This is a genomic window from Sphingobium sp. LSP13-1-1.1 (assembly GCF_040676415.1).
Classification (GTDB): Bacteria; Pseudomonadota; Alphaproteobacteria; order Sphingomonadales; family Sphingomonadaceae; genus Sphingobium.
Genome location: NZ_JBEGHU010000008.1, coordinates 1 through 54,891 on the forward strand (window position 1 = coordinate 1; position 54,891 = coordinate 54,891).

The window sequence follows — 54,891 nt, forward strand, 5'->3', positions numbered from 1 at the left end:
CATCACTGGTGGTGGTCGCGGCGACGCTGGGCCAGTTCGACCTGCCGGTGGAGGGTGTCGCCTTCATCCTGGCGGTGGACCATTTCATGGACATGGGCCGTACCGCGACCAATGTGCTGGGCAATGCGATCGCCACCAGCGTCATCACCAAATGGGAGGGCATGCTGGAGGTCGAGGAACCGGAATATGTGCCCCATCCCAAGGCACCGGCGCATGGCGCAGCGCACGGCCGCGCCGGGCTGGAGCTGGCCCCCGACATGATGAACGAGGAAAAGGGGCGTTAGGGCGCGTCCAGATCGCTGGAGCGTCGTGCGCAAAAATGGGAACTGGTTTTGCGCAAGAACAATGCGACATCAAAAGCATAGAGCGCGCTGCATGCCTCGGATTTAACGCAACGCGCTCCAGTCGCTGCTAATCCTTCTTCGCCGCCGCAGCCCAATAGGCCAGGCTGCGCGCAAAGCCTGCGAAGCCGCGCTCCAGCGCGGCGCCGCTTTCACCATGCGGACGGCCCTCGGCATCCAGCGTATCCCCGATCTGGCCGACGCTGAGGCGTTCCGGAAGCACCGCCATGCCCATGGCGTTCAGCGTTACTGTCCAGGCGGCGTGGCTGTTGACCCCGGCATAGCGCCCCATTGAATAGCTGGCGATGCCGGCAGGGCGGCGGTCGAATTCCTTGAGGAAATGGTCCGTGAGGTTCTTGAGACCCGGCTGCACGCCGCGATTATATTCGCCTGCGACGAAGACGAAGGCATCGGCGGCGGCAAGGCGTTGCGCCAGGGCCTCCATGGCGGGGGGTGCCTCGCCCGGCGGATAGTCGCTGTAGCGCATATCGAGCATGGGCAGGCCGACCGCCATCGCATCGACCAGTTCCGCCTTGTGACCGAGCGCCTGGAAGCCGTGGATCAGATAATCGGCAAGGCGTATGCCCAGCCGGCCCCGACGGTAGGAGCCGTAAAGGACGAGGATGTCGAGCGCCATGAAAGACTCCCTTGGTGGTTCAGGGGAAGTGTCGCACCGGCGACAGATGTCGTCCAGACGTCATGCGGCCGGCCCGGTCCTGTACATCCGTTGCGCCGAAATCAGCGCAATTTGGCAATGTTGAGCCCGTCCTGCTTGGCACGAGCCTTTACCGATTCCTCGCTGCGCGTAAGGGCCTTGGCGATCGCCTTGAGCGCCATGCCCTTCCTGGCCAGCGTGTGGAGCTTTTGCAGCTCATCCGCCGTCCAGGGCTGCTTGTGGCGCTCGAAGCGTTCGCCTGCCATCTCTATCAATCCGCGAAGGGATCGCGCACGAGGATGGTGTCCTCGCGCTCGGGGCTGGTGGAGACGAGGGTGACCGGGCAACCGATCAGTTCCTCGATCCGGCGGATATATTTGACCGCCTGCGCCGGAAGATCCGCCCAGCTGCGGGCACCCGCCGTCGTATCCTGCCAGCCTTCGATATCCTCGTAGATCGGCTCGGCCTTGGCCTGATCCTGAGCATGGGCGGGGAGATAATCATAAGTCTGGTCGCCAATCCGGTAGCCGACGCAGATCTTGAGCGTGTCGAAACCATCCAGCACGTCAAGCTTGGTAAGCGCGATTCCGGTGACGCCCGACACGGCGACCGACTGGCGCACCAGCACGGCGTCGAACCAGCCGCAGCGGCGCTTGCGCCCGGTGACGGTGCCGAATTCATGGCCACGTTCGCCCAGGCGCTGGCCGACCTCATTCTCCTGCTCGGTCGGGAAAGGGCCGGAGCCGACGCGGGTGGTGTAGGCCTTGACGATGCCCAGCACGAAGCCGGCGCCATTGGGGCCAAGGCCCGTGCCGCTCGCTGCCGTGCCCGCCACCGTGTTGGAGGAGGTGACGAAGGGATAGGTGCCATGATCGATGTCGAGCAACGTACCCTGCGCGCCTTCGAACAGGATGCGCCTGCCCTCCGCCTTGGCCTTGTTGAGCGTCAGCCAGACAGGCTTGACGAAAGGCAGGATGAAGCCGGCGATGTCGCGCAGTTCGGCCATCAGCGCGTCGCGGTCGATCGGCGCCTCGTTGAACCCGACGCGCAGCGCGTCATGATGCGCGGTCAGCCGGTCGAGTTGCGGACCGAGATCGTCGAGATGGGCAAGGTCGCAGACGCGGATGGCGCGGCGACCGACCTTGTCCTCATAGGCCGGCCCAATGCCGCGGCGGGTGGTGCCGATCTTGCCCGCGCCGCTCGCATCTTCCCGCAAACCGTCGAGATCGCGGTGGAAGGGCAGGATCAGCGGGCAGGTTTCGGCGATCTGGAGATTGTCCGGGGTGATCTCCACTCCCTGCCCCTTCAGCTTCGCGACTTCATCGCGGAAGTGCCAGGGATCCAGCACCACGCCATTGCCGATCACCGACAGCGTACCGCGCACGATGCCCGACGGGAGCAGGGAGAGCTTGTAGACCTTCTCGCCCACGACCAGCGTGTGACCGGCATTATGGCCGCCCTGGAAGCGGGCGACGACGTCGGCGCGTTCCGACAGCCAGTCGACGATCTTGCCCTTGCCTTCGTCGCCCCACTGGGCGCCGATCACGGTCACATTTGCCACAGATACAGTCCTCCGCCCGCCGCGCGGACCGGCCATGCCCTTCGACGGGACTCGGCATGCCGGTGGGATAGGGTGGATGCCGGGGCATCCTGCGGGGCGCGCGTTAGCCGGGCATGGCGGACGCGTCAAGGCGAAGGCGTTACACTTTGATACAGCGGGAGGGCTTTACGCGACCGGCCGGTTCGGCAAGCTCCCGGTCCGGATAGGAAAGGACGGGCCCATGCGGCGATTCATGACGGAAGCATTGCTGGGGCTGGGGCTGATGCTGGTCGCATCGGGCAGCGAGGCGCAGGGCCTGCGCGAACGCTGGCGAACGCGGATGACGGAGGGGCAGCAAAGCGCGCCCGGCGGTCAGACCATGGCCTATGGCAAGGATGGCCTGCAGGTGCTGGACTATTGGCCGGCCGAATCGAAAAAGGCGCCGCTGGTCGTCTTCGTCCATGGCGGTGGATGGAAACGGGGAAGCAAGGACAACGCCACCGGGGTCGCCAAGGTCAGGCATTATCACGAACTCGGCTATGCCTTCGCCTCCGTCAATTATCGGCTGGTGCCTGATGCGACGGTGGAGCAGCAGGCGCAGGATGTCGCGGACGCTCTGGCCTTTCTGCGGAGCAAGGCGCAAGACTTGGGCTTCGAGTCCGGCCGGATCACGCTGATGGGACATAGCGCAGGCGCGCATCTGGTGGCGCTGGTGGGCACCGACATGCGCTATTTCACCAAGGCGGGATTGACGCCCGATGCCGTGCGTGGGGTGATCCTGCTGGATGGCGCAGCCTATGATGTCGGCCGCCAGATGGCGGAGGGCGGGCGCTTCATGGCCGGCACCTATGCGCAGGCATTCGGTACCGATCCGGCGCGACAGAGGGCGCTGTCACCAACATTTCATGCCGAAAAACCCGATGCGCCAAGCTTTCTGATCCTGCATGTCGACCGCGCGGACGGCGCGGCGCAGTCCGAGGCGCTGGCGGCGGCGCTGCGCCAGGCGGGAACGCCGGTGGAGATCGCGGCGCTGGAGGGCCAGGGCCTTCGCGGGCATATGCAGGTCAACCGTTCCATGGGAGATCCCGATTATCCGGGGACCGCCATCGTCGATCATTATCTACGCCGCATCTTCGGTCAGTAGGCGCGCGGTTCGTCGCCGTCGAGCCAGTGGGAGCAGCGCAGCGCCTTGCCATCCTCCTCCCCCGTCAACGCGGCGATGGTCTGCCAGCCCTCACCCCGCAATTGCGCGGCGCGTGCCGTGTCATGGCGCAGCGGCAGGAACAGCCGCCTGGGCGCTTCGCCGCCAAAGCCCGCATCGATCAACGGATCGGGATAGAGGGAAAAGCCCATCGCCGGTTCATCCGAGCCGTCGGCGCGCATGATCGCATAGCTGCCGCCCCGGCCGATCTCTCCGGTGAACCCTTCCGCGAAGATCGAGAAGCCGAACCAGTTCTGATATTCGAAGCCGTGCCGTTCGGTGGGATCGAGCGTCAGCGTGATGTCCCAGCCGATCGGCCTGGCGATGGCGCGCAGGCCCGCGATCCGGCTGTCGATGGCGCCGCCCAGTTCGGCATTCAGCGCTTCCAGCCGCTCCATCGCCGCGTGGAACGGGCCGGTGCCCTCGATCAACGGCAGATAGGCGGCAGCGGCCGGGCTGATCGCCGCGAGCGCGCCCGCATCCTTGGCGTCGAGTTCGGCGCGCACGGCTTCGATCTCTTCCGACGCAAGCGGCAGAGGGCCGGCGGCGAGCATGTCGATCAGGTCCGGCAGGGTGAAGTCGATCGTTATGCCTGTGACCCCGGCCGCCTGCAGCGCCTCTATGGCGACGTTCACGATCTCCACGGCTGCCGCGACGCTGTCGCTGCCGATCAGCTCGGCGCCGACCTGGAAGCGCTCCCGCTCGGGGCGGAGCTGATTCGCACGCAGACGGATGACCGGGCCCGCATAGGACAGGCGGAGCGGACGCGGGGCGGAAGCCAGGCGCGTGGCGGCGATGCGGCCGACCTGCGCGGTCATGTCCGGCCGCAGGGCCAGGCTGCGCTGCGAAACCGGGTCGATGGCGCGGACGAGATCCTGCGCGCGCATGGATTTAAGGCGACCGACCAGCGAATCCTCGAACTCCGCGATCGGCGGCATCACCCGCTCATAGCCATGGGCGGAGGCGGTATCGAGCACGCGGCGCGCAAGGCGCGCCGACGCCTCGGCCTGCGGCGGCAGGCGATCGGAAAGTCCCTCGGGAAGGAGGCCGGGCGGGATCGTGGCGCTCGTCATGGTCATGGGGCTGGCCTTTAGCGAATTATGCGCGCAAGGCCAGCCCGAACCATATCAGACGAAGCGGAGAAGCTTCACCGTCTTGACGCCTGCCAGCTTGCAGATGTCGTTGAGGACGGTTTCGTTGACCACGCCATCGACCGACAGCAGCAGCACGGCTTCGCCGCCCTGGTTGCGCCGGCCAAGGTGGAAGGTGCCGATATTGACGTTCGCTTCGCCCAGCGTCGAACCCAGGCGGCCGATGAAGCCCGGCGCGTCCTGGTTGACGATGTAGAGCATGTGTCCTGCAAGGTCGGCCTCGACCTTGATGCCGAACAGTTCGACCAGGCGCGCCTGCGCATTGCCGAACAGCGTGCCCGCGACGGACTTGTCGCCGTTTTCCGTCTTCACGGTCACACGGACCAGCGTCTGATAGTCACCCTCGCGGTCATGCCGGACTTCCCGGACGTCGAGGCCGCGTTCCTTCGCCAGGAAGGGCGCGTTGACCATGTTCACCGTGTCCGAATAGACGCGCATCAGGCCGGCCAGCACCGCCGCCGTGATCGGCTTCTGGTTGAGTTCGGCGGCATGGCCCTCGACCTCCACCGCGACGCTCTGGATGCGGTCGCCCTCAAGCTGGCCGACCAGGCTGCCCAGCTCCTCCGCCAGCGCCATATAGGGCTTGAGCTTCGGGGCTTCCTCCGCCGACAGCGACGGCACGTTGAGGGCATTGGTGATGCCCCCGTCGAGCAGATAATCGCTGAGCTGTTCCGCGACCTGGAGCGCGACATTGACCTGCGCCTCGTCGGTCGATGCGCCCAGATGCGGCGTGCAGATGAAGTTGGGCGTGCCGAACAGCGGCGATTCCTTGGCCGGTTCGGTCACGAACACGTCGAGTGCGGCACCCGCGACATGGCCCGAATCCATCGCTTCCTTGAGCGCGGCCTCGTCGATCAGCCCGCCGCGCGCGCAGTTGATGATGCGCACGCCCTTCTTCGTCTTGGCCAGATTTTCCTTGCTCAGGATATTGCGCGTCTGGTCGGTCAGCGGCGTGTGCAGCGTGATGAAGTCGGCCTTCGCCAGCAGCGTGTCGAGATCCGCCTTTTCCACGCCCATTTCGACGGCGCGTTCGGGCGTCAGGAAGGGGTCGAAGGCGACGACCTTCATCTTGAGGCCCAGCGCGCGGCTGGCGACGATCGAACCGATATTGCCGGCGCCGATCAGGCCCAGCGTCTTGCCGGTGACTTCCACGCCCATGAAGCCGTTCTTCGGCCACAGGCCCTGCTGCGTCTGGGTGTTGGCTTCCGGCAACTGGCGGGCCAGCGCGAACATGAGCGCGATGGCATGTTCCGCGGTGGTGATCGAATTGCCGAACGGCGTGTTCATGACGATCACGCCCTTGGCCGACGCCGCCGGAATGTCGACATTGTCCACGCCGATGCCGGCGCGGCCGATGACCTTCAGGTTGGTCGCGTGGTCGAGAATATCCTTGGTGACCTTGGTCGAGCTGCGGATGGCGAGGCCATCATACTGGCCGATGATCGCCTTCAGTTCATCCGGGGTCTTGCCGGTGATCTCGTCGACGTCGACGCCGCGCTCACGGAAGATCGCGGCGGCGCGGGGGTCCATCTTGTCGGAAATAAGTACCTTGGGCATGACGAATTGCCTTTCAATTCATCATCCTGACGAAAGTCAGGATCTCAGGCGGTGCAGTCGTACCTGGAGGCCTGAGATCCGGTCTTCGCCGGATGACGGGGATTTGGGAGAGGTTTGTTAAGCAGCCTTGGCCGTCGCATAGGCCCAGTCGAGCCACGGCCCCAGCGCCTCGATATCGGCGGTCTCGACCGTAGCGCCGCACCAGATGCGCAGGCCCGCCGGGGCGTCGCGATAGCCCGCGACGTCATAGGCGGCGCCTTCCTTCTCGAGCAGGCCGGCCATGCTCTTGATGAAGGCTTCGTCCGCACCCTCGACGGTCAGGCAGACGCTGGTGGTCGAACGGGTCGCCGGATCGGCGGCGAGATGACCAAGCCAGTCGCGTTCCTCGACGATCCTGTTCAGCGCCGCCGCATTGGCGTTGCTGCGCGCGATCAGACCGGAAAGGCCGCCCAGGGACTTGCCCCATTCCAGCGCGAAGATCGCATCCTCGACCGCCAGCATGGACGGGGTGTTGATCGTCTCGCCCTTGAAGATGCCTTCGGCGAGCTTCCCCTTCGCCATCAGGCGGAAGACCTTGGGCAGCGGCCAGGACGGCGTGTGGGTTTCCAGACGCTCCACGGCGCGGGGGCCGAGGATCAGCACGCCATGGCCGCCCTCGCCGCCCAGCACCTTCTGCCAGGAGAAGGTGGCGACGTCGATCTTGGTCCAGTCGATCTCATAGGCGAACACGGCGCTGGTCGCGTCGGCGAAGGTCAGGCCTTCGCGGTCGGCCGGAATCCAGTCGGCGTTCGGCACGCGCACGCCCGAGGTGGTGCCGTTCCAGGTGAACAGCACGTCATGGGCGAAGTTCACACCGTTCAGGTCGGGCAACTGGCCATAGTCGGCGCGGATGATCGTGGGGTCGAGCTTCAACTGCTTGGCGGCGTCCGTCACCCAGCCTTCGCCGAAGCTTTCCCAGGCGAGCGTCGTCACCGGGCGGGCGCCCAGCATGGTCCACATCGCCATTTCGAAGGCGCCCGTGTCGGAGCCCGGCACGATGCCGATGCGATGGGTTTCGGGCAGGTTGAGCAGTTCGCGCATCAGGTCGATGCAATAAGCGAGGCGGGTCTTGCCAATCTTGGCGCGATGCGAGCGGCCGAGAGAGTCAGCGCTCAGCTTGTCGGCGCTCCAGCCTGGAGGCTTGGCGCAGGGACCGGAAGAGAAATAGGGGCGGGCCGGACGGTTGGCGGGCTTTTCAGCAGGCGCAAGGGTGGCGTCAACGGCAGTCAGATCAGTCATGTAATGCTTCTCCTTACAGAGAGCACGCGCGGCGTTGGGACCGCGTGGCCCGCTGGCCGCCCTAAAGTGTCCGGCCAAAGAGTCAAGTTGAATGTCTGGACGCGATGAGCCGAGCCAGCCGTTAACCCCTCAGCCAGCGGGACGTGGTAAAGGATTGCGTCATGATTGAGCGGGTTAGGGGGAAAGCGATTTTTCGCGGCCTGGGGCTGGCGGCTGTCGCGGCCGCCATGCTGACGCTGGCAGGCTGCGGCGGCGACCTGGTCCCGCGCGGCCGGGTGGAACGCCCGGCAAAGCCGCCAAGGGCCACCCGGCCAGCCGCTCCGCCAACCATGGAGGTCCGGCAATGCATGGCGAAGCTGCAATCGCAATCCGTCCTGTTCACACCCCTTCCCGACCAGAATTTCGGGGGCGGGTGCAGCGCCTATGGCAGCGTCAAGCTGCTCGATATCGGCGTGCCCGCGACCAATCTGGGCGCGATGACCTGCAACCTCGCGGCCAATTTCGCGGCCTGGGCCCGTTTCGGCGTGCAGCCTGCCGCGCGGTTGATCCTGGGGGCGGAGGTCGAGAAGATAGAAACCTTCGGCACCTATAATTGCCGGCCGATCGCGGGAAGCGGGAAGCTGAGCGAACATGCGCACAGCAATGCGGTCGACGTGTCGGGCTTCGTGCTGAGCGACGGGCGACACATCACCATCGAGAAGGACTGGAACGGCGACAAGCGCGTCAGGCAGTTTCTGGAGATCATCCACGCCAGCGCCTGCAAGCGGTTCAGCACCGTGCTGAGCCCCGATTACAACGCCGCCCATCACGATCATTTTCATTTCGACATGGGCGGCCGCGGCGGCTTTTGCCGCTAAGCGGAAACGGGAAACATGGCGGCTTTTGCCGCTAAGCGGGAACGGGAAACATGGCGGCTTTTGCCGCTGAGCGGAAACAGGAACATGGCGGCTCCTGCCGCTTGGCGAGTCCATGAAGCGGGCCGAACTTAACGGCATTTAATCTTAACCGCCTTGGCTTTGTCACCTTGGCCGCCTACCTTGGTGAAAATGACCAGAAAAGAAATCGAAGAACGCAAATTCCGCCCCGCCCGTCAGGAAGCCGCCGACGCCCGCAAGGGGGTGGAAACACCGCAGACCAGCAGCGCCGCCTATCGCCTGGCCTTCCAGGACACCGAATTCCTGCTGCGGGAGGACCTGCGGCCGGTGCGGTTCCAGCTCGAATTGCTGAAGCCTCAACTGCTGATGGACGAGGCGAAGATCGAATCGACCTTCGTCTTCTACGGATCGGCGCGCATCCCCGAACCGGAGCAGGTGCAGGCGCGCATCGACGCCGCGACCACGCCCGAACAGAAGCGCATCGCTGAAAATCTGGGTCGAAAGGCGCGCTATTATGACGAGGCGCGCAAGCTGGCGCGGATCGCGGCGCAATATCCGGTGAACGAAGCGGGATGCCGCCATTTCGTCGTCTGTTCGGGCGGCGGCCCCTCGATCATGGAGGCGGCCAATCGCGGCGCCGACGATGTGGGCGCCACCACCATCGGCATGAACATCGTGCTGCCCCATGAGCAGGCGCCCAACCGCTTCGTCACGCCGGAATTGAGCTTCCAGTTCCATTATTTTGCCCTGCGCAAGATGCATTTCCTGCTTCGGGCACGGGCGCTGGCGGTATTTCCCGGCGGCTTCGGCACGTTCGACGAGATGTTCGAACTGCTGACGCTGATCCAGACCGGCAAGATGAAGCCGATCCCGGTGCTGCTGTTCGGGCGCGAGTTCTGGACGCGGGTGGTGGATTTCGAGGCGCTGGCCGACGAAGGCGTGATCTCGCCTTCGGACCTCAACCTGCTGACCTGGGTCGAGACGGCGGAGGAAGCGTGGCACGCCGTGCAGAGCTTCTATCAGGACAGTGAAGCGCCGGACTGCGGGTAACGCGCCTGATGCTCATGCGAAGGCAGGAGCACGGACTCCTTCTTCTTCCGCCTTGCCCTCTTCCCCGCGCGGGACTAGGGCCCGGCCATGCGTCCCGACCTCGCCCATGTCGACACCTGGATCTTCGATCTGGACAATACGCTCTACCCGGCGAAGGCGGACCTGTTTGCCCTGATCGACGTCAAGATGGGCGAATTCATCCAGGGCCTGCTCGGCTGCGATCCGGTCGTGGCGAGGGAAACGCAGAAGCGCTATTTCCTGGAACATGGCACGACGCTCTCCGGCCTGATGCACCATCATGGCATAGAGCCGCAGGCGTTCCTGGACTATGTCCACGACATTTCCATGGACCGGCTGGAGGTGGACGAGGCGCTGAACGCCCATATCGCGGCGCTGCCGGGGCGGCGGCTGATCTTCACCAACGGCGATGGGGCCTATGCGACGCGGGTGCTGGACCGGCTGGGCCTTTCCGGCGCGTTCGAGCTGATCCACGACATCCACGCCTGCCAATATGTGCCCAAGCCCGATCCGTCGGGCTATGCGGAATTGTGCCGTGTTCACAATGTCGATCCGACCCGCGCCGCCTTTTTCGAGGATATGGCGCGCAATCTGCGCCCGGCCAAGGCGATCGGCATGACCACCATCTGGGTCAATAACGGCTCCGAAGCCGGCGATCATGGCCATCATCCCGACTTCATCGATTTCGAAACCGACCATCTGACGCCGTTCCTGGCGGATATTTTTGGGGAAAAGCCATGAGCAACGAACTGATCGCCATCATCGACGCCGCCTGGGAGGACCGGGCCAACGTCAACCTCCAGACGCAGGGCGAGGTCCGCCAGGCGGTCGACAAGGCGCTGGCCCTGCTGGACAAGGGCGCACAGCGCGTGGCGGAGCCGACCGCGGAAGGATGGCAGGTCAACCAGTGGGCGAAGAAGGCGGTGCTGCTCTCCTTCCGCCTGAACGACAATGTCATGATCGACAACGGGCCCGGCGCCGGCCATTGGTGGGACAAGGTGCCGAGCAAATTTGCCGGCTGGGACGAGGCGGCCTTCCGCGCCGCCGGTTTCCGGGCCGTGCCGGGCAGCTTTGCCCGCGCTGGTTCGCACATTGCCAGGAACGTCATCCTGATGCCAAGCTTCGTCAATATCGGCGCCTTCGTCGATGAAGGCACGATGGTCGACACCTGGGTGACGGTGGGAAGCTGCGCGCAGATCGGCAAGAATGTGCACCTTTCCGGCGGCGTGGGCATTGGCGGCGTGCTGGAGCCGTTGCAGGCCGATCCGGTGATCATCGAGGACGACTGCTTCATCGGCGCGCGGTCCGAAGTCGTGGAAGGCGTGCGCATCGGCAAGGGATCGGTGCTGTCGATGGGCGTGTTCATCGGCATGTCCACCAAGATCATCGATCGCGCCACGGGCGAAGTGTTCATCGGCGAAGTGCCGCCCTATTCGGTGGTCGTGCCCGGCAGCCTGCCCGGCAAGCCGCTGCCCGACGGGACGCCGGGGCCGAGCCTCTATTGCGCCGTGATCGTGAAGCGCGTCGACGCGCAGACGCGGTCGAAGACCGGGATCAACGAACTGCTGCGCGATTGAAGGCACGCCGCCATTCCGCCCATGCGGGCCTGCGAAGCGTGAACGAAATGGCGACGCACCTTCGACGTCTCTAGATCAAAGCGGCATGACTTCCTAAATGAGTGTCATGCCGCCCTCGACGCCCGATAACTCCCCGCTCCCGCCCATATGGGCGACGATGCGGCGGTTCTTTCCCTATCTCTGGCCCGCCGACGCCCCCGCGCTGCGGCGGCGCGTCGCCATCGCCATGCTGCTGGTGCTGGTGGCGAAGGTCGTCAGCCTGGCCATGCCCTTCGCCTACAAGGGCGCGGTCGATCGCATGGCGCCGGGCATGGAATCCGGCGCGGGCCTCGCCATCGCGCTGGTCGTCGCCTATGCGGGCGCGCGCTTCGGCAGCGTGCTGTTCGACAATCTGCGCAACGCCATTTTCGAGCGGGTCGGGCAGGAAGCAGGACGGCGGCTGGCCGACGATGTGTTCGTCCACCTGCACCGCCTGTCGCTGCGCTTCCATCTCGACCGGCGGACCGGCGCGGTTACCAAGATCGTGGAGCGCGGCACGAAAAGCATCGACACGATGCTGTATTTCCTCCTCTTCAACATCGCGCCGACGGTGCTGGAACTGGCGGCGGTCTGCGTCATCTTCTTCGTGAAATTCGGCGCCGGCCTGGTTGCAGCGACGCTGGTGATGGTGGCGCTCTATATCTGGTTCACCCGGACGATCACCGAATGGCGCAACCAGCTTCGCCGCGACATGGTGGATATGGACACCAATGCGGTGGCCCATGCCGTGGACAGCCTGCTCAATTTCGAGACGGTCAAATATTTCGGCGCCGAGGAGCGCGAAGCCACCCGGTACGGCAAGGCGATGCGGCGTTACGCCGAAGCGGCGGTAAAGTCGGAGAACAGCCTGGCCTGGCTCAATATCGGCCAGTCGCTGATCACCAACCTGATGATGGCGGGGGCCATGGGCTATACCGTCTGGGGATGGAGCCATGGGCAGTTCTCGACCGGCGACGTGGTGCTGGTGAATACGCTGCTGAGCCAGCTTTTCCGGCCGCTCGACCTGCTGGGGATGGTCTACCGGACGATCCGCCAGGGGCTGATCGACATGGAGGCGATGTACAAGCTGATCGACACGCAGGCCGAGATCAGCGATGCGCCCGGCGCGCCGATGCTGCATGTGGAGGCAGGCGAGGTGCGCTTCGACCATGTGCATTTCGGCTATGATCCCGAACGGGAGATATTGCACGGCGTGAGCTTCACCGTGCCGGCTGGCAGGACGCTGGCCATCGTTGGCCCGTCCGGCGCGGGCAAGTCGACCATCGCGCGGCTGCTGTTCCGTTTCTACGACATTCAGGGCGGCCGGATCAGCATCGACGGGCAGGACATAGCGGCGGTGACGCAGCAGTCGCTGCGCGCGTCGATCGGCATCGTGCCGCAGGACATGGTGCTGTTCAACGACACGGTCGGCTATAATATCGGCTATGGGCGCGAGGGCGCGACGCAGGAGGAGATCGAGGCGGCGGCGAGGGCGGCGTCGATCCATGATTTCATCATGGGCCTGCCACTGGGTTATGCCACGCGGGTCGGCGAGCGGGGACTGAAGCTCTCCGGCGGTGAAAAGCAGAGGGTCGCGATCGCCCGCACGCTGCTGAAAGACCCGCCTGTACTGGTGCTGGACGAGGCGACCAGCGCGCTCGACAGCCGGACCGAGACGGAAATCCAGGACGTGCTGCGCAGCATTTCGCGCAAGCGCACGACGCTGATCGTCGCGCACCGCCTGTCCACCGTGGTCGATGCCGATGAGATCATCGTCATGGAAAAGGGCCGCGTGGTCGAGCGCGGGCGGCATGGCGATCTGGTCCGGGCGGATGGCCTTTACGCGGCGATGTGGGCGCGCCAGGCGACCGAGCGGGACGATATGCCGATGGAGCCGGGGATCGAGGATATTTTCGAGGTGGTGGAGGTCCCTGGGGGTCGGGCGTAAGGTGAAGTTGGGCACGCCCGTGGGCCGCTTGGCGGATCTAAGCCTGCTTCAACGGCGCTGACTCATCCTCGGAACCTGCTGATGGGGCGTAACCTAACAACCAGGCCTCGGCGTCATCCATCGACAGGAATGCCCGCACTCGGTCGTCGTCGGACAGCCGATTGGCTTGCAACTTGGACAGGTTGGAGCCCAAGACGACCGCATAGCGATCACCCCCGCCTTTGAGCACTTCATGCGGCAGTTTAAAGCTACTGATCGTCTCGGCGGGCTGTACCGGAGATAATCTGGCATCGACGAGAAACCTGAATGACCCGAACAGCCGACGAGCTGCGGAGGCGTTAGCCAGAAGCTCCTCGTTAAATCTTTCGACCTCCGAGACTGACATGATGCCGGCAATCTCGACGTGCACAAGTTTGTTTTTCTCGTCGATTCGAAACACAAACATGCACCGCCTCCTTCCAATCACTTTGGGCTGGCGAGGTTTATAAATTCTTTCCGGACCAGTTGTCCGCCCCGCGTTGGTGTCTCCTCGGCTACCGCGCCAACGATAATCACCGTCAGCGGCTTCCGTTTCCGCCGTCAGAGACGTTTATCTCAATATATCGTTCCGGCTGTGAGACTCTGTTTCCACCCTGGCGCCCCGGTTGATTTTGCTGCTGTCGGCCCTTATTTTCCCCATCGCGGACCGGGCCCCTCTGGCGTGCTGATTCCAGCGCGTGATGTCGGACCGCATCGGAGTTTCCGGTGCGACTGACGGTCTGGTTCAGACCACCCCCCATTCGCAGCGGACGCTCCGATCAACCTTGTCGTTGAACGAGAGGAGCATATGCCATGGAATTTCTCTTCGCGGACTGGCTGGGAACACCGGCCTGGTTCTGGCTGGCCTTTTTCGCCATCGTCGTCGCGCTGACCGCCTTCGACCTGGGTTTCCTGCACCGGGAGAACAAGGAAATCGGCATCAGGGAAAGCCTGAAGCTCTCCCTTTTCTACATCAGTATCGCCTGCGCGTTCGGCCTCTGGGTCTGGTTCGTGCGCGGGGCTGAGCCGGGGATGCAATATTTCACCGGCTTCTTCATCGAAAAGGCGCTGTCGATCGACAATGTCTTCGTCATCAGCCTGATCTTCACCTATTTCGCCATTCCGGCCCGGTACCAGTATCGCGCGCTGCTGTGGGGCATCATCGGCGTGATCGTACTGCGCGGCCTGATGATCGCGGGCGGGGCGATGCTGCTGCATCAGGCCTATTGGATATTGTACCTGTTCGCCGCCTTCCTGATCTTCACCGGCATCAAGATGATGTTCGGCGGCGATGAACCGATGGACGTGGGCAGGAACCCGCTGATCCGCTTCATTTCGAAGCATATGCGGGTGACGCCGGACCTGCATGGCGAGCATTTCCTGGCGCGCATGGCCGATCCGAAGACGGGCCGCATGGTGACGGCGGCGACGCCGCTGCTGCTGGCGCTGGTGGTGATCAACTTCGCCGACCTGGTGTTCGCCGTCGACAGCGTGCCGGCGATCTTCGCGATCACGACCGACACCTTCATCGTCTACACTTCCAACGTGATGGCGATATTGGGCCTGCGGGCGCTGTATTTCGCCCTGGCGGCGATGGTGCATCGCTTCCACTATCTGAAATATGCGCTGGCCGCGATCCTCGTCTTCATCGGCGCCAAGATCTTCGTGGCGGACTTCCTGCTGGGGGGCGACAAGTTTCCGCCCGTCGTCAGCCTGGGCGTGACCTTTGCGCTGATCGGCGCGGGCGTCGGCTGGTCGCTGTGGAAGACGCGGGAAGAGGCGCGGCGGATCGCCTAGGGCATCAAAAGCATAGAGCGATGTCCAAGCGATCGGAACCGGTCGCTGGTTGGGAAATCGCGGAAAACTAGGCTTCGGTAAAGCGGGCCGCGACTTCGGGAGGAACCCGGAGGATGCGGCCCGTCTGCCGGTCGATGATCGCCCAGGTGGACCGGGCCGACACCTTCACCTTGCCGTCAGGGCCCGTGAATTCCATGTGCCGGTCGAAGCGTGCGCCGCGCGGGCCTTCGGGAATCCAGGTGCGGACGCTGACCGTTTCACCCCGCTGCACATTGCCGCGATAATCGATCTCATGCCGGGTGACGACCCAGACATAGGCATCCAGATGTTCGGGCGCGGCGTCGCGCGTCCAATGTTCGGTGGCGACCTGCTCCATCCACTGGACCCAGACGGCATTGTTCACATGGCCCAATATGTCGATATGTTCGGGGCCAGCGGTGAATTGAGTGGCGTAGGTGGAGGGCATCAGTCCGCCACACCCAATTGCCAGAGAATGAAGGCGAATTCCTCCGCCGTTTCGCGGAGGCTTTCGAAGCGGCCCGACTTGCCGCCATGGCCCGCGCCCATATTGGTCTTGAGGATAAGGATATTGTCATCGCTTTTGGTGGCGCGCAGCTTCGCCACCCATTTGGCGGGTTCCCAATAGGTGACGCGAGGGTCGTTGAGGCCGGCTGTCACCATCAGCGGCGGATAGGCCTGGGCGCTGACATTGCTGTAGGGATCATAGGACAGGATGGTCTCGAACGCCGCCTTGTCCTCGATCGGATTGCCCCATTCGGGCCACTCTCCGGGCGTCAGCGGCAATGTCTCGTCCAGCATGGTGTTGAGCACGTCGACGAAGGGGACATGCGCCACCACGGCGCCCCATAGCGCGGGATCGCTGTTGATCACCGCCCCCATCAGTTCACCGCCCGCAGAGCCGCCGGAGATGCTGATCCTGCCCTTCGAGGTATAGCCGCGCTCGATCAGTCCCTTCGCCACATCCACGAAATCGGTGAACGTGTTGGTCCGCTTTTCGAGCTTTCCATCGAGATACCATTGCTGGCCAAGATCATCGCCGCCCCGGATATGGGCGAGCGCGAAGGCAAAGCCCCGGTCCAGCAGGGAAAGCCGGCTGGTGGAGAAGCCCGGCTCCATCGCAATGCCGTAGGCGCCATAGCCATAGAGGTGGAGCGGCGCGCTGCCGTCGCGCGGAAGGTCTTTCGGATAGACGATGGATACCGGGATCGGCGTGCCGTCGCGGGCCGGGACCATCAGCCGTTCCGTCGCGTAGCGGGTCGCGTCATAGCCCGACGGAATTTCCTGCACCTTCAGCACTTCAAGCTCGCCGGTGGCGAGGTGATAATCATAGATCGTGTCGGGCGTGACCATCGATTCATAGCCGATGCGCAGCCTGGTCACGTCATATTCGGGATTGTCGTCGAGGCTCGCCGAATAGCTGGCTTCCGGAAAGGGAATGCGCCGGGGCGAATGCGTGGCATAGTCGCGCAGCTCGATCTGGTCGAGGCCGTCCTGCCGCCCCTCGGTGACGTAGAAGCCCTTGAACAACGTGAAATCGGTCAGGTAGAAATGCGGGTCGGCACCGATGATCTCTTCCCATTGGCCGGGCGTTTCGAGCGACGCCTTCACCAGCCGGAAATTGGGATGAACGTCGTTGGTGCGGATGTAGAGCGTCCCTTCATGCTCATCGACTTCATATTCGCGGCCGGGCTGGCGCGGCGCGACGAGCAGCGGGGGTGCCGTGGGATTGTCCGCGGGAAGCAGCCAGACCTCGCTGGTGACATGGTCGCCGGTCGCGATCACGATCCATTTTTCCGATGAGGTGAGGCCGACCGAGACGCGGAACCCCTCATCATCCTCATGGAACAGCTCTACATCGCTTTCCACCGGCTGGCCCAGCCAGTGGAGGCGGGTATTGTCGGTGCGCCATTGTTCATTGGCGATGCCGTAGAGCAAGCCCTTGCTGTCGCCGGTCCACACCAGCGAGGACAGGGTATCGGGGATCACCTCCGGCAGGATTTCGCCGGTGAAGAGATCCTTGATCCGCGCCTCGAACCGTTCGGAGCCATCATTGTCGATGGCATAGGCGAGATAGCGGCCGTCCGGGCTGACCGACAGGGCGCCCAGGCGGAAATAATCATGCCCCTGCGCCAACGCGGGTTCGTCCAGGATGAGTTGATCCTGCGCGCTGTCATCCCCGGCAGCCACCGGCTTGCGATACCATTTGCGATATTGCGCGCCGACCTCGAACGCGCGCCAGTAGATATAGTCGCCGTCCTTCTGCGGGACGGAGCTGTCATCCTCCTTGATGCGGCCCTTCATCTCCTCGAACAGGCGGTCGGTCAGCGCCTTGCGCGGCTGCATGGCCGCTTCGAAAAACGCATTCTCCTCCTCCAGATAGGACAGCACTTCCCTGTCCGTCACCTCCGGATAGCCGGGGTCGCGCAGCCAGGCATAGGGATCCTCCACCGTGATGCCGTGACGGGTGAAGCTGTGCGGGCGGCGGTCGGCGGAAGGAACTGCGGAGGGAGCGGTCATTCAATGTCCTGATCTGGCGAAACTGTGCTGGTCTGCTTATGTTGGCGGCCATAGGCCCTGCGCAAGAGGGCCGACAAGTCCAAGGGAAATTTGATGTCCACTTATGAAGATCGCCTGAAAGCGTTGCGCGCCCAACTGGTGCGCGTGGCGCTGGACGGCTTTGTCGTGCCGCTGACTGACGAGCATATGAGCGAATATGTGGGCGCCTATGCGCAGCGGCTGGCGTGGCTGACGGGCTTTCAGGGTTCTGCCGGAAGCGCCGTGGTGTTGCCGGAGGAAGCCGCGATCTTCGTGGACGGCCGCTACACCTTGCAGGTGCGCGAGCAGGTGGACCGCGCGCATTGGCAATATGAGAGCGTGCCGCAAACCTCCGTCGCGGCGTGGCTGGGCGATCATGCCCCAGTCGGCGGGCGGATCGGTTACGATCCGTGGCTGCACACCCGCGCCTGGGTGAAGGCGGCGGGCGAGGCGCTGGCGGAGCGCGGCGCGGAGCTGGTGGCGGTGGACACCAACCCCGTAGACGCCGTCTGGCCCGATCGCCCTGCCCCCAGCGACGCCAGGCTGGTGGTGCACGAGGACCGCCATGCCGGGCAGTCGGCGGCGGAAAAACGACAGGCCATGGCCGACTGGCTCGTCACCCGGCATGCCGACGCCGTGGTTCTGTCCGCACTCGATTCCCTCGCCTGGACGTTCAATATTCGCGGCAAGGATGTGGAACGGACGCCGGTCGCGCTCGCCTATGCCATCGTCCATGCGGATGCGACGGCGGACCTGTATGTTGCGCCGGAGAAGATGGACGAAGCGGTGGCGAAGCATCTGGGCAATGCGGTGCGCGTGCATGATCGCTCGGCCTTCGCCGATGCGCTGGCGGGCTTTGCCGGCAAGACGGTCGCTGCCGATCCCGAACGCGCGGTCGCCGCCATATTCGAGGCGCTGGAGGCCGGCGGCGCGCATATATTGGCGCTGCGCGATCCGGCGGTGCTGCCCAAGGCGGTCAAGAACCCCATCGAGATCGCGGGCCACAAGGCGGCGCAGGCGCGGGACGGGGCGGCCTTGTCGCGCTTCCTGCACTGGATCGCGGCCGAGGCGCCGGGGGGCGGTGTCGACGAACTGGGCGCGGCGGCCCGGCTGGAGGCGTTCCGCAAGGAGACCGGGCTGCTGGAGGACCTGTCCTTCGACACCATTTCCGGCGCCGGGCCGAATGGCGCGGTGGTGCATTACCGCGTGGAGGAAAAGACGAACCGGCCGATCGAGAGCGGCAGTTTCTACCTGGTCGATTCCGGCGGGCAATATCGCGACGGCACGACCGACGTGACCCGCACCATCGCCATCGGCACGCCGACGCAGGAAATGAAGCGGCGCTTCACGCTGGTGCTGAAGGGGCATATCGCCCTGGCCCGCGCGCAGTTCCCGAAGGGGACGCGCGGCGGCCAGCTCGACGTGCTGGCGCGCCAGTTCCTCTGGGCGGAAGGGCTGGATTATGCCCATGGCACCGGCCATGGCGTGGGCAGCTTCCTGTCGGTGCATGAAGGGCCGCAGCGGATCGCGACATTCGGCGGCGGTGACGAGGCGCTTCAGGCGGGGATGATCCTTTCCAACGAGCCGGGTTATTACAAGACCGGCGAATATGGCATCCGCATCGAAAATCTGGTGCTGGTCGAACCCCGTGACGTGCCGGGCGCGGAGCGGGAGATGCTGGGGTTCGAGACGCTGACCTTCGCGCCGATCGACCGGAACGCGATCGCAACCGAACTGCTGACCGACGAGGAGCGTGCCTGGCTGGACGGCTATCACGCCCAGGTATGGCAGGTCGTCGGGCAGCAACTGGACGGCGCGGCGCTCGATTGGCTGAAGGCGGCCTGCGCGCCGCTGTAGCAGTGCCGATCTACTCCCCCGCGTCGTCCGGGCGCGCGGGGGCTGGCGTGTCGCGCGATTCGCGGGACTGGGCCTTGCGGCGACGCAGATTGTCCCGCAACGCCTGCGCCAATCGCTCTTTCCGTTGGTCCTGACCGTTTGTCATGGCCCGCCCATAATCAAATTGCATCTTCTGCCGCAAGCCGCCTTGACATGGCGCAAGGAGGGAGCCATAGGCCCGGCTCCGCTGGCGCTATAAGCCGGATGGAACCGAAATAGTGCTGCCGTAGCTCAGTGGTAGAGCGCATCCTTGGTAAGGCTGAGGTCGTGAGTTCAATCCTCACCGGCAGCACCATTTTTCCCGCATATCCTTGATTTACGCCGCCGTGGCATGGCGTTTTTTCGCCGCGCTTGTGGCGGTGGATCGTCAGCCATTGCGGGTGGGCAGCGGCCGCAGCCCTGTCGCTGCGCGAGGATTTTCGCGCCCTCAACGCCTCAGCAGGAACACGGCATGCTCCGCCAACAGATTGGCATTGGCATGGGTGGTCTCACGATCCCCTTTCAAAAACCATTGGCCGTCTATCGACCAGCCGCGATCCTTTACCAGGGCGCGGAAATCATCGACCGTGACATGGTGGATGTTGAGCGTGTCATACCATGTGTCGGGCAGCAGGCGCGTCACCGGCATGCGGCCGCCCCAGAACAGCGACAGCCGGCCGCGCCAATGGGCGAAATTGGGGAAGGAAACAAAGGCCTGCCTGCCGATGCGCAACAGTTCCTCCACCACCCGGTCGGGGCGGCGGGTGGTCTGCAGCGTCTGGCTGAGGATCGCATAGTCGAAGCTCGCTTCGGGATAATAGGCAAGGTCGGTGTCGGCGTCCCCCTGAACGACCGACAGGCCCCGGCCGACGGCCGCGGCGACATTGTGCGGGTCGATTTCCAGGCCCCGGGCATCGACCTGCTTGGTGTCGCGCAGCGCCGCCATCAGCGCGCCGTCGCCACAGCCCACGTCCAGTACCCTGGCGCCAGGGGTGACAGTGCGGGCGATCAGGGCAAGGTCGGGGCGCAGGCTCATGCGCGGCCGCCCTTCAGGAAGCCGTCCACCACACGGTTCAGTTCCGGGCATTCCAGCAGGAAGGCGTCATGGCCGAAGGGACTGGAGAGTTCGACGAAGCTGGCCTGCGCGCCGCCGGCGTTGAGGGCGTGGACGATCAGGCGGGATTCCGCCGTGGGATAGAGCCAGTCCGTATCGAAGCTGACCAGGCAGAAACGCGCCCTGGATTGGGCAAAGGCCCTGGCGAGGCTGCCGCCATGATCCTCCGCTATGTCATAATAGTCCATGGCCCGGGTGATGTAGAGATAGCTGTTGGCGTCGAACCGCTCGACGAAGCTCAATCCCTGATGCCGGAGATAGGATTCCACCTGGAAATCGGCGTCGAAGCCGAAGGTCTTGGCCCCGTTCGGGTTTTCCGGGCGCCCCTGCAAACGCCGTCCGAATTTCTCGGTAAGGCCTGCTTCGGAAAGATAGGTGATGTGCGCCGCCATGCGGGCCACCGCCAGCCCTGCGCTGGGGATCGAACCGCCCGCATAATAATCGCCGCCGCGCCAGTGGGGGTCGGCCATGATCGCCTGCCGACCGACCTCGTGAAAGGCGATGTTCTGGGCGCTGTGCCGCGCCGTGGAGGCGATGACGATGCAGCTTTCGACGCGGTCCGGACAGAGGGTGGGCCAGCTCAGCGCCTGCATGCCGCCCATCGAGCCGCCAATGACGGCATGGAGCCGGTCGACGCCCAGATGATCGAGCAACATCGCCTGGGCGCGGACCATGTCCGCTATGGTGATCACCGGAAAGCGCATCGCATAGGGATCGCCGGTGACGGGATCCAGGCTGGCCGGCCCGCTGGACCCCATGCAACTGCCGATCACATTGGCGCAGACGATGAAATGACGGGCGGGATCGACGGGCTTCCCCTCCCCCACCAGCCGCCACCACCAGCCGGGCTTGCCCGTGACGGGATGTTCCGACGCGACATATTGGTCGCCGGTCAGCGCGTGGCAGATGAGGATGACGTTGGACCGGTCCGCATTCATCCGCCCATAGGTTTCATAGGCGATGTCCACCGGGCCCAGCGCCGCGCCGCTGTCCAGCCGCAGCGGGCCGGGCAGGCGCGCCTGCCGCCGCAGGCCGAAACGGTTGTCATCGGGAAGGGACGCGCTGGCCATATCCGTTCGGGCTAGGACCGGGGCCGGGCTCTGTCAATCGGCCCTTCCTTCGCCTAGATGAACGGAATGACCGACCGTCCCGCCATCCCCATCGTCACCTATGGCCCGCTCTATCCCTATCTGGACGACGCGCTGGCGCGACGTTTCGCGGTCCACGCCCTTCCCGCGAATGCCGATCCCGCCGCGTTGCCCCCGCAGGTGCGGGAGGCGCGGGCGCTGGTATCCTTCGGATCGGTCGGCGCCTCCGCCGCGATCATGGACGCGCTGCCGAAGCTGGAGATGATCGGGCTGTTTTCGGTGGGCTATGACAAGGTCGATATCGATCATGCGCGGGCCGGGGGCATCCGCGTCACGAATACGCCGGACGTGCTGACCGATGACGTGGCCGACCTGGCGGTGGGCCTGCTCTACGCGACGGTGCGCAACATCGCGGCCAACGACCGGATGGTGCGGGCCGGGGATTGGGCGCGGGGCAACAGGCCTCCGCTTGCCGGGCGGTTGACGGGGCGGAGGATCGGAATTCTCGGGCTGGGCCGGATCGGGCGGGCCATCGCCCGGCGGCTGGAGCCGGTGGCCGGGGAAATCCTGTATCACAATCGGCGGGCGGCAGCGGACAGCCGCTATCGCTATGTGGCCGATCCGCTCGACCTTGCGCGGCAGAGCGACGTGATCATCGTCGCGACATCGGGCGGGCCGGAGGCGCAAGGGCTGGTAGGCGCGGCTATGCTGGACGCGCTGGGACCGGAGGGCGTGATAGTCAATATCAGCCGGGGCAGCGTGATCGATGAGGGCGCGCTGGTGGCGGCGCTGGCGGAAAGGCGGATCGCGGGTGCGGGTCTCGACGTGTTCGCGGACGAGCCGCATGTGCCGGAGGCCCTGTTCGCCATGGATCATGTGGTGCTGCAACCGCATCAGGGCAGCGCGACGGTCGAGACGCGCAAGGCGATGGCCGACCTGGTGTTGGCCAATCTGGACGCCTGGGCGGCCGGCGAGCCCCTGCTGACCCCGGTCGTATAAAGCGGCGCGGAAGGGACATCCAAGCGCTTTGCGTTTCGCCTCGATGACGCTAAAGCGCGGCGCATGACAAAGCCCGCCCCCAAAGACTGGATCCTTGGCATTTCGCCCTATGTCCCCGGCAAGTCGGCCGCCGATGACGGACGCCCGCTGGCGAAGCTGTCGGCCAATGAGAATCCCTTGGGCACCGGGGAAGCGGCGCGAGCCGCGATGGTCGCGGCGACGGCGGATCTGGCGACCTATCCCGATCCGGCCGCGACCGGGCTGCGCGAGGCGATCGCGGCGGCGCATGGACTGGACCCCGTGCGCGTGATTTACGGCACCGGATCGGACGAGCTGCTGCACATCGCGGCCAGCGCCTATGCCGGGCCGGGGGATGAGATCCTGTACGTCCGCTATGGTTTTTCGGTGTACGACATCGCCGCGCGGCGCGTCGGGGCGACGCCCGTCATCGCAGCGGATGCCGACTATGCGACCGACGTGGACGCGCTGCTCGCGGCGGTGACGGAAAAGACCAAGGTCGTCTTCCTCGCCAATCCCAACAATCCCACCGGGACCATGACGTCGCGGGAGGAGATTGCGCGACTGCACGCCAGCCTGCGGCCCGACATATTGTTCGTGCTGGATCAGGCCTATGCCGAATATCTGGATGCCGAGGAGGATGATGGCGGGCTGGAACTGGCCAGGACCGCATCCAATGTGTTCGTGACGCGCACCTTCTCGAAAATTCATGGCCTGGCGGCCGAACGCATCGGCTGGGGCTATGCCAGCGCCGAGGTGATCGACGTGCTGCATCGCATCCGGGCGCCGTTCAACGTGACGACGGCGGGGCAGGCCGCGGCGGTGGCGGCGATCCAGGACACGGCCTGGATCGAGGCGAGCCGGGTGCACAACCGGAAATGGCGCGAATGGCTGGCAGCGGAAGTGGCCTCGCTGTCCAATCACGGGCTGCGTGCCGTGCCCAGCAAGGCGAATTTCCTGCTGATCCTGTTCGACGGCCGGTTGACGGCCGAGGCGGCGATGAAGGGGCTTTGGGACGAAGGCTTCGCCACGCGCTGGCTGCCTGGACAGGGGCTGCCCAACGGCCTGCGCATCACCATCGGCTCCGAGGATCAGATGCGCAGGGTTGCGGCCAGGCTGCGCGCCATGGCGGAAACCGCCTGATGCTGCCCTTCGCGCGGGTCACGATCATCGGGCTGGGGCTGATCGGCTCCTCGCTGGCGCGGGCGATCCGCGAAACCATGCCGACCGTGCGCGTGACCGGCTATGATGCCGATGCAGGCGTGCGGGAGATTGCGCGGGCCATCGACCTGGCCGACGACGTCACCGATACCGCCGGCGCTTCGGTGACGGACGCCGATCTGGTCGTGCTGTGCGTGCCGGTCCGGGCCATGGGCGCGGCGGCGGCGGAAATTGCCGAAGACCTGCCTGCCGATGCGATCATCAGCGATGTCGGTTCCTGCAAGGCCGACGTGCTGGCGCAGTTGAATGCGGCGCTGCCCGGGCGCAGGGTGGTCCCCGCGCATCCCGTGGCGGGGACCGAGAATAGCGGGCCAGAGGCGGGCTTTGCCTCGCTGTTCCAGGGCCGCTGGTGCATCGTGACGCCACCTGCCGACGCCGATCCAGTGGCGGTGGAGCGGGTGTCCGAACTGTGGCGGCGCGTCGGTGCCGACGTGGAGACGATGGACCCGGCGCATCATGATCTGGTGCTGGCGGTGACCAGCCATTTGCCGCACCTCATCGCCTATACCATCGTCGGCACGGCCAGCGATCTGGAGGACGTGACCCAGTCGGAGGTCATCAAATATTCCGCTGGCGGTTTTCGCGACTTCACGCGCATCGCCGCATCGGATCCGACCATGTGGCGCGACGTGTTCCTGGCGAACAAGGATGCGGTGCTGGAAATGCTCCAGCGTTTTTCGGAGGATTTGTCGGCCTTGCAGCGGGCGATCCGCTGGAATGACGGGGATGCGCTGTTCAACCTGTTCACCCGCACGCGCGCGATCCGGCGGTCGATCATCGAGCAGGGGCAGGACGATCCCAAACCCGATTTCGGGCGGCGTCATTAGAGCGGGTTTCGATCTGATTAAATCAGATCGCCGCTCTGGATTCCTTGTTTTCCGCGATTTCTTAACCAGCGATCGGTTCCGATCGCTTGGAAATCGCTCTAAATGCAGCAGCGTGTTCCGCGCAACCTGTGAACTTGGCTCCTGCCTTCGCAGGGGCACGGCAGGTTATGACGGCCTGTTCAACGCATTGATCGCCGCATGTACCAGGGCTTCCGCCTCGCGCCGGTCGAGGCCGGGGGGAACGATCTCGCCCACCCTGTAGGTTATGGTCCCTGCGCGCTTCATGAACTTGCCGCGCGGCGAGACGCGGCCGCTGTCCACCGCGACGGGTACCACCGGCAGGCCGAGCAGCGCATAGAGCCCGGCAAAACCGGCGCGCAGGGGCGGGCTTTCGCCATGAGGCACGCGGGTGCCCTCCGGAAAGAGACAGACGGCCCGGCCCTCCGCCGTGGCAGCCCTGGCCGCGGCGCGCAGGGCGCGCAGCGCGCTGGCCCCCGCGGTGCGTTCGATGGGGATCAGGCCGTAGCGCCGGGCGATGCCGCCCCAGAGCGGAATGTCGAACAGCTCACGCTTCGCAGCGATGGCGGGACGATCCAGCAGGCAAAGCAGGTCGATCGTCTCGAACATCGATTCATGCTTGACGATATAGAGATAGGGACCGTTCTCCAGCCTTCCTTCGACCCGCACCTTCTGCCCGAGCAGCCAGTATGCGCAACGGCGATGAAAGCGACTCCACGCAGTCGCGACCCGGGGAATCGAGCGCGGAGCGACCAGGTTGGACGCCATCGCCGCAAGGACGAACAGCAGCGATCCCGGATAGAAGATCAGCATGAAGGCAAGGGAGCGCAGCGCGGTCAGCATTCCGGGTAAGCCATTCAGATACCGATGAGCGCCGCCGCCCGGCGTAGCAGATATTTATTATATTCCCGCGCCAGCATGGTGAGGCTGGGGCGGCTGGGCACGGCGTCGTAGACGAGCGTGACCCGTTCCGGCAACGCCTGCCGCAGTTCAAGCGCGGAACGTCGCATGTGCCAGTCGGTGGTGATGAGGCGCACCGTCTTGAAATCCCGCCGCTCCAGCCAGTGCGCGGTCTCTATGGCATTGGAACGCGTGTCGATGGCTTCGCGGCCAAGCGTGATGCAACAGGAAAAGAGGCGTTCAGGCACCTTATATTGCGCAGCCAGTTCCACCGGGCGGACCGAGCGATCGACGCCGGAGATCAGCATTCGCTTGGCCGCGCCGTCCTGAAGCAGCGAAAGGCCGCGATTGATGCGCCCGGCCCCGCCGGTGAGCACGACGATCGCATCGGTCTGGCGACCGTCCAGCGGCTGCGGCAGGAAGATCGCGAACCAGGCAAAGCCCAGCATCCACCCCAGCAGGGTGACGGCGATGAAGCGGACGATCACAGCAGCCGCCCCAACGACCGCAGCACTGTCCAGCGCGCCGCGATACGCGCCAGCAGCACGCATCCCATGGGTATAGCGGCCAGTACGGCCCAGCTGGTCCAGGGTAGCTGGACGGCGCTCAACAGTTCCGATCCGGTAGCCAGCAGCCGCGCGCCGAGCAGCAGGATCACCAGCAATGCGCATGTAAAGCCGAGCGCGCCGCCGAACAGCGCGTCCAGTCCGATACGGCGCTGAAACAGCCGGGCGATCTGCACATCGGTCGCGCCCATGAGGTGCAGGACGTCGATGGTGCCGCGATGGCTGTCATGCGCGGCGCGCGCGGCAAGGACGACCACAGCGCCGGTCGCCAGCGTCATCAGCACGACGATGCCCGCCGCCAGCCAGCCCAACGCGGAAAGCAGGCCCGCGAGCGGCGCGAGGAAAGCGGCATGGGGTTCGATGCGGGCCTTGGGCGACAGTTTGTGGAGCCGGCGGCGAAGGCGCTCCACCTTCACGTCCGCCTGGCCCGGCGTGAGTTCGATGTCGATCAGCGCCGGTATCGGCAGGTCGCCGCTTGCCGCATCCTGCCCCAGCCAGGGGCGAATCTGCTCTGCCAGCGCGGCGGACGAGACCGGACGGACGGCGCGGACGGTCGCGTCCTTGCGCAGTGCGGCGGCAATGCCCGCACCGAGGCGTTCGCGCTGTTCGGCATTGGCTTCCACGATCTGCACCGTCGCGCGGCCAGCGAGGTCGGCGCCCATCGCCTTCACCGCCGCACCCAGGCCAAGACCGGCGGCCGCCGAGAGCACCGTCAGGAACATCATGATGGCGATGATCCAGGGCATGGGGCCAGCCACCCGCCCCTCCGGCAGCAGCCGATGGCGCGCGGCGGCGGCGGCCCGACGATTGCCCAGAGTGCCGGTGGACGCCATCAGCCGGCCACCTGCGGCCGGGGCGGGTAGCGCAGCGACCCGGTCGGGTCGGACAGGCGGCCCTTGTCCAGCTTCATCATCTGCGCGCTTCCCACCTGAGCGATGAGCGGCAGGTCGTGCGTGGCGACGACGATGGTGGTGCCGAGCCGGTTGAGCGCTTCGAACAGGGTCATGAGGCGGCGGGCCATGTCGGCGTCGACGTTGCCGGTCGGCTCATCCGCCACCAATATCTCCGGGCGGCCGATCACCGCGCGGGCGATGGCGACGCGCTGCTGCTCCCCGCCTGAGAGGGTGGCGGGGCGCGCCTGGCCGCGATCGCCCAGGCCCACCCAGTTCAGCATTTCGCTGACAGGCAGGTCGATCTCGCTCTCTTCCATGCCGGCGACGCGCAGCGGCAGGGCGATATTGTCGTATACGGACAGATGCGGGACCAGCCGGAAATCCTGGAACACCACGCCGATGCGGCGGCGGAACCCCGGCAGGCGCTTGCGGGGCAGCGTCACCACATCCTCGCCGAACAGGCGGATGACGCCACGGCTGGGCCGCTGGGCAAGGTAGAGGAGCTTCAGCAGCGATGTCTTGCCCGCGCCCGACGCGCCGGTCAGGAAGTAGAAACCGCCGCCGGCCAGGGAGAAGCTGACGTCGGACAGCGTCTCGCTATCCAGACCATAGCGCAGGCCGACATTTTCGAACTGGACAATGGCCGACATGCGTCAATTTCGGCGCCCGCGCGCTCCCTGCTTCCCCGAGCATATAGCCATGGCACAGTGGACGGGCGGCCGTAAAGCCCATCCGGAAGGCGAGCCAGCCTGTTCCCGCGAGTCGCGCACGATGGAGACGGCATGTTTGAAGCCGCTTGCCCTCGAATCCAACTCGTGCCTATGAAGCAACATGATCCTGGTGTGTCCCAATTGCGCCACGCGCTATATCGTGCCGGACAGCGCCGTCGGCCCGAACGGCCGCCAGGTTCGCTGCGCCGCCTGCAAGCATAGCTGGTTCCAGGAAGGCGCCGCGCTCGCTCCACGGGAAGAAGCGATGGCGACGGCAGGCGTAGCGGAAGCTGCGCCGCCTCCTCGTCCCGCACCACCTCCTCCGCCGCCCCCGCCAGCACCTCCTCCGCCACCTCCACCTGTCGAGGAACCCGCAGCTCCAGCGGTCGAGGCCGTCGCAGCGGCCGAGGAGCCCGAGCCGCTCGCCGCCGCGCCAGAAGAAGCCAGGCCGGATTATCGGTTTGACGATGTCTATGGCCGCGCCCAGGCGGAAGCACATGACGACTGGGCCGAACCTGTGCCCGCCGCCACGAAACCCCGGCGCAACCGGCTGAAGATCTGGACCTATGCGGCGATCGCCTTCTGCCTGGCCGTCGGCGCGGCGGGCGGCGCGCTGTGGTATTTCGGCACGCCTGGCTGGGCGGTCAATCTGGGCCTGGTACCGGAGGAAGGCGATCCGGACCTGCTCTTCTATCTCTCCAAGCCCGCCGAGCGGCGCAAGCTGCCAACCGGAGAGGAATATTTCGCCTTTGGCGCCCGGATCGTGAACAGCGGCAAGCAGGTTCTGCCGGTGCCGCCCGTGCTGGTGCAATTGCGCGACCGGCAGAACCGGCTGGTGTTCAGTTGGACCACCAAGGCGGACCGGACCCGGCTGAAACCGGGCGAAGAAGCGTCGATCAACGAAAGCCGGATCGACATTCCGAAAAATGCCGAAAATCTGTCGCTGACTTTCGTCCAGTAACGGGCAGAAAAGCCGCTATCCGGGCACGGCTTGCTCCTGCAATGGTGGAAACAAGCCGCGCATTATCGAGCCAAGCCGCCGTTCAGGGATAGCTCACCGTCTTCGGCCTTCCCTGCGGAATCGGGATGAATTCCTGATCGTCGCCGGGGATCAGCGGGAAGCGCATGGCTTCCCAATCCTCCCGCGCCTGCATCAGGCGATCGGTCGAGGATGCCACGAAATTCCACCAGACATGGCGCGGCGTCCGGAACGCCTCGCCGCCGCACAGCACCACCCGGCCGCCGTCGACGCTCATCAATGTCGCGCGGATGCCAGGCCGCAGGACGTAGAGCATCTGCGGCTGGAGCATGACTCCGTCCAGCGCCGCATCGCCGCCCGAAACATAGATGGCCCGCTCCTCCGCAGCGGCGTCGATCGGGACCGAACCGCCAGGAGAGAGCTGGATATCGGCATAGATGGTGCTGGCATAGGTGGTCACGGGCGAGGTGGCGCCCCACAGGCTGCCCATGATCACGCGCGCCCGCGCCCCGGCGCCATCGATGACGGGCAGGCCGCCTTCGCCGACATGTTCGAAGGCCGGGTCCATTTCCTCATAACGGTCGGGAAGCGCCAGCCAGGTCTGGATGGCGGACAGTTTCGACAGCTTCGCGCGATCCTCGTCCGGCGACCGCTCGCTGTGGACGATGCCCTTGCCCGCCGTCATCAGGTTGACCGCGCCCGGCTCGATCAGCTGCTCCGTGCCCAGGGAATCGCGATGGAGGAAGCTGCCCTCATACATGTAGGTGACGGTGGCCAGGTTGATGTGCGGGTGCGGGCGAACATCCACGCCCTGTCCCGCCTCTATCCGGGCCGGTCCGGCCTGGTCGAAGAAGATGAAGGGGCCGACCATGGTGCGATCCTTGACCGGTAGAGAGCGATGGACGCGGAAATCGCCCAGATTATGGGTGGTGGGCGTGATCGTCTGTATGATCGGATCGGTCGGGATCATGCTGCGTCCAGTTCGGGATAATGGCGGAAGATATCTTCGTTGGTGAAGGGCAGGCGCCGTTCGCTCGCCAGATAGTCCTGCAATTCGGGCAGCGCCGCAACCCGGTCATGCAGATCAGCAAGGCGCGGAAAGGACGGCATCAGCGTCGCCATGCGCAACGGAAAGGCATGGCGCAGCCCGGCGACCAGATGGAACAGCGACAGATCGGCATAGCTCCAGCGCCGGGCAGCCAGCCAGTCACCGGGCTCGGCGCTCAGCGCATGTTCGAAATAGGTGAGGAATTTGGGGATGCGGCTGGCGCGAAAGCCATGGGCGGCGCGAAGCGCTTCGGCCTTCTGTTCCTCATAATAGAGGCCGGGGCCGAGCGGATGGTGCACGTCATGCGCCTCCGCCACCATGTCCATGACGGTAAGCTGCACCTGCGCCAGCCAATAGCGGGGCCTGAGACCTTCGGGGCCGCATTCATGCCGCTCGGCCAGGTAAAAGAGGATGTTGGCGGTTTGCGCCACGGTGCGGCCATCCGCGACCAGATAGGGCGGGGCGAAGGCCGGACCGGCGTCATGGCGTTCCATATCGGCCATCATCGCGCCGTCCCCATCGATGCGGGCGCAGTCGCGATAGGCAATGCCGCACGCCTCCAGCGTCAGCCGCACGAACTCGCCGCGGCCGGCTATGGTGGACCAGTACCAGAAATCATAGGCCATACGTCGCACCTCCAGCCCCTTGCTCTCACGAAATGCCGGCGGTCAGAGGTTCATCCGGCCGGAAATCGCTTTGGGAACGGCCGCACAACGCGCGAGAGGCGCCATGGTGTCATTCGCCCGGCGCGCGCGCCTTGATCGCCAGGGCATGAACCTTTTCGCGCAGCAGATCGGCCAGCGCGGCATTGACCAGCCGCTGGCGAGCCACGCGGTTCTGGCCAGTGAAGCGGTCGGAAACGATCTCCACGGTGAAGTGGCTTTCCCCCGATCCATCATGCCCGGCGTGCCCGCGATGCTTCTCGCTGTCGTCGATCACGGCGAGCCGTTCGGGATTGAGGGCGGCCTGCAGCCGGGCTTCGATTTCGGTGGCCACTGGTCCTTGCGGCGTGGAGGGGTCTTTCAGAATCTCGGTCATCGCCCCTATATAGGCCCTTTGCTCCCCGTTGCATCAGGACAATCTTGGCTGGCGATTCCTTCTCGACCCGACGTTTCAACCGTTTCCACGGCCGCGTGGAAAGCGACCGCCCCTGCGCGGCGCCCGGCTGCGATGAACCGGGGGAATTTCGCGCGCCCCCCATGGAGGGAGGCCCGTCGCACCAAGAAGGCCCGCGCTGGCGCTGGCTGTGCCTCGACCATGTGCGGGAATTCAACCAGGGCTATAATTTCTTCACCGGCATGAGCCCGGAGGAGATCGCCGCCGCCCAGCGCCCCTATGCGGGATGGGAAAGGGAAACCCGGGCCTTTTCCTCCAACGCTGCCAGCCCGCCGCCCCGATGGTCGGACTTCCAGGATCCGCTGGACGCCATCGGCGCCAAGTTCAGGGAGCGGGTGGCGAAGGCCCGGGCCGACAGCCAGATGCGGCAGGACGGCAAGTTCCTGTCGCGGGACGACCGCAAGGCGCTGGAGGTGATGGGGCTGCCCATCGATGCCGACCGCAGGGCGCTGCGGCAGCGCTATACCGAATTGCTGCGGCGCTTTCATCCCGATCATAATGGCGGCGACCGCAGCCATGAGGCATCGCTGCAGGGGGTGATCGAGGCCTATCAGCTCCTGCGCAAGGCGGAGGCCTTTGCCTGAGCCGCGTCGCACAGCCCATCGTCCCCTCCCCCCGCCGGCGCTGGTCGGGCAGGGGGCCAATTTGGCCGAATGGGCTGCTTGATCCCGGCCTGCTAAAGCCCCACTCTATCGACATGCCCGTCCCCTATGGCTAGGGCAGTGCCGACCAGACCGTTCAAAGAGATTAGAAGATGACCGACATCCCGAACGTCCAACCCGATACCCGCGCCGAAACGCTGTTGGCATCGCCCGACCGCGAAGTGGATGCGCGCGAAGTGTTCGGCATCGATGTCGACATGAAGATACCCGCCTTTTCGGAAGCCGATGAGCGGGTGCCCGATCTCGACCCCGCCTATGTGTTCGATCCGGATACCACGCTCGCGATCTTGGCGGGCTTTGCCTATAACCGTCGCGTGATGGTGCAGGGCTATCACGGCACCGGCAAGTCCAGCCATATCGAGCAGGTCGCGGCGCGGCTGCGCTGGCCGTGCATCCGCATCAATCTGGACGCGCATATCAGCCGCATCGACCTGGTCGGGCGCGACGCCATCGTCCTGAAGGAAGGGCAGCAGGTCACCGAATTTCGCGAAGGGCTGCTCCCCTGGGCCCTGCAACGGCCGGTCGCGTTGGTGTTCGACGAATATGACGCCGGCCGTCCGGACGTGATGTTCGTGATCCAGCGCGTGCTGGAAACCGACGGCAAGATGACGCTGCTCGACCAGAATCGCGTCATCCGGCCCAATCCCTGGTTCCGCCTTTTCGCGACCGCCAATACCGTGGGTCTGGGCGACACGACCGGCCTTTATCACGGCACGCAGCAGATCAACCAGGGCCAGATGGACCGTTGGAACCTGGTCGTGGCGCTCAACTACCTGCCCGCCGCGACCGAGGCGCAGGTGGTGCTGGCCAAGTCCGGCGAATATGACCATGAGGGCGGCCGCAAGGAAGTCGAGAACATGATCAAGGTGGCGGAGCTGACCCGCCAGGGCTTCATCAACGGCGACATCTCGACCGTCATGTCGCCGCGCACCGTGATAAGCTGGGCGCAGAACGCCCTGATCTTCAAGAATATAGGCTTCGCCTTCCGCCTGTCCTTCCTCAACAAATGCGATGAGGCGGAGCGGCCGCTGGTGGCCGAATATTATCAGCGCGTCTTCGGCAAGGACCTGCCCGAAAGCGTCGCCCACCGGGCGGCCTGAGCGCGCAGGGAGGAACGAGCCATGATCGTCGTCGAACGGATCGATCCATCGGGCGGCACCGCCCACCGGATCAGCATCCGCGGCCATGAGCTGATCGCGGACATGTCGGCGCCCGACGGCCATGACGCCGGACCCGACCCGCATGACCTGTATGATTCGGCGCTGGGCGCCTGCAAGGCGATGACCATGCTCTGGTATGCGCAACGCAACGGCATTCCGGTGGAGGACATCCACGTCGGCGTGGTGCGCGACGCAAGCCGGGAACGGGAGGGCGTCTACAGGCTGACCACGCGCATCGCCCTGTCCGGTCCGCTCACCGCCGACCAGCATGACAGGCTGATCGCCGTGGCCGCGAAATGCCCTTTGCACAAGCTGATGAGCGAGGTGGAGACTGAGATCGAGACCATCGCGGTGCCCTATGTCGGAGAGGGCGAGCGGCCATGAACGCCGCCGCCTGTACGAACGCGCTCCGTGCCCCGCGGGATGAAGGGCGTCGCTGCCTGAACGGTTGCCTTCACCCTGCGTCGGGCGGGATGCTGCTGGACACATGACCGACCGTTCGCTTCTCGACGCCTTCAAGGATGTGCTGTCCGGCGCAGCGCGATCGATTGCGCGCGACGCGGAGGTGGAGGTCAGCTTCACCGCCGACACACCGCATATGGCGGGCAAGGCGATCAAGGTGCCGACGCCTGGACGCAACCTTCCCGCTGATCAGGTGGCGCTGGCGCGGGGCTTTGCCGACGCCAATGCGCTGCGGCTGCGGCATCACAATGCCCGGATCCACAACGCGGCCGCGCCCGCCGACGCGACCGCGCGGGCCGTCTATGATGCGGTGGAGCAGGCGCGGGTCGAGGCGATCGGTTCGCGGGCGATGGAAGGGGTTCGGGCGAACCTGAACCATGCGCTGGACCTGCGCCTGAAATCCGACCCGATCCGGCGGGCGCGTTCGTCCGAGGAAGTACCCCTGTCGACGGCGCTGGCGCTCAAGGTCCGCGAGCGGCTGACCGGGCAGGCCGCGCCCAGGGACGTGCAGGCGGGCCTGGCGATGATCGACCAGTGGATCGAGGAAAAGGCGGGCGCTGATCTCGACGCTTTGGCCATGGCCATTGACGACCAGCGCGCCTTCCAGAAGCTGACCACCGCCATGCTGGAGCATCTCGCGCTTGTCGACGAAGACATGCCGCCCGAGACTGATGATTCCGAGACGCCGGACGAGGGCGAGGACGAGGAGCAGCAACAGGACGAGAGCGACAGCGGCGAGGACGAGGCCGGCGATAGCGACGCCTTTGCCGAGACGCGCGCCGAGGATCAGGGCGGGGAAAGCCAGAACGGCGAAACCGAATATAGCGATCAGTTCGATCCCGGCAGCGAGGATGGCGCGGAGGATATGGGCGAGGACGGCATGATGCCTGTTCGCCCGAACCGGCCGATGGGCGACCTCCCGCCGGGCTTCGACTACAAGGCTTATACGCTGCTGCATGACGAGGTGGTGACCGCCACCGACCTGTGTGACGAAGATGAATTGCTGCGCCTGCGCGGCTTCCTGGACCAGCAGCTCGTCAGCCTGCAGGGCGCGGTGACGAAACTGGCCAATCGGCTGCAGCGGCGGCTGATGGCGCAGCAGTCGCGGAGCTGGGACTTCGACCAGGAAGAGGGGCTGCTCGACGCGGCGCGGCTGGCGCGGATCGTGATCGATCCGACACGATCGCTGTCCTACAAGATCGAGCGGGATATCGAGTTCCGCGATACCGTCGTCATGCTGCTGATCGACAATTCCGGGTCCATGCGCGGCCGGCCGATTTCCATCGCGGCGATCAGCGCCGATATCATGGCGCGCACGCTGGAACGCTGCGGCGTGAAGACGGAGATACTGGGCTTCACCACCCGCGCCTGGAAGGGCGGGCAGAGCCGGGAGGACTGGCTGGCGGCCGGGCGTCCCCCGATGCCGGGGCGTTTGAACGACCTGCGCCACATCATCTACAAGAAGGCGGACGAACCCTGGCGCCGGGCGCGCAAGAATCTCGGCCTGATGATGCGGGAGGGGTTGCTCAAGGAGAATATCGACGGCGAGGCGCTGCTCTGGGCGCATGGCCGGCTGCTGGCGCGGAACGAGGAACGCCGCATATTGATGGTGATCTCCGACGGCGCGCCTGTCGATGATTCCACCCTGTCGGTGAACAGCGGCACCTATCTGGAACGCCATTTGCGGCAGGTGATCGAATGGATCGAGAACCGCTCGCCCGTTCAGCTCGTGGCGATCGGCATCGGCCATGACGTGACCCGCTATTATCGCCGCGCAGTGACCATCATGGATGCCGAACAGCTTGGCGGCACCATGGTGGAACAGCTCGCGGCGCTGTTCGACGATTAGAAGCCCTGCTTGTCCGGGCTTTGGCGCTGTCGCAACCCGGACCTTCCCCTTGAAAAGAAGAGCGCCGGTTTCGACCTCGTCATGGCGCGGACAGGCGTTTTGACAGGAGAGTGCAATGAGTGTCGCCTTTCGTCGCGAGAGTGACGAGGAGCATCTGGAGCCCACTTTCGAACTTCCGCTGCCGCCCGGTCCCAATTGGGTGACTGCGCGCGGCCTGCGGCTGACGCGGGAGAAGGTGGAAGCGCTGGAGGCGGTGGAAATGGATGGCATGGCCGAAGACGAGGCCAAGAAACTGAAGCGCGAGTTGCGATACTGGCGGACCCGGCTTGCCACCGCGGAGGTGCGGCCGATCCCGGACGGGGAGGCGGTCGCCTTCGGCAGCCGCGTGACCTACAGCTTGAACGGCAAGGAAAGGCAGATCTGCATCGTCGGCGATGATGAAGCGGATCCTGCCGAAGGGCGCATCGCCTTTTCCGCGCCGCTCGCCCGCGCGATGATGGACGCGGAGGGTGGCGAGAGCGTGGATTTCGGTGGAAGGGCCGCTGCGCTCACCATCGTGGCGATCGAGCCGATCATCGAGGATTGATCCCAACGAAAAAGCCCTCCAGTTGCGGCTGGAGGGCTTTGTTCCATCAGGCGTTGCGGCCGGCCTCGAACAGGAACCAGGCGCGTTCCTCCGCCTCGTCCGTCCAATCGTCGATAATGCCTTCCGTCGCATTGTCGCCCGCTTCCGTGGCTGCGGCCTTGGCGGCGCGCAGGGCCTCCACCAGCTTCAGATTGTCCTCCCGCAACTCGTTCAGCATGTCGCCGGGGCTGACATAATCGGCGTCATTGTCGGCAAGGGACTGGTGACGCGAAATGTCGCCGATGGAACGCAGCGTCGTGTTCCCGGTCTTGCGCACGCGTTCGGCGATCAGATCGGTGGTGGCCAGGATCTGCGTCGCCTGCTCGTCGAACATCAGATGATAGTCGCGGAAATGGGGACCGGACACGTGCCAGTGGAAATTCTTGGTCTTGAAATACAGCGCATAGCTGTCCGCGAGCACGCCGTTCAGCGCCTCCGCGACCGTTTTCGTTGCGTTGCTGCGCAAATCTGTCGGAGTCTTGAGATCGGGGGCTGTCATGCTTGGCTCCTGCTAAGGGACTTGGTTTCGGACATATAATGATCTGTGCCCGATATGGTGCCATGACAAAACAGGGAACTCCGCCAAAAAAGCCGTTCAGTCTGATGCATTCCGTCGATCAGGCGAGGTGCAGAGCCGACACCGCCGCCGCCATCCCCGCGAGCAGCAGCAGCACGGCGCCGCCAAGCCGAATGGCGCGAAGCGGCAGCGCGTCGAACGCCGCGCCGCGCAGCAGGAGGACGGGAACAGTCGCGGCGATGATGCCGATCGCCCCGCCCGTTGCGGCCAGCACCGGATCGGCGGTGCGCACGGCGATTCCCAGGATCAGGAATTGCGCGCCGTCCCCGAAGCCGAGGATGAAGAGACCAAGCGCACTGGTGAGAAAGGGCCCAAACCGCCAGTTCGCCAGGGGGTCAGGCCGCTTCGTCGGCCAGAACATCCCGACCGCCAGGAAGATCAAAGCCAGCGCCAGGAACAGCAACCGCCCGTCCGTCCCCAGCATCGGCGCGATAAAGGCGCCCGCCGCCGCGCCGATCGCCGCATTGGCGAAAGCCGCCGCCACGATCCCCGCGATCACCGCTCCATCGCGCTGGAACCGTTCGGCCAGGGCCAGGGCCAGCAACTGCCCCTTGTCGCCGGTTTCGGCCAACAGACAGCCGAGCAGCGCGATCAGCAATGCATCCATTCAGCCGGTCAGACGGTCAGCCGCGTGCCAGGCCCCGCCGCCGGCCTGGCGGCGACAGGCATCGCTATCACCTCCGCATCGGGCATTTCAGCCGCGATCGCGTCGCGCATCAGGTCGAGATAGGACATGACGACAGGCCCCGCGCCCTGCAGCGACAGCGCCGACTGCAATGTGCCGGCCAGGCCTTCGACATTGTCGAGGTGGAAGGCGCGGGCAATATGGCGTATCCGGTCAATCTCGTCCCGCAGGCGCGCCAAGGAGATATGCCCCCGTTCGCCCGCGAGCGCGTCCACCCGCCGCAGCAGATCGGCAAGAATGGCCAGCATCGGATCATGTCGCATGGAGAAGACTCCCCCGTCCTGTAACTCCGACTCCACCGATAGACCCGAGCCGGTTAAGGCCGCGTAAAGTGTAGCATGGCCGCCGCATTTCGGCCACGAGCCTTGACACCGATCCGAATCTGCCTCATGGGGCACCGCTGAAACGGGGCGGTCCCTTGCTCGCAAGAGATTTGGGGCCGCTCTTCTTTTTCACGATATTCACGACCAGGGACTAAGGCCATGGCCAAGCCAGCAACCGTCAAGATTCGCCTCGTCAGCTCGGCTGACACCGGCTTCTTCTACGTGACCAAGAAGAATCCGCGCACCAAGACCGAGAAGCTGAGCTTCCGGAAATATGACCCCGTCGTGCGCAAGCATGTCGAGTTCAAGGAAGCCAAGATCAAGTGATCGCGCAGGTGGCTGACGCCGCCTGACGCCATTCGGATTCGCGGCGTATATAGCCCGAACGAAGAGGCCCGTTCCTAAGGGAACGGGCCTTTCCTTGTTTCCCAGCCGTGCTCAAGGCGAGGTCGGCTTGCCATCCTCCGCAGGGCCGGGAGGGGTCGGCAAGGACGACTTTCTGGCGCCAGAGCGCAGGAAGCCGTCCCTTGCCGGCGAACAGGGCCGGGCCGGCGCCAAGGCTCAGTTTCCGACCGGCTGACCGTCCGTACGGCGCACCACGATCGTCGAGGAACGCGGCGGCTGCCCCGACACCGGCCAGTTGCCCGTGGGATGCTGGATATTGATGAAGAAGTTCCGAAGGTCCGGCGTATAGGCGATGCCGGTGATCTCGCAGCCCGTGGGACCGACCAGGAAGCGCTTGGACGCCTTGCTGGTCTGGTCGACATGGTACATCGAATTGTTGCCAAAGGCCTGCGTCATGTTCACCGCCGTGCCGTTCAACGTACCGGCGTTGCCCGTGAGGTTGTGGTCGGTCTGAACCCACAGGCGGCCCTGCGGATCGATGCGAAGGCCATCGGGACTGGAGAAATAATCGCCGTTGATGTTCCCCTTCAGATTCGCTTCGGCAAGGTTGGGATTGCCCGCCAGCAGGAAAATTTCCCAGGTGAAGCCGGTTGCGAGCGGTGAATCGCCATTTTCGCGGAACTTCAGGATGTGGCCGTGCAGGTTGGTCACGCGCGGATTGGGATTGTCGGTGACGCGGCGACCGCTGTTGTTGGTCAGCGTGACGAAGATCGCCTGATGATTCGGCGCGACCGTGATCCATTCCGGCCGGTCCATCAGCGTACCGCCGGCGACGCGGGCGGCCGACTGGGCGTTGATGAGCACATCGGCCGTGCTGTTGAAGCTGACGGTGGTGGGGGTGGGCGGCGTGGTTGACTGGCTGACGTTGCCGGGATCGGTGGCGTTGGCGACCAGGCCGTTCTGGCCCTGCACCAGCGCCCGCCACTCCCCCGTGCCGTCCGCATTGAAGCGCGCCACATAGAGCGTGCCGTAATCGAGCAGGTCGACGTTCGATGCGCGATTGCTGGTGCTGTAGGCGCGATCGGGCACGAACTTGTAGATGCAGCCCGGCGTCGAATCGTCGCCCATATAGAAGGCGACGCGATTGTTGGCGTCATTCAGATAGGCGGTATTCTCATGGGAGAATCGGCCCATGGCGGTGCGCTTGGTCGGCGCGGCCAGTTCCTGATAGGGATCGATCTCCACGACCCAGCCGTAATTGTTGCTGGGCTGCGTGGGATCCAGATAATTATTGGTCGTCTCTTCGCAGGTCAGATAGGTGCCCCAGGGCGTGCGGCCCGAGGAACAGTTGTTGAGCGTACCGCGAATGGTCGAGGACAGCAGGCCCGCAGCCGGTCCGCCAACGCGATAATCGGTGTTGCCGCTATAGCGCTTGTTGAAGCGCGATCCCGCCTTGACGGCGAACTTGCCGTCCGTGCCCTTGGCGATTTCCACCACCGAAACGCCGACGGCCGACAGGGCGAGCGCCTTCTGGTCCGCGGTGGCGGTGGCGGCGTTATAGGTGCCGCTGGCGAAGAGGATATTATAATCCGGCAGTTCATGGTTGATCGCCAGCAGGCCGCCGCTGTTGGGATCGACGCCCGACAGGTCGAAAAACTCCATGCCGTCATGATTGCCGCCCGCCCACAAATTGGTCTGGCTCGCGCTGCCGGGGATGCTGCCGGGGGCATAGGGGGTGCCAGGCTCCACCGAATCGCCCGCCTTCAGCAACACATCGACAGTGTAGCCGGCAGGAACGGTGACCGTGTCGTTGCTGTTGATCGCGACCGACGCGAAGGCGATGGCATAGCTGGGCGCCGGGGTCGGCGTGGGAAGGGGCGCGGGCGAGCCGGAGGCTTCGTCGTCGCCGCATGCCGTCAGCGCGCCCAGCATCGGCAGCATGGAAAGGCCCAGCAGGCCGTTCTTCAGCACGGTGCGGCGCGCCGGATTGGCGGCGACGATCGATTCCAGGCTATCTTCGCCCGCGGTGATCTTTGGCTGCGCATCGCGAAAGGCCGCGCGCGCCTCGTCGGTCAGATGAGACATGGATGAATACCCCTGTGCATAATCCGGGCTGTCGGCTGGAGGCCGCGCCGGTGGCGACCGGGGCATGACAGAGGCAAATGACGGCATGGCTGCAAAAAGGAGACGGATCGGTGAAAGCGGCATGACCGGGCGGTGACATTGCCGATCGATGGGGAGCCGACCACGGGCCGCCGCGATGAATGGCCTGCCCTCCCGCGAATATGCGTATGGATCATTTGGCGATCGGCGGCCGGTCGGTCCGGCCGTCGGCCGATTTCAATCGAACAGCCCATCCTGAAGATGGGAGGGGGGATTGAGGCCCAGATGCTTCCAGCCCGGACCATTGAGGCAGCGACCCCGCGCCGTACGGGCAATCAGGCCAAGCTGGATGAGATAGGGTTCGATCACTTCCTCGATCGTGTCGCGCGCTTCGGAAAGACCGGCCGCCAGCGTTTCGACCCCCACCGGGCCGCCGCGATAAATGTCCGCGATCATGGTCAGGTAACGGCGGTCCATCAGGTCGAGACCGAGATAGTCGACCTCCAGCCGCGTCAGCGCGGCGTCGGCCACCTTGGCGTCCACGGCCGCCGCCGCCGCCACATTCGCGAAGTCGCGCACCCGCCGCAGCAGTCGCCCCGCGATGCGCGGCGTGCCCCGCGAGCGCCGGGCGATCTCCACCGCACCGTCCGGGGTTATGGCCAGGTCCAGCAGCCGCGCGGCGCGGCGCACCACCAGCTCCAGTTCGTCCACTGTATAGAATTGCAGCCGCACCGGAATGCCGAAGCGGTCGCGCAGGGGTGTCGTCAACAGGCCCTGCCGCGTGGTCGCACCGACCAGGGTGAAGGGCGGCAGGTCGATCCGCACCGATCGGGCGGACGGCCCCTCGCCGATCATCAGGTCGAGCGCCCGGTCCTCCATCGCGGGGTAGAGCACTTCCTCGACCGCGGGGTTGAGCCGGTGAATCTCATCGACGAAGAGGACGTCGCCCTCATCCAGATTGGTGAGCAGCGCGGCGAGATCGCCTGACTTGGCGATGACCGGGCCTGATGTCGCGCGGAAACCCACACCCATCTCGCGGGCGACGATCTGCGCCAGCGTCGTCTTGCCAAGGCCGGGGGGACCGAAGAAGAGCACATGGTCCAGCGCTTCGCCCCGTCCCCTGGCGGCTTCGATGAAGATGCGCAGATTTTCCCGTGCCGCCTGCTGCCCGATGAATTCACCCAAGGACTTGGGGCGCAGCGCGGCATCCGCATCCTCGACACGGCGCGTGGAGGAGATCAGGCGGTCCTCGCTCATTTCGCCGCTTTCCGGAGCGCCAGGCGGACCAGCGCATCCAGCGACGCGTCCTCACCCAATTCCTCCTCGGCAGCGGCGACGGCGCTGCTGGCTTCGGCGGGTTTGAAACCCAGATTCTGCAACGCCGAAATCGCGTCGGCGCCGTGGCCGCCGGTGGGCAGGGCCGCAAAGCCGCCACCGGCCGCGCCGGCTGGTGCGGGTACGGCGCCGATCTTGTCCTTCAACTCATTGACGATGCGCTGGGCAAGCTTGGGGCCGACGCCATTGGCGCGTGCAACCATCGCCTTGTCGCCCGTGGCCACTGCGCGGTGCAGCTCCGCCGGTTCCAGGGCCGACAATATGGCCAGCGCCACGCGGGATCCCACGCCCTGCACGCCGGTCAGCAGGCGGAACCAGTCGCGTTCCTCGGCTCGGGCGAAACCGACCAGGCGGATGGCATCGTCCGACACCAGCATTTCGGTATGGATCGTCACCGCTTCGCCCACAGGCCCCAGCGCGGAGAGCGTACGGGACGAGGCGCCAACCAGATAGCCGACCCCGCCCACGTCGATGATGGCATGGTCCAGGCCCGTGCTGTCCAGCCGTCCTTTCAGTTTAGCGATCATGCGCCCCGCCCTTTGGTCATGATCTGTTCTTTAGGGACGTCTCCAGCGGGGCGCCAGCTAAAAACCGAGGGGAACAGGGCACCATTTGCCGGCCTGCGCGTAGAGCAGCCGGCGAGGGCAGAAGAAGGAGCCGTTTTTAATGTCGATACAGGCACCGTTGCTGGGCCCCAAGGATTTCGAATATCCCGCGATCATGCTGTCAGGCTATGTCGATCATGGCATGTACCTGCATTTCCGCAACTGCCTGTCGTCCGCGCCGCAACAGGGATTGGTCGTGGTGGAGATCGCCACCCTGGGCGGCGATCCCGAGATTGCACGGATGATGGGGGAGGATGTCCGCTTCCATTCCGATCTCTATCCGGACCGGCGGCTGGTGTTCCTGGGCAAGACGGCGGTCTATTCGGCGGGCGCCACCTTCATGGGCTTCTTCGCGGCGGAAAATCGCTATCTCGCGCGGGGAACACGCGTGATGATCCACGAGCGCATCATCACGCGGGACATCCATCTGGAAGGGCCGCTGTCGACCTGCATCGCGTCGCTCAAGGCGACATTGCATGAGATCGAGGCGTCGATCGCGATCCAGAATGAAGGTTTCGCGAACCTGATCCTGGGATCACAGGTTTCGATGGAAGAGCTGCTGAAGCGCGCGCCGGAAAACTGGTATCTCGAAGCGAATGAGGCCCAGGCGCTGGGTTTGGTGGCGGCCGTGATCTAGCGCATTGTCAACTTGACCCTTTGCGGTCGGCAACGCGTAAAATGCGGTATCAAAAGCATCTTGTGCGCGACGGGGATTACGCCTTTGATGCACGGCATGAGCCGACCGCAGATTTTCCCGTGGCGTTATGGCATGTTCCTGGCCCTGCTGGCCAGCATGGCGCCCTTTGGCCTCCTGCTGCCCTGGCATGAGGCGGTGATGGCGGGCTTTGACCTGGCGGCGCTGGCCTTCATCCTGTCGGTCTGGCCGCTGCTGGACGCCGATCCCGACGCGATGCGACGCAAAGCGGCGGACAATGACGTCAACCGGCAATTGATGCTGTTGCTGACCGGAATCGTGTCGATGGTGATCCTGGTCGCCGTCGGCGTCGCGGTCAGCCAGCATGGCGGGCCAAGTGCGGGGGCGATTGCGCTGGTGCTGGCGACGCTGGCGCTGGCCTGGCTCTTCTCCAACCTCGTCTATGCGATGCATTATGCGCATATCTTCTACCTGGGCGATGGAAAGGGTCGGGACAGCGGCGGACTTGATTTTCCGGACACGCAGGAACCAAGCTACTGGGATTTCCTCTATTTCGCCTTCACATTGGGAATGACATTCCAGACTTCCGACGTCGCCGTGAAAAGCGGAAGCATAAGGCAAACGGCGCTGTTCCATTGCCTGGCCGCCTTCCTCTTCAACCTGGGCATATTGGCGTTCACCATCAATGTGCTGGGCGGGAGCTGATCGGGGCGGCCGAATCCCCCTTCGCCCGGTCGACCTTCGGGGGTTGTTTACCTATTTTCGCTAGGGCCACGGCATGAGCGACAATGCCGATCCTTGTCCGAAATCCGCCGTCAGCCATGGCGTGGGCATTGCCGGGCTGGTCGGCCTCTGCCTCTGGACATTGGTGGCGCGCCATTACGGGATGAATGGGCCGAATGCGGGCTTCGCCGCCGTGGTCGCATGCGGCCTTCCCATGGTGCTGTGGTCGCTGCTGGTCGACAAGGTCCACCGCCGGGCATCGACAGGGATCGACTGGATCGCGCCCGCCCGGCCCTGGCGCGCGGTGATGGACGTCAGCATCGTCAAGATCGCCGGTTTATGGGCGACCTGGCTCGTCATCGCATCATTCTATTGCATTGCGCGCTGGTATTGGGCGGGCGATTATCGCATGTCCATGAACCTGCTGATGAGCGCGGCGCCCTGGCTGCTGGGGGCGTCAGTGCCCTATGTGATCTGGCTGGACCGGCGGACGGTCGAACCGAGGGACGCAAGCTTTGCCTTTGGCCAATGGGTGATCGGCGGAGCCGCGGGCGTGCCGGACCGGGCGGAGGTTGCCCATCATGCCCGCGCCTGGGCGGTGAAGGGCTTTTTCCTCGCCTTCATGCTGTCGATCGTGCCGGGCAATTTCGCCAGCGTGGTCGAATGGCGGACAGCGGATGCGTTCAGCCATCCCGTGGCCCTGGCGAGCTTCCTGATCGCCATCATGTTCATGATCGACGTCTGCATGGCGACGGTGGGCTATATGCTGACGATGAAGCCGCTGGATTCGCATATCCGGACGGCCAATCCGCTGCTGGCGGGATGGGTTGCGGCGCTGATCTGCTATCCGCCCTTCGTGCTGATGGGCAATGGCGGTCCGCTCGATTATCACGCCGGCGGAGCCGAATGGGATGTCTGGACGCGCGGGCATGAGGCCCTGCAATGGCTGTTGGGCGGGTGGCTGGTCCTGCTGACCGCCATCTATGCCTGGGCGACGGTGGCCTTCGGACTGCGCTTCTCCAACCTGACGCATCGCGGGATCCTGACGCACGGACCCTATCGCTGGACGCGCCATCCGGCCTATCTGGCGAAGAACCTCTTCTGGTGGTTTTCCGCCCTGCCTTTCCTCAGCCTGTCGGGCAGCCTGACCGATGTGGTGCGCAATTGCGCCCTGCTGGGCGTGACCAATGCGGTCTATTATTGGCGGGCGAAGACCGAGGAGGCGCATCTGGGCGCCGATCCGGAATATCGCGCCTATAGCGACTGGATGGAGCGCAACGGCGCCGTGCCACGCCTTTTCGCGTGGATCGTGGGGCGCAAGCCCATGGGGCTGGCCCAGCCCGCCGAATGAGGGCCGACCACCTCATCCACAATAGCTGACCGGCCCTGTCGGAGGGGCAGCCCTTCCTTCTCCCGCAGGGAGAAGGAAGGAAGCGTCAGAAGCTTTCCTCAGCGTAGATCCGGGTGAGGTCGCCCTTCCACTCGCCATGATAGCGGGCGAGCAGCCGTTCGGCGTGGGTCTGGCCCGACGCCACGATCTCGTCCAGCGGGGCGAGGAAGCCGCTTTCATTGTCGCCCGACGCATTGAGCCGGGCGCGAGCGGAAAGGCCGGCGCGAGCGATGTCCAGCGCTTCTGCGGCAATGTCGCGCAGCTTGCGGTTGCCCGCAATGGGCGCGTCCAAGGCCAGTTTGGGCACGGAATCGCGCAGGACCTGCCGTTCCTCCATGCTCCAGCCCTTGACCAGATCCCAGGCTGCGTCCAGCGCGCCTTCGTCATAGAGCAGCCCGACCCACAGCGCCGGCAGCGCGCAGATGCGGTTCCAAGGCCCGCCATCCGCGCCGCGCATTTCCAGGAAGCTCTTCATCCGCACTTCCGGGAAGGCGGTGGACAGATGATCCTCCCAGTCCTTCTCCGTCGGCTTTTCGCCAGGCAGGGCGGGCAGTTCGCCCTTCAGGAAATCGCGGAAGCTCTGGCCCGCCGCGTCGATATAGCGGCCGTCGCGATAGACGAAATACATCGGCACATCGAGCGCATAGTCGGCATAGCGCTCATAACCGAAGCCGTCCTCGAACACGAAGGGCAACATGCCCGTGCGGCCGGGGTCGGTGTCCGACCAGATATGGCTGCGATAGGACAGGAAGCCGTTGGGCTTGCCTTCCGTGAAAGGCGAATTGGCGAAGAGCGCCGTCGCCAGCGGCTGCAGCGCAAGGGAGACGCGGAACTTCTTCACCATGTCCGCCTCGCTGCCATAGTCGAGGTTGGTCTGGATGGTGCAGGTGCGCAGCATCATGTCCAGGCCCATGCTGCCCACGCGCGGCATGTGACGCAGCATGATGTCGTAGCGGCCCTTCGGCATGATGGGCAGTTCTTCGCGGCTCTTGTCCGGCCACATGCCAAGGCCCAGGAAACCCAGGCCCAACATGTCGCCCACATATTTCACCTGTTCCAGATGCCGGCTGGTTTCCGCGCAGGTCTGGTGGAGATTTTCCAGCGGCGCGCCCGACAGTTCGAGCTGGCCGGCCGGTTCCAGGCTGATGGTGCCGTCGGCGCCGGAAAGGGCGATGATATTCTCCCCCTCGAACACCGGGTTCCAGCCATAACGGGTAAGGCCGATCAGCAGCGTGTGAATGCCGCCCCGCTCGTCGTAGCTGGGGGCGTGATAATCCCGCCTCGCATAGACGAATTTCTCATGCTCGGTGCCGATGCGCCAGCGATCCTTCGGCTTGGCGCCCTTGGCGAAGGCCGCGATCAACTGTTCGCGGCTTTCAATGATGGGATCATTTTCCCCTGAGTCGGTTCTGGTGCTCATGCCCCGCCTTAATCTTTCCCCCGGTTGCGTCAAAGGCGCAACCTTCGGCGCTCAGATAAGCTGCGTTGATGGCGGCTTCAATCGGGTTGCGGAAGAAAACCATATTTGAGCGCTCGGCACGAGATGCTGCGGTGCCAGCCGGCAGGCCGCGGAAGCATGACGCGCCAGGAAGCTAAACCCAGTCTCCGTTCGTCGTCATCCAGGCCGTGGTCGCAGCGATGGCGGCGGTTTCCGCGCGCAGGATGCGGGGGCCGAGCGAGACGGCGACCGATCGGGGATGGGCGCGGATCGCTTCGCGCTCGGCGGGGTCGAAGCCGCCTTCAGGACCGATCAGGAAAGCGGCGGCGCCCGGATGCGCCCTGAGCGTGGCGGCCAGCGCCTCCCCGCCGGTCTCATCGGCAAAGAAAAGCCAGCGGTCCTCCGGCCAATCCCGCAACAACGCGTCGAGCTTCACCATAGGCTCAAGTTCGGGAAGGGCCGTGCGGCCGCATTGTTCGGCCGCTTCGACCAGATGGGCATGCAGGCGATCGAAATTGAGCCGGTCCACCACGGCGCGCCGGGTGAGCACGGGCTGCAGGCGGGCCACCCCCAGTTCGCAGGCCTTTTCTGCGACCAGGTCGATGCGCCCCTTCCTGATCGGCGCGCAGCAGAGCCAGAAATCGGGGACATCCTCCGGCGGTCTGGTCTGGCTGACCACCTCCAGCACCAGGTCGCGCTTGCGGATGTCGCGCGCCCTGGCCGCCCATTCGCCCGACCTGCCGTCGAACAGCAGGACGATGTCGTCCGGTTTCACCCGCATGACGCTGATCAGATAATGGGCCGGGTTGCCGTCGACAGGCACGGCCACACCCTCGCCCAGCTGCGTTTCGACGTGGAGGCGCGGCGCGCTTTGCGGCGGCCAGGCGGGGGTCGCGGTCATTTTGTCTCTTCCGTTCGCCCTGAGCTTGTCGAAGGGGCATGCTTCTCTTTAGGGAAGTGGAGGGTTTCGACAAGCTCGGCCCGAACGGAGTCCCAAAAACCTATCATGGCCCAACAGACGATAGTTCCCGATAGCGAGGCGCGCGGGCTGGTCGCGCGCTTGCCGAATATCCCCCGCGCCCTGGCCCTGCTGGCGCGATTTGATCGGCCGATCGGCTGGTGGCTGCTGTTCTGGCCTGGCGCCTGGGCCGTTGCGCTGGCGGGGGGTGCGCGGGCGCAGTGGCCGCTGATCCTCTGGCTGCTGCTGGGCAGCATCGCCATGCGCGGGGCGGGGTGCGTGTTCAACGACATTGTCGACCGCGACCTCGACCGGCAGGTAGCGCGCACGGCATCCCGCCCGCTGGCGAGCGGGGCGATATCCCTCAAGACCGCATGGATATGGTTGCTGTCCCTCTGCCTGGTCGGACTGGTGGTGCTGCTCCAGCTCCATCTCTACGCCCAGGTCGTGGCCCTGGGCTCGCTGGCGCTGGTCGCAGCCTATCCGTTCATGAAGCGGATCACCGGCTGGCCGCAAATATGGCTGGGGCTGGTCTTTTCCTGGGCGGCGCTGGTCGGGTGGAGCGAAGCGGCGGGAAGCCTCAATTTGACGGGATTGCTGCTCTATGGAGGGTGCATCTTCTGGGTGGTCGGCTATGACACCATCTATGCGTTGCAGGATCGGGAGGATGACGCGCTGATCGGCATCGGATCGAGCGCCCTGTCCATGGGCAGGCATGTGCGCGGCGGCGTGGCGTTCTGCTATGCGATGGCGCTGGGCCTTTGGGCCAGCGCCATCTGGCAGGCAAGGCCGCAGGGCCTGGCGCTGGCGGCGTTGCTGCCCATGGCGGTGCATCTGGGCTGGCAGGTGGCGACGCTGAAGGAGGATGGCATCGATCCGCTGGCCAAATTCCGTTCCAATCGCTTTGCGGGACTGCTGATGTTCCTGGGCTGCCTGGTGGTGGGCAGCGCATGAACGGTCCGCGCGAGGGGGAGGATTGCTGGCGGATCGAGCGGGCGCTGAAGGCCAGCATGATCGTCGATGCGGACGCCTATTTCCGGCATGCCCGCGCCGCGATGATGAAGGCGAAGAAGCGGATCATGCTGATCGGCTGGGATTTTGACGCCGCCATCACGCTGATCCGCGAAGATGAGGCGGGCGACGGCGCGCCAACGGTGATCGGGGATTTCATAAGCTGGCTGGTGGAACGGACGCCGGAGCTGGAAATCTTCCTGCTGCGCTGGGACGTGGGCGCGATGAAGTCCATGGTGCGGCCGTCCAACCTGTTCACGACCGTCCGCTGGATGGCCAATTCACGCATCACGGTGAAGCTGGACAGCCATCATCCGACCGCCGCGTCCCACCATCAGAAGATCGTGGTGATCGACGATTGCTTTGCCTTTTGCGGTGGCATCGACATGACCGGCGATCGCTGGGACACCCGGCATCACCGCGATGAGGAACCGGGGCGGCGGCATCCGGACGGGTCGCCCTATGGCCCCTGGCACGATGCGACGACGGCCCTGCAGGGGCCCGTCGCGGCGGCGCTGGGCCAGCATGCGCGGGCGCGGTGGAAGGATGCAGGCGGGGAGGAACTGCTGCCGGTGGAGGGTCAGCAGGATTGCTGGCCCGATGCATTGCCGGTGCAGTTCGAGGATGTGGATGTCGCCATATCCCGCTCCGCGCCGGAGATGGAGGATCAGGAGCCCCTGATCGAGATCGAGCGGCTTTATGTGAACCAGATCGCGTCGGCGAAGCGCTATATCTATGCGGAGAGCCAATATTTCGCCTCCCGCCGCATTGCCGAGGCGATCGCAGCCCGGCTGGCCGAGGAGGACGGGCCGCAGATCGTCATCATCAATCCGGAACAGGCCGACGGCTGGTTGGAACAGCAGGCCATGGACACGGGCCGCGCCCGGCTGTTCGAGGCGCTGAAGGCGCGGGACCGCCACGGCCGGTTACGGCTCTACCATCCGTTTACCGCGCGGGGGGAGCCGATCTATGTGCATGCCAAGATATTGATCGTCGATGACCGGGTTCTGCGGGTCGGATCGTCCAACATGAACAACCGGTCCATGCGGCTGGACACCGAATGCGACGTGACGATCGATGCCGCGCTGCCCGCCAATGCAGGGCGGGAGGATGTGATACGGGCGATTCGCGACGATCTCATCGCCGAGCATCTCGACCTGCCCATCGCGCGTGTGGCGGCGGTGATCGCCGAGCGCGGGCTGGTAGCCGCCGTCGAGCAGCTGCGCGACAAGCCGGGGCGAACGCTGAGACACTATGTGACGCCTGACCTGAACGACGTGCAGGCATGGCTGGCGGACAATGAGATACTCGATCCGGAAGGTCCGGGAGAGATGATGGAACCCGTGGCGGAGCGCGGATTGTTCCGGCGGATGCGCGGGTGGATGGAGCGGGATTAGAGCGATTTCCAAGCGATCGGAACCGATCGCTGGTTAAGAAATCGCGGAAAACAAGGAAACCAGAGCGGCGATCTGATTCAATCAGATCGAAATCCGTTCCGGGCCCGAAACACAGTCATTCCGCCGCGAGCAGCGCTTCCGCACTGCCGAGGTTCACCGACACGAGGCGGCTCACCCCGCGTTCCACCATGGTCACGCCGAACAGCCGGTGCATGCGGGCCATGGTCACCGCATTATGGCTGACGATCAGGTATCGCGTTTCGGTCTGCGCCACCATCGCGTCAAGCAGGTCGCAGAAGCGCTCGACATTGGCGTCATCCAGCGGCGCGTCGACCTCGTCCAGCACGCAGATCGGCGCGGGGTTGGTCAGGAACAATCCGAAGATCAGGGCGACGGCCGTCAACGCCTGTTCACCGCCGGAGAGCAGGGTCAGGGCGGCCAGCTTCTTGCCCGGCGGCTGGGCCATGATCTCCAGCCCTGCCTCAAGCGGATCGTCGCTGTCGATCAGTTCCAGATGCGCCTGGCCCCCATTGAACAGCGTCGTGAAAAGACGGCGGAAATGGCCGTCCACCGCCTCGAACGCGGCGAGCAGGCGCTGGCGCCCCTCCCGGTTCAGGCTGCCGATCGAGCCGCGCAGTCGGTTGATCGCCTGGGTCAGTTCCTCGCTTTCGGCGCGGCTGCTGGCCTGGGTGGCTTCCAGTTCCTCCAGTTCCTGCGCCGCGACCAGGTTGACCGGGCCGATCCGCTCACGCTCCGTGACGAGCCGGTCATGCTCGCCCTGTTCGCTCTGGGCGATGCGGACCTCTGCGCTGGCGAAGCCCAGTTTTTCGGGCAGGACGGGCGGCGGGCATTCGAATCGCTCGCCGGAAAGGCGGTTGGTTTCGACACGCTTCTCATCCGCCGCCTCGGCGCGGGCGGTGGCGGTGGCGCGGGCTTCGCGGGCATTGGCGAGCGTTTCGCCAGCCTGCGACGCGCGCTGTTCGGCCATGCGCAGCGCGGCTTCGGCTTCGCTTTCCTCGCGCCGCGCGGCCTCCGCCGCTTGCATCAGCGTGTCGCCCTGTTCGCTGAGTGCGGCGATGGTCGCCGCCAGACTGTCAGGCTGGCCGGCGATTTCGGCGCGTTCCTTCGCTATGGCCTCGCCGCGTTCGACCATCGCCGCGATGCGCTTGGCCGCTTCACCGGCGCGGGCGCGCCAACCCTTGGCCTCTGCATCGGCGGCGGCCATGCGCTCCCGGTCGCTGGCCAGCGCGCGGTCCGCCAGCGCCTGATCGGCCTGAAGCTGGCTGACCGCGATCCGGGCCTTTTCGCTCGCCTGTTGCAGCGTGGCGACCTGCGCGCGGGTTTCCCCGCCATCGGGCATGGCGACCCGGCTGGCCTGCGCCTTGTCATGCTCGCCCTGCGCGCCGAGCAGGTCGGCGCGGGCTTCGTTCAACCGCTCCTCCATCGCTTCGCGCCGGCCGCTCAGCCGTTCGAGCGCGGTGGCGGCCTCATCGGCGGCGCGCAGCGCGGTACGCAGGCGCTGATCCGCATTCGCAAGCTGGGTACGGCCGGACGCCAGCGTCCGGCCAGCCTCGCCTTCACGCGCCAATGCTCCATCCTGCGCCGCGCGGGCAGCATCGACATCGGCTTCGACGGCGGGCCGGGCGGCGGCAATGGCTTCGAGACGGTTGAGGCGGATCAGCCGTTCGGCGGCGGCGGCTCCGCCTTCCACGGCGACATAGCCGTCCCAGCGGCGAAGCTGACCATCCCTGGTGACGAGGCGCTGGCCAACCGCGAGCGCCTGGCCTTCGTCGCTGTCCGCGACCGCGACCTGGGCGAGACGGCGCTCCAGTTCGGCCGGCGCCGTGACATGGGCGGAGAGCGCCGTGCACCCCGCGGGCAGGCCTGGATCGCTGTCGAGCGGCGTCGCGCCTGCCCAACGGCGTTTGCCCTCAGCAGCGATGGGCGCTTCCAGATCGTCGCCCAGCGCAGCGGCGAGCGCGCGTTCATAGCCGGGGGCGGCCTTGAGCCGATCCAGCGCGCGGCTGCGGCTGCCGGTGCCGCTGTCCACGGCTCGCTGGAGCGCGGCGGCTTCGCTGTCGAGCGCGGCGAGGGCCGCGCGGGCGGAGGACAAGGCGGCCTCGGCGCCGGCACGCGCCTCCGCTGCTTCGGCGCGGTCGGCTTCGGCGGAGCGGATTGCGGCTTCGGCGGCATCGCGGTCGGCGCTGGCCTGCTGCTGAGCGGCGATCGCTTCGGCCCGCTTTTCTTCCAGCGGCGCGGCGTCGGGCAAGGCCGCGACTTCCGATTCAAGGCGTTGCGTTTCACGGGACGCCCGGTCCAGGCGGGCGCGCGCAGCGGCAAGCGCAGCGTCAGCCACGCGCAGTTCGGCCTGCTCGCCCGCCTGCTTCGCCATGGCCTTGGCCAGATCGAGTTCGGCGTCGCGGGCGGCGTCCTCGGCACGGGCGATCCGTCCGGCGAAATCGGGGCGCATCGCCTCGGTCTCGGTGATGCGCGCCTTGAGCGCCGCCAGTTCATCGGTGAGGCGGGCAATCGCCTCCGCCGCGTCATTGGCGAGCGTGCCTTCGCGTTCGCGGTCCTCCTCCAGCCGGGCGGCCTGCTGGGCAAGGTCATGGAGACGCCGTACCACGCCGTCCCGTTCGGTGCGCAGGGCGGCGAGCCTGTGTCCCGCTTCGCTCGCCGCATCGCGCGCGACCTGGGCGGCGGCGCGTTTCTGCGCAAGCGCCTCCACGGCAGCATGGGCGTGGACGGCGGCGGCCTGCTGCGCCTCCTGCGCGGCGGCGACGGCGCTTTCGGCCTGTTTGGCCTCGGCACGGGCGGCGTCTGCGCTGGCGGCGGCCTCGCGCCAGCGGGCGAAGATCGTGCGTCCCTCGGCGATGCGGATCTGTTCGGAGAGGCGGATATAGCGCTCCGCCGCCTTCGCCTGGCGTCGCAGGCTGCTGGCGCGGGCGTCCATGTCGGAAAGGATTTCGTCCAGCCGCATCAGATTGGCTTCGGCGGCCCGCAGCTTCTGCTCCGCATCCTTGCGGCGGACGTGCAGGCCGGAAATGCCCGCCGCTTCCTCCAGCATGGCGCGGCGCTCCTGGGGGCGGGCCGCGATGACGGCGGCGATGCGGCCCTGGCTGACCAGCGCGGGACTGTGCGGACCCGTGGCGGCATCCGCGAAGATCAGCGACACGTCCTTGGCCCGGACGTCGCGGCCATTGGCGCGGTAAGCACTGCCGGCGCCCCGCTCGATCCGGCGGGTCACTTCCAGTTCGCCGTCGGCGGCCACTTCCACCGCGTTGAACAGTTCGCCCTGTTCCTGGACGGTGAGCAGCGAGACTTCCGCGAAATCACGCTGCGGACGGGTGGAGGTGCCCGCGAAGATCACATCCTCCATGCCGCCGCCGCGCATCGACTTGGCGCTGGATTCGCCCATGACCCAGCGGATCGCCTCCAGCAGGTTGGACTTGCCGCAGCCATTGGGCCCGACAATGCCGGTCAGGCCCGGTTCGATGCGCAATTCGGTCGGATCGACGAAGCTCTTGAAGCCGGAGAGCTTGAGGCGCTTTATCTGCATTGCGCGACGTCAGGGCAGGGCCGGGCGGCGCCGCCATCGGCGGAAAGCCGGCCCGACGATGTCAGCCCCCCCTGGTCCAATCAGATCCCCGCTTCCTTGAGCTTCGTGCGCAGCGCCGGCCAGGCGGCGGTATTTTCCACCATCACGCCGTTCAGGATGAAGGTCGGCGTGCCTTCGATCTTATATTGCTGATTGGCGGTCTCGACCGTCTTGGCCAGTTTTTCGGCCGCAGCCGTGTCGGCCAGGCACTGCTTCGCCTGATCTTCGGATATGCCGCGCTGCTTGGCGAAATCGACCAGGCCGACGGCGGAGGCCAGTTGGCCGAAGCGCTGCGCCGGGGGCGCGCTCATCAGCGCCTTGTATTTTTCATCGCCCAGCGCCTGCGCCTTTTCGAACATCGCGCTCTGATTGGCGAAAAACTGTTCGGAGAGCGGATAGAAAATGTCCTTGCCACCGCAACGGGCCAGCAGCGCCGTCGAAATGTCGATCGGGTCGCGCACATAATTGCGGAATTCGAAGCTCATCTTCCCGCTGTCGACGATCTGCCTGATCTCCTCGGACGATTCGGCGGCGAAGTCGCGGCAGTGCGAGCAGGTGTAGGAACCATATTCGACCAGCTTCACCTTCGCATTGGGATTGCCCATGACGAAATAGCCGTCGGGGCTGGCGGCGATGGTTTCCGACCATTTCGTGCCGGCAGGCGCGGCGACCGCGGCGATCGGTTCGGCGGAGGTGACGCTGCCCTCATCCTTCTTGCCGCAGGCGGCGACGGTGAGGCTAAGGGCGATCAGGGCAAGTCCGGAAAGGGCTTTCACGTTGTTCTTGGCTCCGTTGTCGGGCGTTGTCGTGCAGTGGTTTAGATCAGGGCAATGCAGCCTGCAACCGCGTCCAGTCCGATCCATGGACCAGCGTGCCGTTCAGCGTGAACGCGGGCGTCCCGCCGATCTGCAGCTTGTTCCAGGCTTCGTCGGTCATGGCGAGCACCTGCTTCATCGACGCGGGATCGTTGATGCATGCGTCAAGCTGCGCGGGCTTGAATCCGCGCTTGCCCATCAGCGCGTAGAGGCCGGTCTTCTGCCCGATGTCGCGCAGGGCCGCCTTCTGATCCGTCGGCTTGGCGGCGTCCGTCTCATAGGACTGGATCTTCTCCATCCAGGCTTCCTGATTGGCGAACAGCGCCTCATGATTGCCGAAAAATTGCTTCGGCCCGCCGCAGCGGGCAAGCAGCGCGGCGGCCAGGTCATATTTGTCGCGCACCGCATTGCGCACCTCGACGCTGAGTGTGCCGCCCTTCACATAATTGGCGCGCAGCGGTTCGCTGGCTTCGCCCACGAAATGCGCGCAGTGGGAGCAGGTGTAGCTCACATATTCGACCAGCTTGGTCGGCGCGGCAGGATTGCCGAGCACATGGCCACCCATGGGGGACAAGGCTATCCGGGTCAGCCAGTTGGCGGCGGGAGCGGCCCATGCGGACAGAGATGCGCTTGCCGGGATGGCGAGCAGGGCGAGGAAGGCCAGGCGGAATTTCATCATGCGATGGTCCAGTGATGCGCCGCCCCTGTCGCGGCTGAAGGTGGTGATGGAGTAATTTTCCGATCAACTGATCTTGGGCAAACCGCTGCTGTTGGCAAGCCCCTGCGCCAGGGATTCCAGCACGGCGCGCAATTCGGGGTCGCCAATGTCGCGCAGGGAATCCCCCAGCTCGACCGGAATGGGCTTGAGATTGGCTGGCGGGGGGCGGCGTTCCGGTTCCCTGGGCTGGACCATGCCTTGCTTCATCGCGATCTTGGCGACGGCGGCATAGCCGAAGAAGCGGTTCACCCGCTCCATGATGTCGGGCAGCACATGCTGGATCATGGGCGCATGGCCGCTCATGACGGTGAGCTGCAATGTGCCGCCCGCCTTCTTGCCCGCCGGAAAGCGGATCGATTCGGGTTCGCTGATCGTCGCATAATGCGGGCCCACGATCTCCGCCCAGCGGGTGACGATGCTCGATTGCACGAAGCCGAACTTGCGGAAGGCGGCGGCGCCGATGGCGGGCATCAGGTCGGCGATCCGGCGGGGCGCGCCGACGCGC

55 protein-coding genes and 1 tRNA gene (1 of these 56 only partly in view) are annotated in these 54,891 nt (G+C 65.4%); 25 read left to right on the forward strand and 31 right to left on the reverse strand.

The window, feature by feature from the left end; genetic code table 11:
• Positions 1-284, forward strand: a 284-nt coding sequence (locus tag MRBLSP13_RS06285) for a cation:dicarboxylate symporter family transporter (protein ID WP_363753442.1), incomplete at its 5' end; no start/stop codon positions are given.
• Positions 285-411: 127 nt separating this feature from the next.
• Here the strand turns inward: MRBLSP13_RS06285 and MRBLSP13_RS06290 are convergent.
• The 3 genes from MRBLSP13_RS06290 to MRBLSP13_RS06300 form a co-directional block, all read right to left on the reverse strand.
• Positions 412-978: an NADPH-dependent FMN reductase gene (locus MRBLSP13_RS06290; protein WP_363735749.1), complete on the reverse strand. Its 567-nt coding sequence runs from the start codon at positions 976-978 to the stop codon at positions 412-414.
• Positions 979-1,079: 101 nt separating this feature from the next.
• Positions 1,080-1,262 carry a hypothetical protein gene (locus MRBLSP13_RS06295; RefSeq protein WP_363735748.1) on the reverse strand — a complete coding sequence of 61 codons (183 nt, stop codon included), beginning with the start codon at positions 1,260-1,262 and terminating at the stop codon, positions 1,080-1,082.
• Between the two features lie 5 nt (positions 1,263-1,267).
• Entirely contained in the window at positions 1,268-2,557 is a 1,290-nt protein-coding gene (locus MRBLSP13_RS06300) for an adenylosuccinate synthase (protein ID WP_363735747.1), read from the reverse strand.
• 319 nt (positions 2,558-2,876) lie between these two features.
• Between MRBLSP13_RS06300 and MRBLSP13_RS06305 the strand changes: the two genes are divergently transcribed.
• Complete coding sequence (locus MRBLSP13_RS06305; protein WP_363753505.1) at positions 2,877-3,680, forward strand: alpha/beta hydrolase; 804 nt, start codon at positions 2,877-2,879, stop codon at positions 3,678-3,680.
• On the opposite strand, the gene MRBLSP13_RS06310 is transcribed toward MRBLSP13_RS06305, so the two are convergent.
• The 3 genes from MRBLSP13_RS06310 to MRBLSP13_RS06320 form a co-directional block, all read right to left on the reverse strand.
• Complete coding sequence (locus tag MRBLSP13_RS06310) at positions 3,674-4,810, reverse strand: ATP phosphoribosyltransferase regulatory subunit (protein ID WP_414714699.1); 1,137 nt, start codon at positions 4,808-4,810, stop codon at positions 3,674-3,676. The genes MRBLSP13_RS06305 and MRBLSP13_RS06310 overlap by 7 nt on opposite strands.
• Positions 4,811-4,864: 54 nt before the next feature.
• Positions 4,865-6,445 (reverse strand): phosphoglycerate dehydrogenase, encoded by a 1,581-nt coding sequence (gene serA, locus MRBLSP13_RS06315; RefSeq protein WP_363735745.1) that lies wholly within the window; start codon positions 6,443-6,445, stop codon positions 4,865-4,867.
• A 117-nt stretch (positions 6,446-6,562) separates the two neighbouring features.
• Positions 6,563-7,723, reverse strand: coding sequence for a phosphoserine transaminase (locus tag MRBLSP13_RS06320; protein WP_363735744.1), 1,161 nt, complete (start codon positions 7,721-7,723; stop codon positions 6,563-6,565).
• Positions 7,724-7,884: 161 nt separating this feature from the next.
• On the opposite strand from MRBLSP13_RS06320, the gene MRBLSP13_RS06325 reads away from it, so the two are divergent.
• From MRBLSP13_RS06325 to MRBLSP13_RS06345, 5 genes are all read left to right on the forward strand, one after another.
• Positions 7,885-8,580, forward strand: a complete 696-nt coding sequence (locus MRBLSP13_RS06325; RefSeq protein WP_363753444.1) for an extensin family protein — start codon at positions 7,885-7,887, stop codon at positions 8,578-8,580.
• A gap of 189 nt (positions 8,581-8,769) precedes the next feature.
• Positions 8,770-9,648 (forward strand): LOG family protein, encoded by an 879-nt coding sequence (locus MRBLSP13_RS06330; protein WP_363735742.1) that lies wholly within the window; start codon positions 8,770-8,772, stop codon positions 9,646-9,648.
• 87 nt (positions 9,649-9,735) lie between these two features.
• Positions 9,736-10,407, forward strand: coding sequence for a pyrimidine 5'-nucleotidase (locus MRBLSP13_RS06335; protein ID WP_133653094.1), 672 nt, complete (start codon positions 9,736-9,738; stop codon positions 10,405-10,407).
• Positions 10,404-11,243, forward strand: a complete 840-nt coding sequence (gene dapD / locus MRBLSP13_RS06340) for a 2,3,4,5-tetrahydropyridine-2,6-dicarboxylate N-succinyltransferase (protein ID WP_363753447.1) — start codon at positions 10,404-10,406, stop codon at positions 11,241-11,243. Before MRBLSP13_RS06335 ends, dapD begins: the two co-directional genes overlap by 4 nt.
• Positions 11,244-11,349: 106 nt before the next feature.
• Complete coding sequence (locus tag MRBLSP13_RS06345) at positions 11,350-13,209, forward strand: ABCB family ABC transporter ATP-binding protein/permease (protein ID WP_363753507.1); 1,860 nt, start codon at positions 11,350-11,352, stop codon at positions 13,207-13,209.
• Between the two features lie 37 nt (positions 13,210-13,246).
• Here the strand turns inward: MRBLSP13_RS06345 and MRBLSP13_RS06350 are convergent, their stop codons facing one another.
• The gene (locus MRBLSP13_RS06350; protein ID WP_363753449.1) at positions 13,247-13,654 is read right to left on the reverse strand and encodes a hypothetical protein; all 408 of its coding nucleotides are present in this window, start codon (positions 13,652-13,654) and stop codon (positions 13,247-13,249) included.
• Positions 13,655-14,040: 386 nt separating this feature from the next.
• On the opposite strand from MRBLSP13_RS06350, the gene MRBLSP13_RS06355 reads away from it, so the two are divergent.
• Positions 14,041-15,024 carry a TerC family protein gene (locus MRBLSP13_RS06355; protein ID WP_363735739.1) on the forward strand — a complete coding sequence of 328 codons (984 nt, stop codon included), beginning with the start codon at positions 14,041-14,043 and terminating at the stop codon, positions 15,022-15,024.
• 67 nt (positions 15,025-15,091) lie between these two features.
• Here MRBLSP13_RS06355 and MRBLSP13_RS06360 read toward each other — a convergent pair whose 3' ends face one another.
• A complete protein-coding gene (locus MRBLSP13_RS06360; RefSeq protein ID WP_363753451.1) occupies positions 15,092-15,490 on the reverse strand; it encodes an acyl-CoA thioesterase in 399 nt (132 codons plus the stop codon).
• On the reverse strand, positions 15,490-17,562 hold the full coding sequence (locus MRBLSP13_RS06365; RefSeq protein ID WP_363753453.1) for a S9 family peptidase: 2,073 nt from the start codon (positions 17,560-17,562) through the stop codon (positions 15,490-15,492). Before MRBLSP13_RS06365 ends, MRBLSP13_RS06360 begins: the two co-directional genes overlap by 1 nt.
• 93 nt (positions 17,563-17,655) lie before the next feature.
• On the opposite strand from MRBLSP13_RS06365, the gene MRBLSP13_RS06370 reads away from it, so the two are divergent.
• Positions 17,656-19,437, forward strand: a complete 1,782-nt coding sequence (locus MRBLSP13_RS06370; RefSeq protein WP_363753455.1) for an aminopeptidase P family protein — start codon at positions 17,656-17,658, stop codon at positions 19,435-19,437.
• Between the two features lie 10 nt (positions 19,438-19,447).
• Here the strand turns inward: MRBLSP13_RS06370 and MRBLSP13_RS06375 are convergent, their stop codons facing one another.
• Positions 19,448-19,582: a hypothetical protein gene (locus MRBLSP13_RS06375; RefSeq protein WP_363735755.1), complete on the reverse strand. Its 135-nt coding sequence runs from the start codon at positions 19,580-19,582 to the stop codon at positions 19,448-19,450.
• Between the two features lie 114 nt (positions 19,583-19,696).
• Between MRBLSP13_RS06375 and MRBLSP13_RS06380 the strand changes: the two genes are divergently transcribed.
• Positions 19,697-19,771 (forward strand) — tRNA-Thr (locus MRBLSP13_RS06380).
• A gap of 132 nt (positions 19,772-19,903) precedes the next feature.
• Here the strand turns inward: MRBLSP13_RS06380 and metW are convergent.
• Positions 19,904-20,491 carry a methionine biosynthesis protein MetW gene (metW, locus tag MRBLSP13_RS06385; RefSeq protein ID WP_133653087.1) on the reverse strand — a complete coding sequence of 196 codons (588 nt, stop codon included), beginning with the start codon at positions 20,489-20,491 and terminating at the stop codon, positions 19,904-19,906.
• Positions 20,488-21,639 (reverse strand): homoserine O-acetyltransferase MetX, encoded by a 1,152-nt coding sequence (gene metX / locus MRBLSP13_RS06390; RefSeq protein ID WP_363735735.1) that lies wholly within the window; start codon positions 21,637-21,639, stop codon positions 20,488-20,490. Before metX ends, metW begins: the two co-directional genes overlap by 4 nt.
• 57 nt (positions 21,640-21,696) lie before the next feature.
• Here metX and MRBLSP13_RS06395 point away from each other — a divergent pair, with 57 nt between their 5' ends.
• The 3 genes from MRBLSP13_RS06395 to MRBLSP13_RS06405 all read left to right on the forward strand — a co-directional run bounded on the left by MRBLSP13_RS06395 (position 21,697) and on the right by MRBLSP13_RS06405 (position 24,722).
• Positions 21,697-22,656 (forward strand): 2-hydroxyacid dehydrogenase, encoded by a 960-nt coding sequence (locus MRBLSP13_RS06395; RefSeq protein WP_363735734.1) that lies wholly within the window; start codon positions 21,697-21,699, stop codon positions 22,654-22,656.
• A gap of 63 nt (positions 22,657-22,719) precedes the next feature.
• Positions 22,720-23,817: a histidinol-phosphate transaminase gene (hisC, locus tag MRBLSP13_RS06400; protein ID WP_363735733.1), complete on the forward strand. Its 1,098-nt coding sequence runs from the start codon at positions 22,720-22,722 to the stop codon at positions 23,815-23,817.
• On the forward strand, positions 23,817-24,722 hold the full coding sequence (locus MRBLSP13_RS06405; RefSeq protein ID WP_363735732.1) for a prephenate/arogenate dehydrogenase family protein: 906 nt from the start codon (positions 23,817-23,819) through the stop codon (positions 24,720-24,722). The genes hisC and MRBLSP13_RS06405 overlap by 1 nt, the downstream gene beginning before the upstream one ends.
• 165 nt (positions 24,723-24,887) lie before the next feature.
• Here MRBLSP13_RS06405 and MRBLSP13_RS06410 read toward each other — a convergent pair whose 3' ends face one another.
• The 4 genes from MRBLSP13_RS06410 to ftsE are packed head-to-tail and all read right to left on the reverse strand — an operon-like array spanning position 24,888 to position 27,749.
• Positions 24,888-25,583, reverse strand: a complete 696-nt coding sequence (locus MRBLSP13_RS06410; protein WP_363735731.1) for a lysophospholipid acyltransferase family protein — start codon at positions 25,581-25,583, stop codon at positions 24,888-24,890.
• A 14-nt stretch (positions 25,584-25,597) separates the two neighbouring features.
• On the reverse strand, positions 25,598-26,128 hold the full coding sequence (locus MRBLSP13_RS06415; RefSeq protein WP_363735730.1) for a YdcF family protein: 531 nt from the start codon (positions 26,126-26,128) through the stop codon (positions 25,598-25,600).
• Positions 26,125-27,039, reverse strand: coding sequence for a cell division protein FtsX (locus MRBLSP13_RS06420; protein WP_363753458.1), 915 nt, complete (start codon positions 27,037-27,039; stop codon positions 26,125-26,127). The genes MRBLSP13_RS06415 and MRBLSP13_RS06420 overlap by 4 nt, the downstream gene beginning before the upstream one ends.
• Positions 27,039-27,749: a cell division ATP-binding protein FtsE gene (ftsE, locus tag MRBLSP13_RS06425; RefSeq protein WP_363735727.1), complete on the reverse strand. Its 711-nt coding sequence runs from the start codon at positions 27,747-27,749 to the stop codon at positions 27,039-27,041. The genes MRBLSP13_RS06420 and ftsE overlap by 1 nt, the downstream gene beginning before the upstream one ends.
• 181 nt (positions 27,750-27,930) lie before the next feature.
• On the opposite strand from ftsE, the gene MRBLSP13_RS06430 reads away from it, so the two are divergent.
• Positions 27,931-28,770: an MJ0042-type zinc finger domain-containing protein gene (locus tag MRBLSP13_RS06430; RefSeq protein ID WP_363753461.1), complete on the forward strand. Its 840-nt coding sequence runs from the start codon at positions 27,931-27,933 to the stop codon at positions 28,768-28,770.
• A gap of 82 nt (positions 28,771-28,852) precedes the next feature.
• Here MRBLSP13_RS06430 and MRBLSP13_RS06435 read toward each other — a convergent pair whose 3' ends face one another.
• The 3 genes from MRBLSP13_RS06435 to MRBLSP13_RS06445 form a co-directional block, all read right to left on the reverse strand.
• The gene (locus MRBLSP13_RS06435) at positions 28,853-29,758 is read right to left on the reverse strand and encodes a pirin family protein (RefSeq protein ID WP_363735725.1); all 906 of its coding nucleotides are present in this window, start codon (positions 29,756-29,758) and stop codon (positions 28,853-28,855) included.
• Positions 29,755-30,462, reverse strand: coding sequence for a glutathione S-transferase (locus tag MRBLSP13_RS06440; protein ID WP_363735751.1), 708 nt, complete (start codon positions 30,460-30,462; stop codon positions 29,755-29,757). Before MRBLSP13_RS06440 ends, MRBLSP13_RS06435 begins: the two co-directional genes overlap by 4 nt.
• A 109-nt stretch (positions 30,463-30,571) precedes the next feature.
• Positions 30,572-30,874: a BolA family protein gene (locus MRBLSP13_RS06445; protein ID WP_133653075.1), complete on the reverse strand. Its 303-nt coding sequence runs from the start codon at positions 30,872-30,874 to the stop codon at positions 30,572-30,574.
• A gap of 44 nt (positions 30,875-30,918) precedes the next feature.
• Here MRBLSP13_RS06445 and MRBLSP13_RS06450 point away from each other — a divergent pair, with 44 nt between their 5' ends.
• From MRBLSP13_RS06450 to MRBLSP13_RS06470, 5 genes are all read left to right on the forward strand, one after another.
• A complete protein-coding gene (locus MRBLSP13_RS06450; RefSeq protein WP_363753464.1) occupies positions 30,919-31,536 on the forward strand; it encodes a J domain-containing protein in 618 nt (205 codons plus the stop codon).
• Between the two features lie 170 nt (positions 31,537-31,706).
• Positions 31,707-32,714: a cobaltochelatase subunit CobS gene (cobS, locus tag MRBLSP13_RS06455; RefSeq protein WP_133653073.1), complete on the forward strand. Its 1,008-nt coding sequence runs from the start codon at positions 31,707-31,709 to the stop codon at positions 32,712-32,714.
• A gap of 21 nt (positions 32,715-32,735) precedes the next feature.
• Positions 32,736-33,158, forward strand: a complete 423-nt coding sequence (locus tag MRBLSP13_RS06460; RefSeq protein ID WP_133653072.1) for an OsmC family protein — start codon at positions 32,736-32,738, stop codon at positions 33,156-33,158.
• Positions 33,159-33,261: 103 nt separating this feature from the next.
• The gene (gene cobT, locus MRBLSP13_RS06465; RefSeq protein ID WP_363753466.1) at positions 33,262-35,085 is read left to right on the forward strand and encodes a cobaltochelatase subunit CobT; all 1,824 of its coding nucleotides are present in this window, start codon (positions 33,262-33,264) and stop codon (positions 35,083-35,085) included.
• 115 nt (positions 35,086-35,200) lie between these two features.
• Positions 35,201-35,671: a GreA/GreB family elongation factor gene (locus MRBLSP13_RS06470; RefSeq protein WP_363753468.1), complete on the forward strand. Its 471-nt coding sequence runs from the start codon at positions 35,201-35,203 to the stop codon at positions 35,669-35,671.
• A gap of 46 nt (positions 35,672-35,717) precedes the next feature.
• Here MRBLSP13_RS06470 and MRBLSP13_RS06475 read toward each other — a convergent pair whose 3' ends face one another.
• From MRBLSP13_RS06475 to MRBLSP13_RS06485, 3 genes are all read right to left on the reverse strand, one after another.
• Complete coding sequence (locus tag MRBLSP13_RS06475; RefSeq protein WP_133653069.1) at positions 35,718-36,209, reverse strand: Dps family protein; 492 nt, start codon at positions 36,207-36,209, stop codon at positions 35,718-35,720.
• A 118-nt stretch (positions 36,210-36,327) separates the two neighbouring features.
• Complete coding sequence (locus tag MRBLSP13_RS06480; protein ID WP_363753472.1) at positions 36,328-36,894, reverse strand: TMEM165/GDT1 family protein; 567 nt, start codon at positions 36,892-36,894, stop codon at positions 36,328-36,330.
• Positions 36,895-36,902: 8 nt separating this feature from the next.
• Positions 36,903-37,235 carry a hypothetical protein gene (locus MRBLSP13_RS06485; protein WP_133653067.1) on the reverse strand — a complete coding sequence of 111 codons (333 nt, stop codon included), beginning with the start codon at positions 37,233-37,235 and terminating at the stop codon, positions 36,903-36,905.
• A 219-nt stretch (positions 37,236-37,454) separates the two neighbouring features.
• Here MRBLSP13_RS06485 and rpmG point away from each other — a divergent pair, with 219 nt between their 5' ends.
• On the forward strand, positions 37,455-37,622 hold the full coding sequence (gene rpmG / locus MRBLSP13_RS06490; protein WP_007687342.1) for a 50S ribosomal protein L33: 168 nt from the start codon (positions 37,455-37,457) through the stop codon (positions 37,620-37,622).
• A gap of 234 nt (positions 37,623-37,856) precedes the next feature.
• Here rpmG and MRBLSP13_RS06495 read toward each other — a convergent pair whose 3' ends face one another.
• The 3 genes from MRBLSP13_RS06495 to ruvA all read right to left on the reverse strand — a co-directional run bounded on the left by MRBLSP13_RS06495 (position 37,857) and on the right by ruvA (position 41,605).
• Complete coding sequence (locus tag MRBLSP13_RS06495) at positions 37,857-39,725, reverse strand: PhoX family protein (RefSeq protein ID WP_363753475.1); 1,869 nt, start codon at positions 39,723-39,725, stop codon at positions 37,857-37,859.
• A gap of 255 nt (positions 39,726-39,980) precedes the next feature.
• Complete coding sequence (ruvB, locus tag MRBLSP13_RS06500) at positions 39,981-41,000, reverse strand: Holliday junction branch migration DNA helicase RuvB (RefSeq protein WP_133653065.1); 1,020 nt, start codon at positions 40,998-41,000, stop codon at positions 39,981-39,983.
• Positions 40,997-41,605, reverse strand: a complete 609-nt coding sequence (gene ruvA / locus MRBLSP13_RS06505; RefSeq protein WP_363735720.1) for a Holliday junction branch migration protein RuvA — start codon at positions 41,603-41,605, stop codon at positions 40,997-40,999. Before ruvA ends, ruvB begins: the two co-directional genes overlap by 4 nt.
• 139 nt (positions 41,606-41,744) lie before the next feature.
• Between ruvA and MRBLSP13_RS06510 the strand changes: the two genes are divergently transcribed.
• The 3 genes from MRBLSP13_RS06510 to MRBLSP13_RS06520 all read left to right on the forward strand — a co-directional run bounded on the left by MRBLSP13_RS06510 (position 41,745) and on the right by MRBLSP13_RS06520 (position 44,412).
• Positions 41,745-42,320, forward strand: coding sequence for a peptidase S14 (locus MRBLSP13_RS06510; RefSeq protein WP_133653063.1), 576 nt, complete (start codon positions 41,745-41,747; stop codon positions 42,318-42,320).
• Between the two features lie 96 nt (positions 42,321-42,416).
• Positions 42,417-43,043, forward strand: a complete 627-nt coding sequence (locus MRBLSP13_RS06515; RefSeq protein WP_363735719.1) for a DUF1345 domain-containing protein — start codon at positions 42,417-42,419, stop codon at positions 43,041-43,043.
• Positions 43,044-43,116: 73 nt separating this feature from the next.
• A complete protein-coding gene (locus MRBLSP13_RS06520; protein WP_363753478.1) occupies positions 43,117-44,412 on the forward strand; it encodes a methyltransferase family protein in 1,296 nt (431 codons plus the stop codon).
• Between the two features lie 85 nt (positions 44,413-44,497).
• Here the strand turns inward: MRBLSP13_RS06520 and MRBLSP13_RS06525 are convergent, their stop codons facing one another.
• The gene (locus tag MRBLSP13_RS06525; protein WP_363735718.1) at positions 44,498-45,871 is read right to left on the reverse strand and encodes a glutamate--cysteine ligase; all 1,374 of its coding nucleotides are present in this window, start codon (positions 45,869-45,871) and stop codon (positions 44,498-44,500) included.
• Positions 45,872-46,043: 172 nt separating this feature from the next.
• Positions 46,044-46,790 carry a 16S rRNA (uracil(1498)-N(3))-methyltransferase gene (locus MRBLSP13_RS06530; RefSeq protein WP_363753481.1) on the reverse strand — a complete coding sequence of 249 codons (747 nt, stop codon included), beginning with the start codon at positions 46,788-46,790 and terminating at the stop codon, positions 46,044-46,046.
• A gap of 105 nt (positions 46,791-46,895) precedes the next feature.
• On the opposite strand from MRBLSP13_RS06530, the gene ubiA reads away from it, so the two are divergent.
• Both ubiA and MRBLSP13_RS06540 read left to right on the forward strand, forming a co-directional pair.
• Positions 46,896-47,801 carry a 4-hydroxybenzoate octaprenyltransferase gene (ubiA, locus tag MRBLSP13_RS06535; protein WP_363753483.1) on the forward strand — a complete coding sequence of 302 codons (906 nt, stop codon included), beginning with the start codon at positions 46,896-46,898 and terminating at the stop codon, positions 47,799-47,801.
• Complete coding sequence (locus tag MRBLSP13_RS06540) at positions 47,798-49,255, forward strand: phospholipase D-like domain-containing protein (RefSeq protein ID WP_363753486.1); 1,458 nt, start codon at positions 47,798-47,800, stop codon at positions 49,253-49,255. Before ubiA ends, MRBLSP13_RS06540 begins: the two co-directional genes overlap by 4 nt.
• Positions 49,256-49,370: 115 nt before the next feature.
• On the opposite strand, the gene smc is transcribed toward MRBLSP13_RS06540, so the two are convergent.
• From smc to MRBLSP13_RS06560, 4 genes are all read right to left on the reverse strand, one after another.
• On the reverse strand, positions 49,371-52,814 hold the full coding sequence (gene smc, locus MRBLSP13_RS06545) for a chromosome segregation protein SMC (RefSeq protein WP_363735714.1): 3,444 nt from the start codon (positions 52,812-52,814) through the stop codon (positions 49,371-49,373).
• Between the two features lie 80 nt (positions 52,815-52,894).
• A complete protein-coding gene (locus MRBLSP13_RS06550; protein ID WP_363735713.1) occupies positions 52,895-53,629 on the reverse strand; it encodes a thioredoxin domain-containing protein in 735 nt (244 codons plus the stop codon).
• Between the two features lie 46 nt (positions 53,630-53,675).
• On the reverse strand, positions 53,676-54,347 hold the full coding sequence (locus MRBLSP13_RS06555) for a thioredoxin domain-containing protein (RefSeq protein ID WP_363735712.1): 672 nt from the start codon (positions 54,345-54,347) through the stop codon (positions 53,676-53,678).
• Between the two features lie 63 nt (positions 54,348-54,410).
• Positions 54,411-54,891: the 3' portion of a DUF721 domain-containing protein gene (locus MRBLSP13_RS06560; protein WP_363735711.1), read on the reverse strand. The gene runs 62 nt beyond the window's last position; only the last 481 of its 543 coding nucleotides appear in the window; the start codon falls outside the window, past its right edge; its stop codon occupies positions 54,411-54,413.

Excerpts from the sequence above, each read along its gene's own strand:
- MRBLSP13_RS06305 (WP_363753505.1), top strand. The coding sequence starts at position 2,877 with ATGACGGAGGGGCAGCAAAGCGCGCCCGGCGGTCAGACCATGGCCTAT.
- MRBLSP13_RS06325 (WP_363753444.1), top strand. The coding sequence starts at position 7,885 with ATGATTGAGCGGGTTAGGGGGAAAGCGATTTTTCGCGGCCTGGGGCTG.
- MRBLSP13_RS06410 (WP_363735731.1), bottom strand. The coding sequence starts at position 25,583 with ATGCTGACCGCGCTGCGCTCCCTTGCCTTCATGCTGATCTTCTATCCG.
- hisC (WP_363735733.1), top strand. The coding sequence starts at position 22,720 with ATGACAAAGCCCGCCCCCAAAGACTGGATCCTTGGCATTTCGCCCTAT.
- metX (WP_363735735.1), bottom strand. The coding sequence starts at position 21,639 with ATGGCCAGCGCGTCCCTTCCCGATGACAACCGTTTCGGCCTGCGGCGG.
- MRBLSP13_RS06525 (WP_363735718.1), bottom strand. The coding sequence starts at position 45,871 with ATGAGCACCAGAACCGACTCAGGGGAAAATGATCCCATCATTGAAAGC.
- MRBLSP13_RS06555 (WP_363735712.1), bottom strand. The coding sequence starts at position 54,347 with ATGATGAAATTCCGCCTGGCCTTCCTCGCCCTGCTCGCCATCCCGGCA.
- MRBLSP13_RS06360 (WP_363753451.1), bottom strand. The coding sequence starts at position 15,490 with ATGCCCTCCACCTACGCCACTCAATTCACCGCTGGCCCCGAACATATC.
- MRBLSP13_RS06470 (WP_363753468.1), top strand. The coding sequence starts at position 35,201 with ATGAGTGTCGCCTTTCGTCGCGAGAGTGACGAGGAGCATCTGGAGCCC.
- smc (WP_363735714.1), bottom strand. The coding sequence starts at position 52,814 with ATGCAGATAAAGCGCCTCAAGCTCTCCGGCTTCAAGAGCTTCGTCGAT.
- MRBLSP13_RS06320 (WP_363735744.1), bottom strand. The coding sequence starts at position 7,723 with ATGACTGATCTGACTGCCGTTGACGCCACCCTTGCGCCTGCTGAAAAG.
- serA (WP_363735745.1), bottom strand. The coding sequence starts at position 6,445 with ATGCCCAAGGTACTTATTTCCGACAAGATGGACCCCCGCGCCGCCGCG.
- MRBLSP13_RS06475 (WP_133653069.1), bottom strand. The coding sequence starts at position 36,209 with ATGACAGCCCCCGATCTCAAGACTCCGACAGATTTGCGCAGCAACGCA.
- MRBLSP13_RS06495 (WP_363753475.1), bottom strand. The coding sequence starts at position 39,725 with ATGTCTCATCTGACCGACGAGGCGCGCGCGGCCTTTCGCGATGCGCAG.
- MRBLSP13_RS06345 (WP_363753507.1), top strand. The coding sequence starts at position 11,350 with ATGCCGCCCTCGACGCCCGATAACTCCCCGCTCCCGCCCATATGGGCG.
- MRBLSP13_RS06510 (WP_133653063.1), top strand. The coding sequence starts at position 41,745 with ATGTCGATACAGGCACCGTTGCTGGGCCCCAAGGATTTCGAATATCCC.
- ruvA (WP_363735720.1), bottom strand. The coding sequence starts at position 41,605 with ATGATCGCTAAACTGAAAGGACGGCTGGACAGCACGGGCCTGGACCAT.
- MRBLSP13_RS06310 (WP_414714699.1), bottom strand. The coding sequence starts at position 4,810 with ATGACGAGCGCCACGATCCCGCCCGGCCTCCTTCCCGAGGGACTTTCC.
- MRBLSP13_RS06485 (WP_133653067.1), bottom strand. The coding sequence starts at position 37,235 with ATGCGACATGATCCGATGCTGGCCATTCTTGCCGATCTGCTGCGGCGG.
- MRBLSP13_RS06405 (WP_363735732.1), top strand. The coding sequence starts at position 23,817 with ATGCTGCCCTTCGCGCGGGTCACGATCATCGGGCTGGGGCTGATCGGC.
- MRBLSP13_RS06430 (WP_363753461.1), top strand. The coding sequence starts at position 27,931 with ATGATCCTGGTGTGTCCCAATTGCGCCACGCGCTATATCGTGCCGGAC.
- MRBLSP13_RS06350 (WP_363753449.1), bottom strand. The coding sequence starts at position 13,654 with ATGTTTGTGTTTCGAATCGACGAGAAAAACAAACTTGTGCACGTCGAG.
- MRBLSP13_RS06520 (WP_363753478.1), top strand. The coding sequence starts at position 43,117 with ATGAGCGACAATGCCGATCCTTGTCCGAAATCCGCCGTCAGCCATGGC.
- MRBLSP13_RS06330 (WP_363735742.1), top strand. The coding sequence starts at position 8,770 with ATGACCAGAAAAGAAATCGAAGAACGCAAATTCCGCCCCGCCCGTCAG.
- MRBLSP13_RS06540 (WP_363753486.1), top strand. The coding sequence starts at position 47,798 with ATGAACGGTCCGCGCGAGGGGGAGGATTGCTGGCGGATCGAGCGGGCG.
- MRBLSP13_RS06530 (WP_363753481.1), bottom strand. The coding sequence starts at position 46,790 with ATGACCGCGACCCCCGCCTGGCCGCCGCAAAGCGCGCCGCGCCTCCAC.
- MRBLSP13_RS06460 (WP_133653072.1), top strand. The coding sequence starts at position 32,736 with ATGATCGTCGTCGAACGGATCGATCCATCGGGCGGCACCGCCCACCGG.
- MRBLSP13_RS06290 (WP_363735749.1), bottom strand. The coding sequence starts at position 978 with ATGGCGCTCGACATCCTCGTCCTTTACGGCTCCTACCGTCGGGGCCGG.
- dapD (WP_363753447.1), top strand. The coding sequence starts at position 10,404 with ATGAGCAACGAACTGATCGCCATCATCGACGCCGCCTGGGAGGACCGG.
- MRBLSP13_RS06395 (WP_363735734.1), top strand. The coding sequence starts at position 21,697 with ATGAACGGAATGACCGACCGTCCCGCCATCCCCATCGTCACCTATGGC.
- MRBLSP13_RS06355 (WP_363735739.1), top strand. The coding sequence starts at position 14,041 with ATGGAATTTCTCTTCGCGGACTGGCTGGGAACACCGGCCTGGTTCTGG.
- MRBLSP13_RS06365 (WP_363753453.1), bottom strand. The coding sequence starts at position 17,562 with ATGACCGCTCCCTCCGCAGTTCCTTCCGCCGACCGCCGCCCGCACAGC.
- MRBLSP13_RS06335 (WP_133653094.1), top strand. The coding sequence starts at position 9,736 with ATGCGTCCCGACCTCGCCCATGTCGACACCTGGATCTTCGATCTGGAC.
- MRBLSP13_RS06295 (WP_363735748.1), bottom strand. The coding sequence starts at position 1,262 with ATGGCAGGCGAACGCTTCGAGCGCCACAAGCAGCCCTGGACGGCGGAT.
- ubiA (WP_363753483.1), top strand. The coding sequence starts at position 46,896 with ATGGCCCAACAGACGATAGTTCCCGATAGCGAGGCGCGCGGGCTGGTC.
- MRBLSP13_RS06420 (WP_363753458.1), bottom strand. The coding sequence starts at position 27,039 with ATGGCGTCCACCGGCACTCTGGGCAATCGTCGGGCCGCCGCCGCCGCG.
- ruvB (WP_133653065.1), bottom strand. The coding sequence starts at position 41,000 with ATGAGCGAGGACCGCCTGATCTCCTCCACGCGCCGTGTCGAGGATGCG.
- metW (WP_133653087.1), bottom strand. The coding sequence starts at position 20,491 with ATGAGCCTGCGCCCCGACCTTGCCCTGATCGCCCGCACTGTCACCCCT.
- MRBLSP13_RS06480 (WP_363753472.1), bottom strand. The coding sequence starts at position 36,894 with ATGGATGCATTGCTGATCGCGCTGCTCGGCTGTCTGTTGGCCGAAACC.
- ftsE (WP_363735727.1), bottom strand. The coding sequence starts at position 27,749 with ATGTCGGCCATTGTCCAGTTCGAAAATGTCGGCCTGCGCTATGGTCTG.
- cobS (WP_133653073.1), top strand. The coding sequence starts at position 31,707 with ATGACCGACATCCCGAACGTCCAACCCGATACCCGCGCCGAAACGCTG.
- cobT (WP_363753466.1), top strand. The coding sequence starts at position 33,262 with ATGACCGACCGTTCGCTTCTCGACGCCTTCAAGGATGTGCTGTCCGGC.
- rpmG (WP_007687342.1), top strand. The coding sequence starts at position 37,455 with ATGGCCAAGCCAGCAACCGTCAAGATTCGCCTCGTCAGCTCGGCTGAC.
- MRBLSP13_RS06370 (WP_363753455.1), top strand. The coding sequence starts at position 17,656 with ATGTCCACTTATGAAGATCGCCTGAAAGCGTTGCGCGCCCAACTGGTG.
- MRBLSP13_RS06435 (WP_363735725.1), bottom strand. The coding sequence starts at position 29,758 with ATGATCCCGACCGATCCGATCATACAGACGATCACGCCCACCACCCAT.
- MRBLSP13_RS06445 (WP_133653075.1), bottom strand. The coding sequence starts at position 30,874 with ATGACCGAGATTCTGAAAGACCCCTCCACGCCGCAAGGACCAGTGGCC.
- MRBLSP13_RS06375 (WP_363735755.1), bottom strand. The coding sequence starts at position 19,582 with ATGACAAACGGTCAGGACCAACGGAAAGAGCGATTGGCGCAGGCGTTG.
- MRBLSP13_RS06440 (WP_363735751.1), bottom strand. The coding sequence starts at position 30,462 with ATGGCCTATGATTTCTGGTACTGGTCCACCATAGCCGGCCGCGGCGAG.
- MRBLSP13_RS06515 (WP_363735719.1), top strand. The coding sequence starts at position 42,417 with ATGAGCCGACCGCAGATTTTCCCGTGGCGTTATGGCATGTTCCTGGCC.